This is a genomic window from Pseudoglutamicibacter albus (genome assembly GCF_022346425.1).
Classification (GTDB): Bacteria; Actinomycetota; Actinomycetes; order Actinomycetales; family Micrococcaceae; genus Pseudoglutamicibacter; species Pseudoglutamicibacter albus.
Map to the genome: position 1 here is coordinate 1 of NZ_JAKRCW010000013.1, position 57671 is coordinate 57671.

The 57671-nt window shown below is 59.9% G+C and carries 49 protein-coding genes, 1 tRNA gene and 2 pseudogenes (1 of these 52 running past the window's edge); 20 read left to right on the forward strand and 32 right to left on the reverse strand.

Annotated features, from left to right (window positions below; translation table 11 throughout):
- Positions 1-1245: AI-2E family transporter (locus MHJ63_RS08045; RefSeq protein WP_239446970.1), on the forward strand; the 1245-nt coding region annotated here is incomplete at its 5' end.
- 549 nt (positions 1246-1794) lie between these two features.
- Entirely contained in the window at positions 1795-2490 is a 696-nt protein-coding gene (gene nucS / locus MHJ63_RS08050) for an endonuclease NucS (protein ID WP_070490412.1), read from the forward strand.
- 72 nt (positions 2491-2562) lie between these two features.
- Here the strand turns inward: nucS and MHJ63_RS08055 are convergent, their stop codons facing one another.
- From MHJ63_RS08055 to argS, 21 genes are all read right to left on the reverse strand, one after another.
- Complete coding sequence (locus tag MHJ63_RS08055) at positions 2563-3006, reverse strand: DUF2550 family protein (RefSeq protein WP_035754605.1); 444 nt, start codon at positions 3004-3006, stop codon at positions 2563-2565.
- Between the two features lie 6 nt (positions 3007-3012).
- Positions 3013-3288, reverse strand: a complete 276-nt coding sequence (locus MHJ63_RS08060; RefSeq protein WP_035754603.1) for a F0F1 ATP synthase subunit epsilon — start codon at positions 3286-3288, stop codon at positions 3013-3015.
- A gap of 2 nt (positions 3289-3290) precedes the next feature.
- Positions 3291-4748, reverse strand: a complete 1458-nt coding sequence (gene atpD, locus MHJ63_RS08065) for a F0F1 ATP synthase subunit beta (protein ID WP_239446971.1) — start codon at positions 4746-4748, stop codon at positions 3291-3293.
- Positions 4749-4796: 48 nt separating this feature from the next.
- Positions 4797-5687: a F0F1 ATP synthase subunit gamma gene (locus MHJ63_RS08070; protein WP_239446972.1), complete on the reverse strand. Its 891-nt coding sequence runs from the start codon at positions 5685-5687 to the stop codon at positions 4797-4799.
- Between the two features lie 84 nt (positions 5688-5771).
- Positions 5772-7409 (reverse strand): F0F1 ATP synthase subunit alpha, encoded by a 1638-nt coding sequence (gene atpA / locus MHJ63_RS08075; RefSeq protein ID WP_035754597.1) that lies wholly within the window; start codon positions 7407-7409, stop codon positions 5772-5774.
- Between the two features lie 91 nt (positions 7410-7500).
- Complete coding sequence (locus MHJ63_RS08080; protein ID WP_239446973.1) at positions 7501-8313, reverse strand: F0F1 ATP synthase subunit delta; 813 nt, start codon at positions 8311-8313, stop codon at positions 7501-7503.
- Positions 8313-8858, reverse strand: coding sequence for a F0F1 ATP synthase subunit B (locus MHJ63_RS08085; protein ID WP_070490414.1), 546 nt, complete (start codon positions 8856-8858; stop codon positions 8313-8315). The genes MHJ63_RS08080 and MHJ63_RS08085 overlap by 1 nt, the downstream gene beginning before the upstream one ends.
- Before the next feature lie 82 nt (positions 8859-8940).
- Positions 8941-9153: an ATP synthase F0 subunit C gene (gene atpE / locus MHJ63_RS08090; protein ID WP_035754591.1), complete on the reverse strand. Its 213-nt coding sequence runs from the start codon at positions 9151-9153 to the stop codon at positions 8941-8943.
- A gap of 110 nt (positions 9154-9263) precedes the next feature.
- On the reverse strand, positions 9264-10073 hold the full coding sequence (gene atpB / locus MHJ63_RS08095; protein WP_035754589.1) for a F0F1 ATP synthase subunit A: 810 nt from the start codon (positions 10071-10073) through the stop codon (positions 9264-9266).
- 95 nt (positions 10074-10168) lie between these two features.
- A complete protein-coding gene (locus MHJ63_RS08100) occupies positions 10169-10423 on the reverse strand; it encodes a disulfide bond formation protein B (protein ID WP_141739803.1) in 255 nt (84 codons plus the stop codon).
- A 13-nt stretch (positions 10424-10436) separates the two neighbouring features.
- Positions 10437-10871: a Cg1360 family ATP-synthase-associated protein gene (locus MHJ63_RS08105; RefSeq protein ID WP_070490416.1), complete on the reverse strand. Its 435-nt coding sequence runs from the start codon at positions 10869-10871 to the stop codon at positions 10437-10439.
- Positions 10872-12020 (reverse strand): MraY family glycosyltransferase, encoded by a 1149-nt coding sequence (locus tag MHJ63_RS08110; protein ID WP_239446974.1) that lies wholly within the window; start codon positions 12018-12020, stop codon positions 10872-10874.
- A complete protein-coding gene (locus MHJ63_RS08115) occupies positions 12017-12847 on the reverse strand; it encodes an L-threonylcarbamoyladenylate synthase (RefSeq protein WP_239446983.1) in 831 nt (276 codons plus the stop codon). The genes MHJ63_RS08110 and MHJ63_RS08115 overlap by 4 nt, the downstream gene beginning before the upstream one ends.
- 33 nt (positions 12848-12880) lie before the next feature.
- The gene (locus tag MHJ63_RS08120) at positions 12881-13909 is read right to left on the reverse strand and encodes a N5-glutamine methyltransferase family protein (protein ID WP_239446984.1); all 1029 of its coding nucleotides are present in this window, start codon (positions 13907-13909) and stop codon (positions 12881-12883) included.
- An 18-nt stretch (positions 13910-13927) separates the two neighbouring features.
- On the reverse strand, positions 13928-15019 hold the full coding sequence (gene prfA, locus MHJ63_RS08125; protein ID WP_083285372.1) for a peptide chain release factor 1: 1092 nt from the start codon (positions 15017-15019) through the stop codon (positions 13928-13930).
- A gap of 127 nt (positions 15020-15146) precedes the next feature.
- Positions 15147-17300, reverse strand: a complete 2154-nt coding sequence (gene rho, locus MHJ63_RS08130) for a transcription termination factor Rho (protein WP_420876146.1) — start codon at positions 17298-17300, stop codon at positions 15147-15149.
- Between the two features lie 344 nt (positions 17301-17644).
- Positions 17645-18742: a homoserine kinase gene (thrB, locus tag MHJ63_RS08135; RefSeq protein ID WP_239446985.1), complete on the reverse strand. Its 1098-nt coding sequence runs from the start codon at positions 18740-18742 to the stop codon at positions 17645-17647.
- A 2-nt stretch (positions 18743-18744) separates the two neighbouring features.
- The gene (gene thrC, locus MHJ63_RS08140; RefSeq protein ID WP_239446986.1) at positions 18745-19911 is read right to left on the reverse strand and encodes a threonine synthase; all 1167 of its coding nucleotides are present in this window, start codon (positions 19909-19911) and stop codon (positions 18745-18747) included.
- The gene (locus MHJ63_RS08145; protein ID WP_239446987.1) at positions 19912-21222 is read right to left on the reverse strand and encodes a homoserine dehydrogenase; all 1311 of its coding nucleotides are present in this window, start codon (positions 21220-21222) and stop codon (positions 19912-19914) included.
- Positions 21223-21328: 106 nt separating this feature from the next.
- Positions 21329-22780 carry a diaminopimelate decarboxylase gene (gene lysA / locus MHJ63_RS08150; RefSeq protein ID WP_239446988.1) on the reverse strand — a complete coding sequence of 484 codons (1452 nt, stop codon included), beginning with the start codon at positions 22778-22780 and terminating at the stop codon, positions 21329-21331.
- A 58-nt stretch (positions 22781-22838) separates the two neighbouring features.
- The gene (argS, locus tag MHJ63_RS08155) at positions 22839-24479 is read right to left on the reverse strand and encodes an arginine--tRNA ligase (RefSeq protein ID WP_338110389.1); all 1641 of its coding nucleotides are present in this window, start codon (positions 24477-24479) and stop codon (positions 22839-22841) included.
- Between the two features lie 154 nt (positions 24480-24633).
- On the opposite strand from argS, the gene MHJ63_RS08160 reads away from it, so the two are divergent.
- The 3 genes from MHJ63_RS08160 to hrpA all read left to right on the forward strand — a co-directional run bounded on the left by MHJ63_RS08160 (position 24634) and on the right by hrpA (position 29683).
- Positions 24634-24706 (forward strand) — tRNA-Arg (locus MHJ63_RS08160).
- A gap of 47 nt (positions 24707-24753) precedes the next feature.
- Positions 24754-25530 carry an NAD(P)-binding domain-containing protein gene (locus tag MHJ63_RS08165; protein WP_239446989.1) on the forward strand — a complete coding sequence of 259 codons (777 nt, stop codon included), beginning with the start codon at positions 24754-24756 and terminating at the stop codon, positions 25528-25530.
- Positions 25531-25603: 73 nt separating this feature from the next.
- Positions 25604-29683 carry an ATP-dependent RNA helicase HrpA gene (gene hrpA, locus MHJ63_RS08170; protein ID WP_239447000.1) on the forward strand — a complete coding sequence of 1360 codons (4080 nt, stop codon included), beginning with the start codon at positions 25604-25606 and terminating at the stop codon, positions 29681-29683.
- A gap of 50 nt (positions 29684-29733) precedes the next feature.
- Here hrpA and MHJ63_RS08175 read toward each other — a convergent pair whose 3' ends face one another.
- Both MHJ63_RS08175 and MHJ63_RS08180 read right to left on the reverse strand, forming a co-directional pair.
- A complete protein-coding gene (locus MHJ63_RS08175) occupies positions 29734-30159 on the reverse strand; it encodes an HIT family protein (RefSeq protein WP_035754574.1) in 426 nt (141 codons plus the stop codon).
- A gap of 89 nt (positions 30160-30248) precedes the next feature.
- Positions 30249-31607, reverse strand: coding sequence for an NAD(P)-dependent alcohol dehydrogenase (locus tag MHJ63_RS08180; protein ID WP_083285373.1), 1359 nt, complete (start codon positions 31605-31607; stop codon positions 30249-30251).
- A 218-nt stretch (positions 31608-31825) separates the two neighbouring features.
- Between MHJ63_RS08180 and efeU the strand changes: the two genes are divergently transcribed.
- From efeU to MHJ63_RS08200, 4 genes are all read left to right on the forward strand, one after another.
- Complete coding sequence (gene efeU / locus MHJ63_RS08185) at positions 31826-32803, forward strand: iron uptake transporter permease EfeU (RefSeq protein WP_035754572.1); 978 nt, start codon at positions 31826-31828, stop codon at positions 32801-32803.
- Positions 32800-34050: an iron uptake system protein EfeO gene (gene efeO, locus MHJ63_RS08190; protein WP_070490432.1), complete on the forward strand. Its 1251-nt coding sequence runs from the start codon at positions 32800-32802 to the stop codon at positions 34048-34050. Before efeU ends, efeO begins: the two co-directional genes overlap by 4 nt.
- The gene (gene efeB, locus MHJ63_RS08195; protein ID WP_070507055.1) at positions 34050-35357 is read left to right on the forward strand and encodes an iron uptake transporter deferrochelatase/peroxidase subunit; all 1308 of its coding nucleotides are present in this window, start codon (positions 34050-34052) and stop codon (positions 35355-35357) included. Before efeO ends, efeB begins: the two co-directional genes overlap by 1 nt.
- Positions 35358-35506: 149 nt before the next feature.
- Positions 35507-35920, forward strand: coding sequence for a Fur family transcriptional regulator (locus MHJ63_RS08200; protein WP_070490436.1), 414 nt, complete (start codon positions 35507-35509; stop codon positions 35918-35920).
- Positions 35921-35989: 69 nt separating this feature from the next.
- On the opposite strand, the gene MHJ63_RS08205 is transcribed toward MHJ63_RS08200, so the two are convergent.
- The 5 genes from MHJ63_RS08205 to MHJ63_RS08225 all read right to left on the reverse strand — a co-directional run bounded on the left by MHJ63_RS08205 (position 35990) and on the right by MHJ63_RS08225 (position 41473).
- A complete protein-coding gene (locus MHJ63_RS08205; RefSeq protein WP_239447084.1) occupies positions 35990-36865 on the reverse strand; it encodes a metal ABC transporter permease in 876 nt (291 codons plus the stop codon).
- On the reverse strand, positions 36828-37685 hold the full coding sequence (locus MHJ63_RS08210) for a metal ABC transporter ATP-binding protein (protein WP_239447002.1): 858 nt from the start codon (positions 37683-37685) through the stop codon (positions 36828-36830). The genes MHJ63_RS08205 and MHJ63_RS08210 overlap by 38 nt, the downstream gene beginning before the upstream one ends.
- Positions 37686-37751: 66 nt before the next feature.
- Complete coding sequence (locus MHJ63_RS08215) at positions 37752-38894, reverse strand: metal ABC transporter solute-binding protein, Zn/Mn family (protein ID WP_239447012.1); 1143 nt, start codon at positions 38892-38894, stop codon at positions 37752-37754.
- Positions 38895-39041: 147 nt separating this feature from the next.
- Positions 39042-40130: a hemolysin family protein gene (locus MHJ63_RS08220; RefSeq protein ID WP_070490442.1), complete on the reverse strand. Its 1089-nt coding sequence runs from the start codon at positions 40128-40130 to the stop codon at positions 39042-39044.
- Complete coding sequence (locus tag MHJ63_RS08225) at positions 40130-41473, reverse strand: hemolysin family protein (RefSeq protein WP_239447014.1); 1344 nt, start codon at positions 41471-41473, stop codon at positions 40130-40132. The genes MHJ63_RS08220 and MHJ63_RS08225 overlap by 1 nt, the downstream gene beginning before the upstream one ends.
- Before the next feature lie 424 nt (positions 41474-41897).
- On the opposite strand from MHJ63_RS08225, the gene MHJ63_RS08230 reads away from it, so the two are divergent.
- The 3 genes from MHJ63_RS08230 to MHJ63_RS10125 all read left to right on the forward strand — a co-directional run bounded on the left by MHJ63_RS08230 (position 41898) and on the right by MHJ63_RS10125 (position 46857).
- On the forward strand, positions 41898-45641 hold the full coding sequence (locus MHJ63_RS08230) for a multifunctional oxoglutarate decarboxylase/oxoglutarate dehydrogenase thiamine pyrophosphate-binding subunit/dihydrolipoyllysine-residue succinyltransferase subunit (RefSeq protein ID WP_239447023.1): 3744 nt from the start codon (positions 41898-41900) through the stop codon (positions 45639-45641).
- A 356-nt stretch (positions 45642-45997) separates the two neighbouring features.
- Positions 45998-46627: a GDSL-type esterase/lipase family protein gene (locus MHJ63_RS08235; RefSeq protein WP_035754560.1), complete on the forward strand. Its 630-nt coding sequence runs from the start codon at positions 45998-46000 to the stop codon at positions 46625-46627.
- A 152-nt stretch (positions 46628-46779) separates the two neighbouring features.
- Complete coding sequence (locus tag MHJ63_RS10125) at positions 46780-46857, forward strand: 50S ribosomal protein bL37 (RefSeq protein ID WP_370977432.1); 78 nt, start codon at positions 46780-46782, stop codon at positions 46855-46857.
- 124 nt (positions 46858-46981) lie between these two features.
- Here the strand turns inward: MHJ63_RS10125 and rsrA are convergent, their stop codons facing one another.
- Together rsrA and MHJ63_RS08245 are read right to left on the reverse strand one after the other, a co-directional pair.
- On the reverse strand, positions 46982-47269 hold the full coding sequence (gene rsrA / locus MHJ63_RS08240) for a mycothiol system anti-sigma-R factor (RefSeq protein ID WP_035754558.1): 288 nt from the start codon (positions 47267-47269) through the stop codon (positions 46982-46984).
- Positions 47266-48075: a sigma-70 family RNA polymerase sigma factor gene (locus tag MHJ63_RS08245; protein ID WP_083285401.1), complete on the reverse strand. Its 810-nt coding sequence runs from the start codon at positions 48073-48075 to the stop codon at positions 47266-47268. The genes rsrA and MHJ63_RS08245 overlap by 4 nt, the downstream gene beginning before the upstream one ends.
- A gap of 357 nt (positions 48076-48432) precedes the next feature.
- Between MHJ63_RS08245 and MHJ63_RS08250 the strand changes: the two genes are divergently transcribed.
- The 6 genes from MHJ63_RS08250 to MHJ63_RS08275 all read left to right on the forward strand — a co-directional run bounded on the left by MHJ63_RS08250 (position 48433) and on the right by MHJ63_RS08275 (position 53433).
- Positions 48433-48915: a DoxX family protein gene (locus tag MHJ63_RS08250; RefSeq protein WP_239447025.1), complete on the forward strand. Its 483-nt coding sequence runs from the start codon at positions 48433-48435 to the stop codon at positions 48913-48915.
- Between the two features lie 75 nt (positions 48916-48990).
- Positions 48991-50370, forward strand: coding sequence for a 3-phosphoshikimate 1-carboxyvinyltransferase (gene aroA, locus MHJ63_RS08255; protein WP_239447086.1), 1380 nt, complete (start codon positions 48991-48993; stop codon positions 50368-50370).
- Entirely contained in the window at positions 50370-51524 is a 1155-nt protein-coding gene (gene rsgA / locus MHJ63_RS08260) for a ribosome small subunit-dependent GTPase A (RefSeq protein ID WP_239447034.1), read from the forward strand. The genes aroA and rsgA overlap by 1 nt, the downstream gene beginning before the upstream one ends.
- Before the next feature lie 9 nt (positions 51525-51533).
- Positions 51534-52442 (forward strand): histidinol-phosphatase, encoded by a 909-nt coding sequence (gene hisN, locus MHJ63_RS08265; RefSeq protein WP_239447045.1) that lies wholly within the window; start codon positions 51534-51536, stop codon positions 52440-52442.
- Between the two features lie 146 nt (positions 52443-52588).
- Positions 52589-53047, forward strand: a complete 459-nt coding sequence (locus MHJ63_RS08270; RefSeq protein ID WP_239447047.1) for a fluoride efflux transporter FluC — start codon at positions 52589-52591, stop codon at positions 53045-53047.
- Positions 53044-53433, forward strand: a complete 390-nt coding sequence (locus tag MHJ63_RS08275; protein WP_239447051.1) for a CrcB family protein — start codon at positions 53044-53046, stop codon at positions 53431-53433. Before MHJ63_RS08270 ends, MHJ63_RS08275 begins: the two co-directional genes overlap by 4 nt.
- A 123-nt stretch (positions 53434-53556) precedes the next feature.
- On the opposite strand, the gene MHJ63_RS08280 is transcribed toward MHJ63_RS08275, so the two are convergent.
- Together MHJ63_RS08280 and putP are read right to left on the reverse strand one after the other, a co-directional pair.
- Positions 53557-53877 (reverse strand): putative quinol monooxygenase, encoded by a 321-nt coding sequence (locus tag MHJ63_RS08280; RefSeq protein ID WP_035754549.1) that lies wholly within the window; start codon positions 53875-53877, stop codon positions 53557-53559.
- A gap of 5 nt (positions 53878-53882) precedes the next feature.
- A complete protein-coding gene (gene putP / locus MHJ63_RS08285) occupies positions 53883-55487 on the reverse strand; it encodes a sodium/proline symporter PutP (RefSeq protein WP_070507073.1) in 1605 nt (534 codons plus the stop codon).
- Between the two features lie 815 nt (positions 55488-56302).
- Here putP and MHJ63_RS08290 point away from each other — a divergent pair.
- Both MHJ63_RS08290 and MHJ63_RS08295 read left to right on the forward strand, forming a co-directional pair.
- Positions 56303-57301 (forward strand): annotated as a pseudogene (locus tag MHJ63_RS08290) (IS256 family transposase); the annotation flags it as partial.
- 141 nt (positions 57302-57442) lie between these two features.
- Positions 57443-57671, forward strand: a pseudogene (locus tag MHJ63_RS08295) (chromate transporter); its annotated part runs 125 nt beyond the window's last position; the annotation flags it as partial.

Genomic DNA, 57671 nt, shown 5'->3' on the forward strand with positions numbered 1-57671 from the left:
ATACCAGCCCCTACCCCTGCCCCCGCGGCGTCTGCACGGTTCCGCAAGTTTGTTCCGCACTGGCTAGGCCGCGCGCTCACCACCACGGATAGACCCTTACCCTATGATCCCGGGTCCCCGCAGGCCACCATCGATGGATCCGGTGCATCCAGCAATTCTGAAGCGGACGAAACCTCCAGCTCGGCGCTTGGAACAGCGAAAAGTTCGCCAGACAGCCCCGCACTCCAGACCCCCGTGAAGTCCGGTTTCGGTCTTGCAGTAGGTGTAGCGCTTGCCGTCATGGCGTGGCTGATACTGGCGGAGCTATCTCAGCTTTTGACGTGGATCGCGCTGGCATTGTTCATCGCGTTAGGCATGGACCCCATCGTGCGCTTCTTCGTATCCCGCGGGTGGCGGCGCTGGGTCGGTGTGCTCGTGGTCGTGCTCGTACTTCTCGCGTTCGTGGCTGGCTTCTTGAGTTTGCTGATCCCCGCGCTCATCACCCAGATCTCTGAGCTAACTCGACGCGCGCCCGCGATCCTTGATGACGTCACCGCCAAACCGATGGTTCAGAAACTGGATGCTCAGTTCCACCTCATCGACAAAGTCGGTGAAGAAGTCAGGTCCATCATCAACAGCCCTGACACCCTAGCGAATGTGATCAACGCCGGTAACTTTGTGGGTGAGTTCTTCTTCGGCACACTCATCGTGTTCGTTCTGGCAACCTATTTCTTGGCTTCGTTGCCACAACTGAAACTGTTTGTCTTCTCTTTCGCGCCGGCTTCCAGCAGACAGCGGGTCGCCGTGTTGTCAGAGAACATCACGCGTTCGGTAGGCAACTACGTCATGGGGCAAGCAACAGTCGCCATTGTCAACGCTTGCTTCTCGTTCATCCTGATGACGATCTTCGGGATCCCCTATTCGCTGCTACTTGCACTGTGTGTTGCGATGCTCGCATTCATTCCGCTCGTAGGTGGCGTGGCCGCGGGAACCTTGGTTGTGATTGTCTCTCTATTCTCGCTCAGCTGGCAGTCCACACTGCTGTACGCGATCCTCTACATCGTCTACCTGCAGGTAGAGGCCTACTTCATCTCGCCTAGGATCATGTCGCGTGCCGTCAAGGTTCCAGGCGCGGTGGTGGTGATCGCAGTGATCGCCGGTGGTGCGCTCTTCGGCGTGTTGGGTGCGCTCATGGCAATCCCGGTCGCTGCTGCCGCCATCACGCTGATCAAGGAAGTCTTCTTCCGCAGGCAAGACGCCCGCTAACCCAGATCGGGCCCTCCAGTGCAGCTACCGTCTCGGGTTCGCTAGCGCGGCCTCAACGACGCGGCGCGTGGTTCTCCCAGCATCTGCTATGCCAGTGGCGCCTGTCTGCTTGGGCGTCCGCGTCCGATCGTGAACCGTCCGCTCTCCACGCCACAATGTGTGCGATGCCCGGTGGTATCAGCTGATCACAGCCCGGGCAGCGGTAATGTTTACTCGCGCCATAGCCTGGTACTGCGCGCACATGCCATAGCCCGTCGCTGAAGTCCTGTAACGGTTCGTGGCCATAGTGAAGCCAGCCACTACTTGTATCTAAGTCCCATGCACGGGTCCGTACAGGGCGAGGGCCTCTGCGGGAGGCAGAAGAACGCGAACCCGAGATCCTGCGGCTTGCGCCACGAGCCTGCGGAGCTCTGCGGTTTTTACGTCCCACGCTGTTCTCCCCTCTTGGCCTAATCCTTGTGTGGCCCGACAACCTGCTACTACCCTACCGAGCCGCTCGCTCACCTGACCGGATGGAGACAAACACCCACGGGGGCTAAACTATCCACGATGCGACTTCTGATTGCTACATGCGCTGTTGATTACACGGGGCGGCTGAACGCCCACCTCCCTAAAGCCAAGCGGCTCATCATGGTCAAAGCCGATGGCTCAGTGTTGATCCATAACGACGGCGGCTCGTATAAACCGCTGAACTGGATGAGCGCGCCTGTTCACACGCATGTGAGTGAACCTGATGAGGTGGATGCCGCAGAAGGTGTTGAGTCGATGTGGATTGTCCGCAACGCCAAGACCGGGGATGCGCTCACGATTCGCATCTATGAGGTGTTCGCCGATGACACGCATGAGTTTGGCGTGGATCCGGGCCTGATCAAGGATGGTGTTGAGGCTGATCTGCAGCGCCTCTTAGCCGAGCAGATCCATCTCATCGGCGACGGCGCGGCCCTGGTGCGCCGTGAGTACATGACCGCTATCGGGCCTGTCGATATTCTCGCGCGGGACGCTGACGGCGGCTATGTGGCGATCGAGCTGAAGCGTCGCGGTGAGATCGATGGTGTTGAGCAGTTGACGCGGTATCTTGAGCTGATGAACCGCGATCCCCATCTGGCGCCTGTCCGCGGGATCTTTGCCGCCCAGCTGATCAAACCTCAGGCCCGCACTCTCGCTGAGGACCGCGATATCGAATGTTTGGTCTTGGATTACGATGCGATGCGCGGCGTCGATGACGTCGAGTCGCGTCTGTTCTGAGCTCAGGCTCGCATAAACCCTCGCATGAAGCCGAGTGCTACCGTTCCGGCCCACTGTCGGCGGCCTTCTGTACTAATTTGATGGCGATTGACGCCAGGTCCCCATACCGGCAACCGGTCCGGCTTCAACCCATGAGGCGAGGCCGGTGTAGTCGCCATAGCTCATCGCAAGATTGATCTGTTGCTCGCGGTTTTTGATCTCGACCACAACCCAGTCGGAGGGGAACCGTCCAGGCACCGTCTCGGACGGTTCCCACCCGAGCACTTGAATGTCCGGCCGTTGCAGCTTCAGCACTGGGATGGGGCTGACAGAAAAGAGGCGTAGAACATCGAGTCGATGGTCGCCGTATCTGCAGATGACGCGCGTCCAGCGCTCCTGTTCGTTGTGTAATGCACCTTTAAACGTGCCGAGGGTACGCCGCAACTGGTTGCGGCGTACCCTCATAGCAACGAAGTAGGCGCCGATCAGCACAAGAACGAGTACTCCAAGCAGGAGCAAGCCCTGTGCGATCGACATGGTGAATCAGGCTTCGGTCGAATCCACGAGCGACGCACGGTCAGCAACGATGGTCACTCGGTTCGAGTCGACCGAGAAGAAACCCCCAGCGGCCTGAATGTGGATGCGAGCGCCATCGACGGGCTCTACCTCCACGTCGCCGCTGGCCAGCAGAGCCATCAGTGGCGAGTGGAATGGCATGACACCAATCTCACCTTCCACCGTGGTTGCTTTCACGAAACGTGCCTCACCGGACCACACGTGGCGGTCTGCTGCGACAACTTCCACATCCAACGTAGCCATAATTACTTAGTGGCCTTCTCGATCTCGTGTGCCTGACGCTGTACGTCTTCCATGTCACCACAGTTGAAGAACGCCTGCTCTGGCAGGTGGTCGACGTCGCCGTCTGCGATCGCCTTGAAGCCTTCGATGGTGTCCTTGATCGGAACCGTCGAACCTTCAACACCGGTGAACTGCAGAGCAGTGTAGGTGTTCTGGGAGAGGAACTGCTGGATACGACGTGCGCGTGCAACGACGATCTTGTCTTCTTCCGAGAGCTCGTCAACACCGAGGATCGCGATGATGTCCTGGAGTTCCTTGTTCTTCTGCAAGATCTGCTTGACGCGGACAGCCGTGTCGTAGTGATCCTTACCCACGTACTGTGGGTCCAGAATGCGGGAGGTCGAGGTCAACGGATCCACAGCTGGGTACAGACCACGCGAGGCGATCTCACGGGAGAGCTCAGTGGTTGCATCCAAGTGCGCGAACGTGGTTGCTGGCGCCGGGTCGGTGTAGTCATCCGCAGGGACGTAAATCGCCTGCATCGAGGTAATCGAGTGACCACGGGTCGAGGTAATGCGTTCCTGCAGCAGACCCATCTCGTCAGCGAGGTTCGGCTGGTAACCCACTGCGGAAGGCATACGGCCCAGAAGGGTCGAAACCTCGGAACCTGCCTGGGTGAAGCGGAAGATGTTGTCGATGAAGAGCAGAACGTCCTGGTTCTGCACGTCACGGAAGTATTCCGCCATGGTCAGGCCGGTCAGTGCAACACGCAGACGCGTGCCTGGTGGCTCGTCCATCTGGCCGAATACCAGTGCCGTGTCCTTAAGAACGCCGGCCTCTTCCATTTCAACCCAGAGGTCGTTACCTTCACGGGTGCGCTCACCAACGCCGGCGAATACCGAGGTACCACCGAAGTTGCGGGCAACACGGGTAATCATTTCCTGGATCAGAACGGTCTTACCAACACCAGCGCCACCGAACAGACCAATCTTTCCACCCTTGATGTAAGGGGTCAGAAGGTCAATAACCTTAATACCGGTTTCCAGCATCTCGGTTGCACCTTCAAGCTCTGCGAAGTGCGGAGGCTTACGGTGGATCGGCCAGTGGGCGTCGGCCTTGATTTCGTCCTGCTCAACGTCGAGGGATTCACCCAGAACGTTGAAGATGTGGCCCTTGACACCGTCGCCAACTGGCACGGAGATCGGAGCTCCGGTGTCCTGTACGGTGGTGCCGCGAACCAGGCCGTCGGTGGTCTGCAGGGAAATTGCACGAACGAGGTTGTCACCCAGGTGCTGGGAGGTCTCGAACGTGATCTTACGGGTCTCGCCTGCGAGGGTGACCTCACAGGTCAGTGCGTTGTAGATCGCTGGGATCGCGTCAGCCGGGAACTCGACGTCCACGACCGGACCGATCACGCGAGCGATGCGGCCGGTTGCGCCCGGCGTCGCGGTCGCTGCCGCTTCGGTAACTTGAGCAGTCATGTCTCTCACTTCGCTGTTATAGCTGGGGTGGTCTTCGGTTGAGGGGTCTTAGCCGCCGAGCGAGTCGGCGCCTGCGACGATCTCCGTGAGCTCCTGCGTAATTTCTGCCTGGCGGGCGTTGTTACGCAGTCGCGTGTACTTCTCAATCAGTTCTTCTGCGTTGTCGCCTGCGTTCTTCATTGCACGCTGGCGAGCTGCAAGCTCGGATGCTGCAGCCTGCAACATGGCTGCGAAGATACGAGAGTCCAGGTAGCGCGGGAGCAGTGCGTCAAGCACCTGCTCTGGTTCCGGCTCGTAGTCGTAGAGCGGATGGAGTTCGGATTCGTCCTGAACTTCCTCTTCAACGACTTCGAGTGGAAGCAAACGGGTCACGTTTGGTTCCTGCGTCACCATGGACTTGAACTGGGTGTACACGAGGTGGATCTCGTCTACCCCACCGTTTTCGTATTCACGCTCGAAAGTTTCGAGCACGGCGGCGCCAATTTCTTGAGCAGTATCGAATTCAGGTGCGTCAGTGTTACCTGTCCACACTCGCTTATACTCGCGTCCGCGGAAGTCGTAGTACTGCTGAGCTTTGCGGCCCACCAGATATGCGTCTACTTCCTTGCCTTCTTCCTTCAGAGCTGTGATGAGCTCTTCCGCTTCCTTCATGATGGATGCGGAGTAGGAACCAGCCAGACCACGGTCGGAGGTGAACATCACTACAGCGGAACGCTTAGCGGTTTCCTTCTCACGGGTCAGTACGTGGTCGATTTCGGACTGCGAGGATACGGCAGATACAGCGCGAGTGATCGCATTGGCATAAGGCAGGGCTGCAGTAACGGCGTTACGCGCCTTGGTAATGCGCGAGGTCGCGATCAGCTCCATCGCCTTGAAGATCTTCTTCATCGAAGATGTCGATGCGATCTTCTGGCGGTAAACCCGGATTTGGGCTCCCATGGATGTCCTTTCATGCCCCGCTGGTGGTGGGCGGCGAACCTTCGAGGTTTCGCTGGTTCGCCGCCACCTTCAGCGGATGTGCGATCAGCGCTTCTGCTTGACGATCTGCTCCTGGTTGACGTCTTCGGCAGCCAGAGCGTCATGCTCTTCGTTGCCGGCAGTCACCAGGGTGTCGTGGCCTTCACCGAAGAAGCCACGCTTGAACTCGGTCACTGCAGATTCGAGCTCTGCAACAGTCGAGTCCTCGAGCTTGCCCGATTCTGCGATCGTGGTCAGGATCGAGGTGCGGTGGCGCAGGTTCTCCAGGAACTCGGTTTCGAAACGGTTGATGTCTTCAACCGGGACGTCGTCGAGGTAGCCGTTGGTACCTGCCCAGATGGAAGCGACCTGCTCTGGGACCGAGTACGGCTGGTACTGGCCCTGCTTGAGCAGCTCCATGAGGCGTGCACCGCGGGTCAGCTGCTGGCGGGATGCGGCATCGAGGTCCGATGCGAACATCGCGAACGCCTGCATGTCGCGGTACTGTGCCAAATCGAGCTTCAAGGTACCGGAAACCTTCTTCATAGCCTTGACCTGTGCGGCACCACCAACGCGGGAGACGGAGACACCCACGTCGACAGCTGGACGCTGGTTGGCGTTGAAGAGGTCGGACTGCAAGAAGATCTGACCGTCGGTAATGGAAATAACGTTCGTTGGAATGAACGCGGAAACGTCGTTTGCCTTGGTTTCGATGATCGGCAGGCCGGTCATCGAGCCGGCACCCATCTCGTCCGAGAGCTTCGCGCAACGCTCGAGCAAGCGGGAGTGCAGGTAGAAGACGTCACCTGGGTATGCTTCACGGCCCGGTGGGCGGCGCAGCAAAAGGGACACGGAACGGTAGGCTTCAGCCTGCTTCGAGAGGTCATCGAAGATGATGAGGACGTGCTTGCCGCCGTACATCCAGTGCTGACCGATTGCGGAACCCGCATATGGTGCGAGGTACTTGAAGCCTGCGGAGTCGGATGCTGGGGAAGCAACGATGGTGGTGTACTCCATCGCGCCGTGCTCTTCCAGGGTGGACTTCACAGCCGCGATCGTGGACGCCTTCTGGCCGATTGCGACGTAGACGCAACGGACCTGCTTGGTGACGTCACCGGATGCCCAGTTTTCACGCTGGTTCAAGATGGTGTCGATCGCGATGGCGGTCTTACCGGTCTGGCGGTCGCCAATGATCAGCTGACGCTGGCCACGGCCGACAGGGATCATCGCGTCGATCGCCTTCAGGCCGGTCTGCAGCGGCTCATTAACCGACTGACGCTGGGTCACCGTTGGAGCCTGCAGTTCAAGCGCGCGACGGCCTTCAGCCTTGATCTCGCCCTGATCGTCAATTGGCTGACCCAGCGGGTCAACTACACGGCCCAGGAATTCGTCACCGACTGGCACGGAGAGAATCTCTCCGGTGCGGTGGACCTCCTGGCCCTCTTCAATACCTTCAAAGTCACCCAGGACAACAACACCGATTTCACGGCGGTCCAGGTTCTGGGCCAGGCCCAGGGTTCCGTCTTCAAAACGAACCAGTTCGTTCGCCATCACGGAGGGAAGACCCTCTACGTGGGCAATGCCGTCAGCTGCCGAGACAACGTGTCCGACCTCTACACGCTCTGCGGAATCCGGGGTGTAGGACTCTGCGAAGCTGTTGAGTGCGTTACGGACTTCCTCGGCATTGATGGTCAGCTCGGCCATCTGCCTCTCCCTGCTCTCTAGATTGGTGGTCCCTACCGGTTTCCGACCGGTCGTTGGGACGTCATGCTTTTAAAACTACTCGGTTGCGGACTTAGCTTGCGAGCTTGCGGCGCAAATCTGCCAGGCGGCTTGCAGCGGTTGCGTCAACCACTTCGTCGCCTACAACAATCCGGACGCCACCTACGACACTTGGGTCGATCACTTCGTTGAGGCGCAGTTCGCGACCGTACATCGAGTTCAGCCCGGCCTGCAGTCGCTCGCGTTGCGAATCGGTCAGCGGACGGGTCACACTCACCGTAGCGATGAAACGCTGCTGCCGGTGTGCCGCGATTTCAGCGAAACGCTCTACCAGTGCGGTAGGTCGCAAGCCGCGAGGATGAGATACCGCCTGCGCTAGCAGTGCGCGGGTCACATCAGAGGCTTGTGGTGCAAGCTTCTGTGCGAGCTCAACCTTCGCGTCGACTGGTGCTTGTGGATCAGTCAGAGCCCACTGGAGCTCGTGATCGGAAGCGACCAGTTCAACGAAACCGAGCAGCTCGGTCTGGAGTTTGTCCAGTCCAGCGGCGCCGTCTACCTTTTCGGCAACGGTCGTCGCGGTGATGGCGGCGACGAGTTCGAGGGTGTCGCCTAGGTCCCGTTCGGTGGAGAAGCGCGAGCGCGCCAGCCCCTCGAGGACCTCGCGAGCCTTATCACCGACACGTTCCCCAAAGAGGCTGCGTACCAGCGAAGCCCGGGCTTCCGGCTCCCGTGAAGGATCCGTCAGCGCACGACGCAAAGCTGCATTCTCGTCGATGACGTTCAGAGCGCCAAACAGATCGGTCGCCCACGAAAGCTCGGCAGTGGATGCCGAAGACTCGAGTGCTGCCAGCGCGTTCGCCAGCGCCTCGTTCGTCGCAGTTGCCATTAGTTCGACGCCCCCTGCTGCTGTGCTTCGAGATCAGCCAGGAAGCGGTCAACAACGCGCTGCGAGCGTGCGTCATCTTCAAGGGCTTCGCCGACAATCTTCGAAGCGAGGTCGGTTGCCAGCGAGCCAACCTCAGTGCGGAGGGAGGCCTGTGCTGCAACGCGCTCTGCCTGGATGCTGGCTTGCGCCTGCTCGGTGATGCGTGCTGCATCCTCAGCGGCCTTAGCCTTCATCTCAGCAAGGATCTGTGCACCTTCTGCGCGCGCTTCCTCACGGATGCGGTTTGCTTCGGTGCGGGCTTCCTGCAGCTGCTGCTGGTATTCAGCTTTGGCAGCTTCAGCTTCAGCCTGTGCGGCCTCAGCCTTCTGGATGCCACCTTCGATAGCGGCGGTGCGCTCCTCGAAGGTCTTCTCGAACATCGGGGTCGCTACCTTGCCGACGATGATCAGCAGAACCAGGAAGCCGACGAGGGTGACGAGCACCTCCCACCAGTTCGGCAGCAGCGGATTAGCGGCACCTGCCGCGAGGATCACTGCGTTATCCATGTTTCACCCGTCTTTCTTGCGTAATGGTCCATCAGCGTGGTTTTCCCTCACCCCTTAAGGGTTGGAAGGGGAATTCACGCGATTAGTTCCAGACGAACGCGAAGACGAGACCCAGAATTGCAAGTGCCTCGGTGAACGCCAGGCCCATGAAGGCGAGTGGCTGCAGCTTGTTCTGGAGTTCCGGCTGGCGTGCGACACCCTGGATGAAGGCAGCGAACACGAGGCCCACGCCAATACCACCACCGATGGCGGAGAGACCGTAGCCGATGGCGTTGAGGTTTCCGGAGATCTGCATGATTTTCCTTTCACGGTGTCCGCGGTTTGTGAACTGGTTTGTGGATCCACGGACAAGGGCGGATGGTTGTCCCTCTAGCGTCTCGCTACAGGGCAGTTTGTTGGATAGTGCTAGTGGGCTTCCGCGATCGAGCTCTGGATATACACCGCGGTCAGCAGGGCAAAGACATAAGCCTGCAGAACCATGATGAAGATCTCGAACAGGAACATACCTACTGCACCGATGAAGACGAGCACACCGAGTGGATATCCATACCACTCACCCATCTTCAGGAACATGAAGTTCATCGCTGAGCCAGCAAGCGCAACGATCATGTGACCCGAAAGCATGGTTGCGAACAGACGCAGCGAGTGCGTCATTGGACGAACCAAGAACGTCGAAACGATCTCGATCGGAATCACAAGGAAATAGAAAGGCCACGGCACACCCGATGGCATGAGTGCGACCTTGAAGTAGCCAATCCCGTGGGTCTTGAAACCCAGGTAGATCCAGTAGACGTACACGATGCCGGCTAGCGCGTACGCTGTACCGACGTGTGACGTGGTGGGCAGTTGGATGAAGGGCACAGCCCCCATCAGGTTGCTGACAAGGACAAACGCAAACAACGCCACCAGAAGCGGGGTGTATTTGCGGAACTCCTTTTCGCCGAGCATGTCACGGCCCACTGAGTTCCGGACGAAGGAGTAGAACCCTTCACCGAAGAACTGGAAGCGGCCTGGAATCATTTGACGCTTGCGTGCTGCAGCGACAAAGAACCACGAGAGGAGCAAAACAGTAAGCAGTACGACAAGCATCTGCTTGCCGAACCCGGTGCCGTATTCGGCGCCCCACGGGATGATCTCCGGAAGGTGGAGGTCATCGATGGTTGGTGGGATGAAACCGTCGGAACCGGCGGCTGTGGAAAGCGCAAGCGCGATCAACGCGTTTCCTCTCTAGAAGCTGTACGGCTGTCTCCGCACAAAGAATCATCGGGATGATCATCGTGGTATTCGGAGACTCGTGCTGGGGTGTGGCTTTATTTCAGGCGTCCGGCTTCCCTACGACGGTCAACGTGATGACGCCAAGCGATATAGAGCCCGGCCACGGCACCTAATCCGGCTCCTACGAAAAGCAGCCACGAACGGTCCAGGGCCATACCCGCCAACCATCCTATCAAACCGAAGGAGATGATCCCGCCGAGTAGATAGGTCACGTATTCGCGCACAGGATGTTCCGCAGCATCTGGTGGCCCATAGCCGCGCTGGGTCGAATTAAGCCTCTTTTTTGCCATTGTCACCACTTCGTTAGTTGTAGATCCGGAGACGGATTTTCATCATCGCCCACATCTCAGCAGCCTGCCAGGCGATGAACGCCCCCACTGCCCCTGCGATGGCCCATCCGCGTGAAAACCAGCTTTCATCCGGTTGGATGAAAAGCAAGAAACCGAAAGCTATCACCTTGATCACGTAGGTGATCATGAACGCCGCAAGAACGGCATCGGGCTTTCTCTTGCCAACCACGTGAGCTACGAGCAAGGAGATAGCAAAGAACACCATAACGACGGCCGCCGCGGCGAACGCTGAGAACGCGCCCGGGAACCTGGCGAAGACCGCCCCGAGGACAGTGATCACTACCGTTACAGCTGAGCCGGCAGCCGCGGAGTAAGCCAGCACCCTCAGCCACGGAAAGGCAATGGAATCCGAGGCTTCGGTGATGAGGTGCGGCTGTTGTTGCGACATCTAGACGCGGCCCTTCCTACGTATATGTAGCTTCCTGTGTTCAGCTTCAGTGCGATGGGCGAGCTTGCGACGGATCCACGGGTGGATCGTCAAGATCCCCGCCCCAAGCAACAGAAGGCCCCAGATCGGCAAGATGATCGGTGCGGGGACCCGGTTGATCAGGATGGCGCCGAACGCGACGATCGCGCTCCACAAATACAGCAACAAGACCGCGCCGCGATGCGTGTAGCCGCCGTCGATCAGCCGGTGATGCAGGTGTCCACGGTCTGCTGTGAAAGGTGAGCGTCCGCGTGCGGCACGCCGCAAAACCGAGAGGAACAAATCGACCAAAGGCAAGGCGATCACCGCGATCGGGAGCACGATCGGCATATATGCGGGGATGTTCCTGAAACGTTCACCATCAAGGGCACGCAAGTCTGCCGTGACAACAATCGTGGCAACAGCCATGACCAGCCCGATCATCATCGCACCGGACTCCCCCATGAAAATCTTGGCGGGGTTGAAATTATGGATCAAGAACCCAAGGGATGAACCCAACAGGATCGCCATCAGCAGCGCACCAAGGTTCGCGTGATCGTACTGATTGACCTGACGGGCAAGCGTATAGCAGTAGATGAAAAACGCGCTCGCGCCAATCGCTGCGATGCCGGCGGCGAGGCCGTCGAGACCGTCAACAAAGTTGATCGCGTTCATCATCATGATCATGAGGAACATCGCCGCACCGATCTGCCACACCGATGAATCGATCTGAACCCAACCGACCGGCAAAACCTCAAGCCTCACCCCGGAAACCGCCATGATGAATGAAGCCAACAGCTGACCTAGCAGCTTGTAGTACCACCGCAGTTCATACAGATCATCGGCGACCCCGACCACCAGGATCACGATGAGCGCCAGAACCAAGCCCGCCACCACATCGGGCCGGATGAACACGCCGGTCAGAAACGGTGCCTGAGCCGAGGCCGCCAACGCAACCAGGAACGCAACGATCATGGACACGCCACCGAGCTTAGGGATCTTCTCGGAATGGACGTCACGGGCACGGACCGGGATATCGGCCATAGTGCGTTTACCTATGGCCCTCAGAACCGGAGTCAGCGTTGTAGACACCACGAACGCTAGAGCCGCGAGCAGAAGATAGACCCTCATGGTTTGGGCGTCTCCTCTGCCACGGTGTTTGATGCGGGTTCTGTGTCGGCTAGATCGGTACCGGCTGGTTCAGTGTTTGGTGCTGGTTCGGTGTTTGGTGCGGGGTTTCCGTCGATGTCGAGGATGCTCGGGTCCGCCTCACGCAGCTGTTCAACGCTCAACGCCCCGGCGCGCACAACCTTGGGTGGAGTGACCGTGTAGTCGACAATGGTCGATGGCGGGGCCGGCTCGGACTCGGACGGCGCGGATTCGGACAGCTCAGATCCGGACGCCTCATCCTCGTTGAATGCGGCGTCTTCTTTCGTTGCAGCACCCTCAAGGTAGACGGCTACCGAGTCCCCCAGCATCTCGTGTGCCTTCTGCGCGCTCATCGCGGCCGGCATCCCGGAACGGTTAGCGCTTGAGACCGCCAACGGGCCGGTCTGCGACAACAGTTCGAGCGCATCCTTGTGATCAGGCATCCGTAACGCAACAGTGCCCCGGGTCTCTCCGAGGTCCCACGTCAGGGAGGGTTGCGCCATCAAAATGAGGGTCAGTGCGCCCGGCCAGAACTTCTCGGCAACCGCGCTCGCCCCCTCTGGGATGTCCGTGGCAAGCCCCTGAAGTGTCTCGGGGCGTGGAATGAGCACGGGCGGTGGCATGTGACGCCCCCGCCCTTTAGCGGCCAGAAGGGTCGCGACAGCTTGTGGGCTGAAAGCGTCCGCTGCGACACCATAGACAGTGTCAGTGGGCATGACGACCAGACCCCTAGCGCCGAGGGCCTCGGTTGCTCGCGCGATACCGTCAGCGCGCGCTTCAGGGTCGGTCAGATCATATGTAGTGCTCACTCTTCTATTCTTTCATTCCCGCGACTGGTTTATTTACACAGCCGCTTCTGCTCCGTTGCGCCACATGATCGTGACGCGGTCCCGGCCAGTCAGGTCAGTCATCGTTTGGGTGCGGTTGAATGCCCCGGTGGCGCACGCCGCATGCCGCAAGGGTGAGCCTTGCTCTTCTGCATGCTCCATCAGTATCACTCCCCCCGGTCGCAAGGTGTGGCCAGCGAGCTCGATCAAAGCGAACGGGATACTCAAGCCGTCTCCCCCTCCCCCATATAACGCGGTGTGAGGGTCAAAGAATTGGGTCTCAACATCACGGATCGGCGTGGCATCGGGAACATATGGTGGGTTCACGCACACCATATCCAAGCACCCGGGCTTGGCCGCATAATGGGTGAAAACATCTTCCTCGATCAGCTCCACGCCGGTGCCGGCGAGGTTCCGGCTTGCGTAGCTCGCGGCCTCGCCGCTGGCCTCCACCGCCTCGATATGAACAGGCGCCTGCCCCTTCGCTTCTGTGACATGAGACGCGAGCGCGGCCGCGATCGCCCCGGAACCTGCGCACCAGTCAGCGATCCGCACCTGCCGCGAAGCAGCTTGTGCATCGTAGGTAACTAGCGCATCGTAGGTAGCTGGCACATCGTTCTCAGGCGCAGGTTCACACGCCGCCAGCCCCTGCAGGACCTTCAAAGCCTGTTCAACGAGCGTTTCGGTTTCCGGCCGAGGCACGAAAACGCCCGGCCCCACCTCAAGCTCAAGCCCATAGAAACCGGCAGTCCCGAGGATATGCTGCAGTGGCTCACGGCGCGCCCGCCGCTCAACAAGACGCTCGAACCCCTCTGGTGTGGGGGCACCCCGAAGCGAAGCCGCCATCAACTCACCGCGCGAAACACCCATCGCGTGCGCGGCAAGCCATTGGGCATCGGCTGCCGGTGAGGCAACCCCCGCCTCAGCAAGACGGGCACTCGCCCACCCGAGCGCAGCCTTTAGATCTGAAGGCGCTGCCGATAAATCTGGAGGCGATGCTCCTGGGTTCGAAGGCGCCCGGCCGTCATCGGAAGGAAGAGACATCTCGGTACAACCTATGTTTTAGTTGCCCTCACCTACGTGGGCTAGGCGCTCGGCTTCATCCATCTCGATGCAGGAGTCGATCACAGCCTGGAGGTCGCCATCAAGCACGGCGTCGAGGTTGTAGGCCTTATAGCCGGTGCGGTGATCCGCGATGCGGTTCTCCGGGAAGTTGTAGGTGCGGATGCGCTCGGAACGGTCCATAGTTCGCACCTGCGAACGGCGCTGATCAGCCTGTTCCGCCTCGATCTGCTCCTGCTGGTGGGCGAGCAAACGCGAGCGTAGAACGCGCATCGCGGCGGCACGGTTCTGGATTTGTGACTTCTCGTTCTGCATCGCAACCACAATGCCGGTCGGCAAGTGCGTGATGCGCACCGCAGAGTCGGTCGTGTTCACGGACTGTCCACCCGGGCCGGAGGAACGGTAGACGTCGATTTTGAGGTCGTTGTCGTGGATCTCGATCTCTTCCGGCTCATCGACTTCCGGGAACACCAAGACGCCAGCGGCCGACGTGTGGACGCGGCCTTGGGACTCCGTGACAGGAACACGCTGGACCCGGTGGACGCCACCTTCGAACTTCAACGCGGCGTAGACGCCCTCGGCGGGTTCGCTGCCGGTCCCCTTGATCGCAACCTGGGCGTCCTTATAGCCGCCCAGATCGGATTCGGTAGCCGAGAGCATTTCAGTCTTCCAGCCGCGGTTTTCCGCGTAACGGATGTACATGCGCAACAAGTCTCCAGCGAACAGTGCGGCTTCCTCACCGCCTTCACCGCCTTTGACTTCGAGGATCGCATCGCGGCCATCGTTAGGGTCACGTGGGATCAACAAACGACGTAGCTTCTCTTCAAGCTCCGGGATCTGGGCTTCAAGCTCTTTGGCTTCGGCCGCGAACTCTTCATCAAGTTCTGCCATCTCGGCAGCGGCCTCGTGGTCTTCACGCGCCTGCACCAACTTGTTGTGTGTCTCCACGATCGGACGCAATTCGGCGGAACGGCGGCCTAGCTTGCGCGCCATCCCCTGATCTGAATACACATCCGGATCAGAAAGCCTGGTCTGTAGTTGCTCGTATTCGTCCAGGATCGCTTGGATCGGATCGTTCGTTTCACTCATCATGTTTCCTACGTAGGTCGGCTCACGGTGATCGGCTCTTAAAACGCCAGGTCTTAGAACACCAGGGTAGAACAAACGCTCCTTATGGCAGGCCCTTCACGTGCCTGCCATAAGGAGCGTTGTTACGCGGCTACTTGCCGTCCAGCGTGGTGCGGTTGACCACCATCAAGAACTCCGCATTCGATTCGGTTTCCTTGATCTTGGTCGTCAAAAGTTCGAGCGCCTGCTGCGGTTCGAGGCTTGAGAGCACCCGGCGCAGACGCCACATGATCTTCAATTCCTCAGGCGAGAGCAGGTTCTCTTCGCGGCGGGTCGAGGACGCGTTGACGTCCACTGCCGGGAAGATGCGCTTCTCAGCGAGGCTGCGTGACAGACGCAGCTCCATGTTGCCGGTGCCCTTGAACTCTTCGAAGATGACCTCGTCCATCTTGGACCCGGTCTCGACCAGTGCTGTCGCAAGAATCGTGAGCGAACCACCATTTTCGATGTTGCGGGCAGCACCGAAGAAACGCTTTGGCGGGTAGAGCGCTGCAGCATCGACACCACCGGAGAGGATACGGCCCGATGCCGGGGCGGCCTGGTTGTAGGCGCGGCCCAAGCGGGTCATCGAGTCCAGCAGAACCACGACGTCGCGGCCCTGCTCAACGAGGCGTTTAGCGCGTTCAATCGCTAGCTCTGCAACAGTGGTGTGATCCTCAGCCGGGCGGTCGAACGTGGAAGCGATGACTTCGCCGTCCACCGTGCGTTGCATGTCGGTGACTTCCTCAGGACGCTCATCAACAAGAACCATCATGAGGTGAACCTCAGGGTTGTTCTTCTTGATCGAATCAGCGATCGACTGCAGGATCATCGTCTTACCGGCCTTCGGCGGGGAAACGATGAGGCCGCGCTGGCCCTTACCGATCGGGGCAACAAGGTCGATGATGCGCGGACCAACCGACTTAGCGCCGGCTTCAAGACGCAAACGCTCTTCCGGGTAGAGCGGAACGAGCTTATTGAAGTTCACTCGGTCCTTGTTCTCATCAGCCGGAAGACCGTTCACGGTCGCGAGCTTGATCAGCGGCGTGTAGCGGTTACGTTTGCCGTTGTTGGAGTGGTTGTTGTTCTCGTCCTCACGCGGAGCACGAATCGCACCAACAACAGCGTCACCCTTGCGCAGGTTGTACTGGCGAACCTGCTTCATCGTCACATAGACGTCGTTCGGGCCAGGCAAGTAACCGGACGTGCGGATGAACGCGTAGTTATCCATCACATCGAGGATGCCCGCGACTGGTGCGAGCACATCATCCTCGGTCAGCTCGGTATCTTCAACCTCGATCTGGTTACGGCCCCGGTTACGGCGGTTGTTGCGCTGACGTTCGCGGCGGTTACCACGCGAATCGTCGTTGTTGTTGTCACGATTACGGTTGCGGCGGTTGCGCTGGTTACGCGAACCACGATCATCCGAGTCCTCGTGAGAGTCCTCATTGGAGTCGTTGTGATCACGGTCGCGCCCACGCCGGTTACGGCGGTTGCGCTGATTACGGGTCTCGCGGCGGTTACGGCCCCCTTCGTTGTGCGAATCCTCGGAAGACTCCTCACCGGATTCGTTCTCGGAGCGGTCGTTCTCGCCGTTGTTCTTCTCAGCGCTGTTTTTATCGCTGTGCTTCTTCTCAGCGTTGTTCTTATCGCCGCGGTGCTTATCACTTTCGTGCTTGCCGCCACGGTTTGTGTCGTCGCTGTGATTTTTGTCGCTGTTGTTCTTGTTCTCGTCGCGGTTCTTATCATCTGCGTGCGCAGAGGATTCTTCCCCGGCGTGCTGATCGTTCTTCGACGGTGCACCGGCTGCAGCGGAGGAAGAGCGACGACGGCGGCCACGGCCCGAGCGTGAAGACTCATCCGCCGCATCGGCGGTCTTATCTGTTGCGTCAGAGCTCTTAGCGGAAGCGGAAACACCCTCAGCCGCCCCAGCCTTATCAGCCGGAGCCTTATCGGCGTCCTTCTTCTGAGCGCCCTTGCGCGCTTGGCTCTGCGCGTCTTTCTGGGCCTTCTGAGCTTCATCCTTCTTCTTAGCGGCCTCACGATCAGCGACGGCACCACCACGCTGATGGTCCTGAATCTTGGCCACCAAATCAGCCTTACGGAGGCGACGAGCGCCGGTGATACCCAGCTGCGAAGCCAATTCCTGAAGCTGAGCGAGCTTCAACGATGCCAAACCCCCTGAAGCTTTCTTAGCTGGAGCTTTAGCTTTCGTCTCAGTCTGCTCAACAGATGCGCCGGTGTTCTCGGCGGTGGATTGGGACACGAAGGTTCCTTCCCTCGTCACATGCACACTTCACACATGAAACATTTTCGAAGCTGTGCTTATTGGGAAAAATTTGGTCATACTGCACCCCGAAACGGTGGTCACAGCAACGGGATTCTTGCCAGGAGCACCGTGACAGTAGGCCTGGAAACCAAACCAGTTACAGAAACCAAAGTATTTCCAGCAACCGCTGACGGTGGCCTCACGCCGACTCGCTTGATACCTCGACCGGTATCGAAGCCAGGATAGAGCAAGACTCCCATCCATCCGATGTACATTTCTACACACGTCAACGCACATGCGCCTTAGACGCGGTACTTCGGTGGAACGTGCATCTCATACGCTCAACAAGCGTTCCGATGCACCTCTACCATAGCACCTCGTTCGTCAAGACCTGGCATGAAGACATCCCAGCCGCCTCCCGATGTGACGTCTTTCAAAACCTCAAGTGCGGCATCGGCATGGTTTTCACCGTTGGCAAGCACCAACACCGTTGGACCGGCGCCCGAGATCACAGCCGCACACCCCGCGGCTCGAGCAGCACGCACCAGCCGGGCTGACTCCGGCATCGCCTCAGCGCGGAAACGTTGATGCAACCAATCCCGCGTGGCCCGCATCAGATGGCGCGGATCCTTCGTGAGCGCGTATGTCAGCAGTGCTGCACGGCCAGCATCCGCGGCGGCATCCGCGTGATCCACGACCGCCGGCAACAGGCTACGGGCGGCGTGGGTGGACAACGTGGTTTGAGGAACCGCAACCACAGGCGTCAATTGCGGATGAACCCTGGCAACCACCGTGGAGAACTCGACCCCAGCGACTGGGCTCAGCGTCGCACCGCACGCAGTAACCGCTCTGTGGTCTTCACTGTCTTCCCGGGCCGCATCCACGCTCACCGGTTCCGATGCATCCACCGCGTCTTCGGCAAGCGAAATCGTGTAGCCGCCGTACACGGCCGGCGCAACGTTATCCGGATGCCCTTCATAGTGGGCCGCGAGCTGAAACAAAACGTCACGCTCCCGGTCAACATCCAGTCCCAACAGGCCAGCTGCTGCGAAAACCGCGCTCACAATCGCCGCGGCCGAAGATCCCTGCCCGCGACCGTGAGGAATATGGTTCTCGGCAATCAGCTCAAGGCCCACACAATCGAGCACATCGGCGGCCACCCCAAGGTCGGTGCATGCACGGCGCAGAGTCCTGACCACAAGGTGCGATTCATCCCGCGGGAGCGTCTCAGCGCCCTCGCCGGTGATCTCAACCGAAACACCGGGTTTGGCAAGCGTCCGGACCACCAGGCGGTCGCCGTAACCTAACGCCAAACCCAAACTGTCATAACCAGGCCCAAGGTTCGCGCTCGTGGCGGGAACGTTGACCGTCACGGAACGGCCAGCAACCAGCTTCAAGCGGCCGCACTCATCACGAGCCGGCTCACATCCGCTCGCCATAACTATGCGTCGCCGGTGTTGGCGCCGTCTGCGCCGGCGGAGTCACCTGAAGATGTAGCGCCGCCGGAAGAGACCAAGCCGAGTGCTTCAGCGACCGTGTGCACATCGAACGGCAGCTTGCGCGGGGCGGCTTCCTCAGCAGGTGCGGACTTCACGGCCCATTCAGGGTCCTTCAAACCGTGGCCGGTCACGGTGATCACGATCGTCTTGCCTTCCGGGGCCTTCCCGGCCTGATGCATCTTCAAAAGGCCCGCAGCGCCCGATGCGGAGGCCGGCTCAACGAACACGCCCTCACGTGAAGACAACCAGCGGTGGGCTTCCAAGATTTCCTGGTCGGTCACGGAACCGATCAGGCCGCCAGACTCGTCACGCGCCGCTTCAGCCTGCTTCCAGGATGCCGGGTTACCGATCCGGATGGCTGTCGCAACGGTCTCTGGTTCAAGGATTGGGTGTCCCTTGACGATGGGAGCCGCACCTTCTGCTTGGAAGCCCCACATGATCGGGGTCTTGGTCGCGACCGGTTCCATGACCTCACCGTGGTGGTTCTCGGTCTTGTTCGCGTACTCCTTATAGCCCTTCCAGTACGCGGTGATGTTGCCGGCGTTACCGACCGGCAACAGGTGATAGTCAGGGGCGTCGCCCAAGAAATCGACCACCTCGAAAGCACCCGTCTTTTGTCCCTCAATGCGGTTCGGGTTGACCGAGTTGACGAGGAACACCGGATATGACTCCGAGAGCTTCCGGGCAACATCGAGGCAGTTATCGAAGTTGCCGTCGATCTGGATGATCTGCGCACCGTGCGCGATCGCCTGGGAGAGCTTACCCATCGCGATCTTGCCGTCCGGAACCAAGACCGCGCACGTCAGCCCCGCCTGCTTGGCATAAGCCGCCGCGGAAGCCGACGTGTTGCCAGTGGAGGCACACACGACAGCCTTGGCGCCTTCGTTCACTGCGGCCGTGATCGCCATCGTCATACCGCGGTCCTTGAAGGAACCGGTCGGGTTCATGCCCTCAACCTTGAGGTAGACGTCATTGCCCGTCTCTTGCGATAAGGCCGGCGCATACACCAGAGGTGTGCCGCCTTCTCCGAGCGTGACAATGCGATCGTCTTTACCGATCGGTAGACGGTCAGCGTATTCGCGGATGACCCCGCGCCACTGGTGAGCCATTTAGGCTTCTCCTCCTTCAACGCGCAGAACCGAGGAGATGCCTCGGACCACGTCCAATTTCTTAAGGTCTTCCACAGTCGCTGTGAAACCGGATTCCTGGGCGGCGTGGGTGATGAGCCGCAACAGTGCGCGCGGCTCACCAGAGTTCTCGGTGTCAGTAGCGGCGAGGGACTCCTGTTTCATCGATTCGATCGAAACACCGTGCTGCGCGAAGGTCTGGGCGATCTGGGCGAGCACACCCGTGGTGTCCTCAACCTCGATTCCGATCGTGTAGCGGGTTACGGTTTCGTCGATCGTCAGTGCCGGCAGACCTTCCGGCAAGGTGAACGGCTGGAGGGCGGTCCCGTTGATGCGTTGCCGCACGGCCGTCACAACATCCCCCATCACGGCCGATGCGGTAGGGGCTCCGCCTGCGCCGGCACCGTAGAACATGAGCTGGCCTGCGTTTTCGGCTTCGACGAACACCGCGTTGAACGCCCCGTGGACGGCAGCGAGTGGGTGTTCGCGTGAGATGAGTGCGGGGTGGACCCGCATGCTGACCCCGGTCTCTGTCTTGTTGACGATGGCTAGCAGCTTAATGACTTGGTTGTTCTCTTGCGCGGCTTTGACGTCAGCTGCGGTCACCGAGCGGATGCCTTCGGTGTAGACCTCATCGATCGTGTATGGGGTTCCGAATGCGTAGGTCGCAAGGATCGCGGCCTTGGCTGCTGCGTCGTGACCGTCGACGTCGGCCGAGGGGTCCGCTTCGAGGTAGCCGAGCGCTGAGGCCTCCTCCATCACGGCTTCCAGCGATGCGCCCTCGCGGTCCATCTTGTCGAGGATGTAGTTTGTGGAGCCGTTGACGATCCCCATGACCGAGGTGATGTTGTCACCCGCAAGCGATTCGTAGATGGGCCGCAAGATCGGGATCGCACCGGCCACAGCGGCCTCGTAGAACAGTTGAGCGCCCTTCTTACGTGCCAGCGCGTTGAGTTCAGCGCCAGACTCCGCGATGAGCGCCTTATTACCTGTGACCACATCCTTGCCGGCTGAGAGCGCCTCGACGATGTAGGTCTTGGCTGGTTCGATCCCGCCCATGAGTTCGATCACGAGGTCCGCATCAGCGATCGCGGCAGAAGCGTCGTCCGAAATGATGCCGCGGTCAATCCACGGGCCACGATCAGCCTCAGTGTTACGAACCACCACGTGGCTCAGCTCGAGTGCCGCCCCGGTCTTCTCCTGCAAAACCTCGTGGTCTTGACGCAGAATCCGGGCAACCTCGGCCCCAACAGTTCCGGCGCCGAGCAAGGCTACTTTCAGTGTGGTGGTCATAGGTTGTTGGTTCCTCAATTCCTCAGCAGAAGAGTGTCCGGCCCGGTATGTACGGACACGGGCCTGGTCGGTGACAGTTCAGCTGTACAGGCCTAGGTGTGCAGTCCTAGTCCTGCAAACCTAGGTCGCGCGCGTAGAGGTCATCGACTGTTTCACCGCGCACGATGAGCCTGTGCTTACCGTCCTTAACAGCAACAATGCCAGGACGAGTGAGCATGTTGTAGTTCGATGACAAAACGAAGCAATATGCGCCGGTGGCCGGCACAGCCAGGATGTCGCCTCGCATGACGTCGTTGGGTAAATACACGTCGCGGACCACGATGTCACCGGATTCGCAGTGTTTTCCTACCACGCGGGAGAGCGCGCCAGGTGCATGCGATGTGCGGGAGGCTAGCACCGCTGAATAGTCCGCGTCATACAGCACCGGCCGGGCGTTATCTGACATTCCGCCATCTACGGAGATGTAGCGGCGGGCGGCGGACTCCCCCGCCTCGGTTTCCACCGTGACGTCCTTGATGGTCCCGACGGTGTAGAGGGTTACGCCTGCAGGGCCTGCGATGGAGCGGCCTGGCTCAATCGAGATGCGCGGGCATGTGATACCGAGGCGTTCGGTTTCCTCACGGATCACGTGAGCGATTCCCGCGGCGATCTCGTGTGGTTCCCGTGGCGTGTCGGCTTCGGTGTAGGCGATGCCGTAGCCGCCGCCGAGGTCGAGTTCACCAAGCTCAACGCCGTGGGTTTCTTTGATCCACGCCATGAAGCCCAGCAAGCGGCGGGCTGCTTCTTCGAAGCCTGCGGATTCAAAGATTTGCGATCCGATGTGGCAGTGCAAGCCGATCAGCTCGATGTTCTCGGCGTCCAGGGCCTGAGCCACCGCCTGCGCAGCTGCCGAGAGGTCGGCGCCGGGCCGTGGCGTCATCGAGAGCCCGAATTTCTGGTCTTCGTGCGCAGTCGCAATGAACTCGTGCGTCGAGGCGTGAACGCCTGGTGTGAGTCGCAGCATGACCGGCGCAGTGGCGCCTCGACTGTGGGCGATCTGGTTGATGCGTTCGATCTCTTCGAGTGAGTCCGCGATGATGCGGCCCACTCCCGCGTCGATCGCGCGCCGCAGTTCGGCATCGGATTTGTTGTTGCCGTGCAGGCCGATGTGGGCTGGGTCCGCACCTGCCGCTAGTGCCAGTCCCATCTCCCCGCCCGAAGCGGTGTCGATGCGCAATCCCTCTTCTGTGACCCAGCGGATCACCTCACTGGTGACCAACACTTTCCCGGCATAGTAGACGTCCGCTCCGCCACCTAGGTCAGCGAAGGCCTCATCGTAGGCCTCTTTAAAGGCACGGGCACGGGTGCGCAGTTCGTCCTCGTCGATCACATAGATCGGTGTGCCGTAGGTGCGCGCGATCGTCTCAACGGCAACCCCGCCGATCACCACCTGGCCCGAGGGGTCGCGCCGCGCTGAACGAGGGAACAAGCGTGGCCCATTAGCGCGCGCCAGGTCGCTGAAGTTCTCCGGGACTGCCAGCCAGTCAGGGGCCAGCGGCGATGGGTGTGTCGTGCTCATCAAGATCCTTCGCTTCGAGTGGGCTGTCACGTCTGCTAGTGCACTCGCTCTAGTAGTGTCACATCTTTTCTGGCGCGCTCACACCGAGCAGTTCGAGTCCGTTGGCGATCACCGTGGTGGTGGCGTCGTTGAGCCACAAGCGGGTGCGGTGCACGTCTTCGACTGGCTCATCACCTACTGGCGTGATGCGGCATGCGGCGTACCACGTGTGGTAGGCGGCCGCGACGGATTCGATGTGGCGGGCTACACGGTGCGGTTCGCGGCGCTCGGCTGCCGCTGCCACGACCGACGGATAGGCGGTGAGCGCTGCCAGCAGGTCGTTTTCGGTTGGATGGTTCAGCAGGCTCGCGTCGAACACGGAGCGGTCCACACCGCGGTCGGCTGCTGCACGGGCGGCTTGGCGGGAGCGAGCGTGGGCGTACTGGATATAGAAAACGGGGTTTTCGTTGGTTGCGGTGCGCAGAAGTTCTGGGTCAAGGTCGATCGGCGAGTCAGCCGGTACGCGTCCGAGCGAGTAACGCAGCGCGTCGGTCCCGAGCCATTCGATGAGGTCTTTGAGCTCGATAATGTTTCCGGCACGCTTGGACAGGCGGGCGCCGTTGACGCTCATGAGCTGGCCAATGAGCACCTCAAGGTTGACAGCAGGGTCGTCGCCGGCGGCGGCTGCGATGGCTTTGAGGCGGCCGATGTAGCCGTGGTGGTCTGCACCGAGCAAGTAGATCTTCTCGGCGAAGCCGCGGTCACGCTTGTTGAGGTAGTAGGCGGCATCGGCGGCGAAGTAGGTCGGCGCCCCGGTGGAGCGGATCAGGACGCGGTCTTTATCGTCACCGAATTCGGAAGTGCGCAGCCAGATTGCGCCGTCTTCTTCGAACACGTGGCCTTGTTCCCTCAGTCGGGCGACTGCTTCTTCGACCTTGCCTTGGTTGTGCAGGTCAGATTCTGGGAAGTAGACGTCAAAGTACACACCGAAGTCGGCGAGGGTGTCCTTGATGTCTTTCATCTGCAGGGTGTAGCCGCGTTCACGCAACACGGGTATCGCTTGGGCTTCGGCGAGCTCCTTGACGCTGGGGTCTTCTGCGAGGATCTGCTCGGCGATATCAGCGATGTATTGGCCTGGATAGCCACCTTCTTGGACTTCGAGGCCGTGCATGCGCCGGTAGATCGAGGTCGCGAATACGTCCATCTGGGAGCCCGCGTCGTTGATGTAGTACTCGGCGGTTACATCGGCGCCGGATGCGCGCAGCATCCGCACGATCGAGTCCCCGAGTGCCGCCCAACGGGTGTGGCCGATGTGTAGCGGGCCGGTCGGGTTAGCGGAGACGAACTCCATGTTGATTTTGTGGCCGGCGAGCGCATCGTTGTGACCGTAGGTTGCGCCCGCTTCGACGATTCCGCGGGCGATCTCGGCGGCCGCCGCGGTGTCGAGGGTCACGTTGATGAACCCTGGGCCCGCGATGTCGACGGCGGCGACACCTAGGATTGCGGTGAGCTTTTCGGCGATCATCTGGGCGAGCTCGCGTGGTGCGAGCCCGGCTCGCTTACCGAGTTGGAGGGCGATGTTGGTCGCCCAGTCCCCGTGGTCGCGGTTCTTTGGTCGCTCTACCTTGACGGTTTCTGGTAGCTCGACGTTCAGTCGCCCCTCGTTACTGAGGGTGTTGAGGATCTCGGTAAGGTGCGCGGAAAGCTGTTCTGGAGTCACAAAGCTCAATCCTACCGAGGCTTGGCACCGGTTGCATCGCGGATTGCGGATGTGTCAGTGCGCACCGGTTGTGACGGTTGCGGGTGAGGCGTATTCGCTCGGGCGCCCGCTGGGGTGCTATTGTCGAGGACGGCTTTACATTCTGTATGGCTGTGCCCCCGTAGCTCAGTGGATAGAGCGTCCGCCTCCGGAGCGGAAGGTCGAAGGTTCGAATCCTTTCGGGGGCGCTTTTTCGTTTAAGCATGGGGTTTCGTTGTTTGTGCAGGGTGGTTTCGTGACGACGGTTGCGTTGTTAGGTTCTGGGTTTGCGGCTCAGGAGTTGGCTCCGTTGTGTGCCCGTGCGTTGGCGGGGCGTGGCCGTTTGGTGGTGTGGTCGCGTAACGCTGAGACGCTGGGGTGGGTTGTTCAGGATGCCCGCGATGCGGTGAAAGACAGCGTGGTTGTCGACGATGTGGCGGTTGCAGACGATGTGGTGGTTGCGGCCCCCGATGCGGCGAGCGCTGTTGCCGGTTTCACTCAGGATGGCGCGGCTGTCCCGCCGGCTGATGTTGTGTTTCTTGCTCTGCCGTTTGGCTCGGCGATCAACGACGTTGTTACTGGCCTGGGTGAGGCGTTGGCTCGTGCTGCGGTGGTGGATATCTCGAATCCTGTTGAGATGACCGCGTTGGGCCCTAAGCAGGCGATGTATGTTCCGGCTGGTTCCGCTGGCGAAGAGCTTGCTCAGCGATTGCCTGCCGGATGTGTTCATGTTCATGGTTTGACTCACCTTGATGCCTCGGTGTGGGCCGAGGCCGCCGCGCTCGGCGCCGACGGCTCGGCTCCTGCGGCATTGCCGCTCGTGGCTTCCGCGCCAGCGAGCGATCCCCGGGTTCACACAGTCCTGGATCTGTTGACTCACATGGGTTTCGCCCCGCGGGTCATCGGTGGGATCGAGGAGTCCGCGTTGATCGAGGTGGGTGGCCCGTGGGCGCTCGCTCATACGCGCCGCTCCCCTCTCGCTTCTGATTTCTCGTGGGAAGCCGCCGCCGAGGCTTCCCTGCCTGGCGCTTAGCGTGGTTGCGCGCAGTTGCAGACCGCAGGCCTGCCGCCTTTACAACTCGCACCGACCTTAGAATGGTCTCACCATGTCGATGAGCATTTCTTACCCTCCTGAGCTTCCGGTTTCTGCCGCACGCGACGAGATCGTTGAGGCACTCACGCATCACCAAGTGATCGTGGTTGCGGGCGAAACAGGTTCGGGTAAGACGACCCAGCTCCCTAAGATGCTCGCCGAGGTTTTGGGTGTTGCCGACGCCGCTCCGGGTGAGCGCGGCATGATCGCGCACACCCAGCCTCGCCGTATCGCCGCGCGTTCCGTGGCTGAGCGTTTGGCTGAAGAGCTGGGCACCACCATCGGCGATGACGTGGGTTATCAGGTCCGCTTCACGGATGAGTCCTCTAAGAAGACCCGCATCAAGCTCATGACGGACGGCATTTTGCTCGCAGAGATCGCGGGCGATCCGCAGCTGTCGCGTTATTCGGGCATCATCATTGACGAGGCGCACGAGCGCTCGCTCAACATCGACGTTCTCTTAGGTCACGTCGCACGTCTCCTCCCCGAGCGGCCGGACCTCAAGGTTGTCATTACCTCGGCGACGATCGACCCGGAGTCTTTCGCCCGGCATTTCGCCACCAAGGATCCCGCTGGTGAGCTCACTCCGGCTCCGATCATCGAGGTTTCAGGCCGCACCTATCCCGTGGAGATCCGCTACCGGCCTGTGGGTGAAGACCCGAACGACGGCGCGGATGAGCTGGATCCGGATTCAGCGGCGGCTGATGTCGATATGACCTCGGCGGTGGTCGATGCGGTCAAGGAGCTGGCCGCGGAAGGACCGGGGGATATCTTGGTGTTCTTCTCCGGTGAGCGTGAGATCCGGGACGCGCAGCAAGCTCTCAACGGGGTCATTGGTTCTACGCCGAGGTTGCGTAACAGTGAGGTTTTGCCGCTGTTTGGTCGGTTGTCGATGGCGGAACAGCACCGTATTTTCGCGCCGGGTTCCAAGCGGCGGATCGTGTTGGCCACCAACGTCGCGGAGACTTCGTTGACGGTTCCTGGGATCCGGTACGTGGTGGATACGGGGTTGGCTCGTATTTCGCGGTATTCGACCCGCACCAAGGTTCAGCGTTTGCCGATCGAGCGGATTTCGCAGGCTTCTGCCCGGCAGCGTTCGGGCCGTTCGGGCCGTGTTGCTGACGGTATTGCTATCCGTTTGTATTCGGAAGAGGATTTCGAATCCCGTCCGGAGTTCACAGACCCGGAGATTCTGCGCACCAATCTTGCGTCTGTGATTTTGCAGATGGCGGCGATGAAGGTCATCCAGACTCCGGACGATATCGCCGAGTTCCCGTTCGTCCAGGCTCCCCCGGCGCGTGCGGTGCGTGACGGTGTGACCCTGTTGCGTGAGCTTGGCGCGCTCACCGAGCCAGGGCAACAGGATCAAAGCGGCCGGCAACAACAGCGCAAGCCACGCGGCCGTCGCGGCCGCGTGCCTCAACGTCCGCGGGGTCCGTTGACGCGCATTGGGCGGGATCTTGCGCGTTTACCGGTGGATGTGCGTTTGGGCCGCATGATTCTGGAGGCCGCGAAGCATTCGGCGGCTACTGAGGTTCTGGTGATCGCTGCCGCACTGTCGATTCAGGATCCGAGGGAGCGGCCATCGGAGGAATCCGGTAACCGCGCTAAAGCCGCCGAGATGCACTCACGTTTTTCAGATAAGACCTCAGACTTCACGGGCTTGCTGAATCTGTGGCGTTACGTGCAGGAGCAACAGCGTGAGTTGTCATCCTCGGCGTTCCGGCGTTTGTGCCGCGCGGAGTTCATCAACTTCTTGCGGGTGCGTGAGTGGCAGGACCTGTTCGAGCAGTTGCGAAAACTTGTGAAGCCTCTACGGATTTCGGTACCGAACCGGGATGTGGATCCGGTCAGCAAGCACGATGCGATCCACATGTCGTTGCTGAGCGGGTTGCTCTCTCACATCGGTTCGTGGGATGAACGCAAGCGTGAGTATGCTGGCGCCCGGGGTACACGGTTCTCGATCTTCCCCGGTTCTGCTTTGGCTAAACGTAAGCCGGAGTTCGCGATGGCCGCAGAACTCGTGGAGACCTCGCGACTGTGGGCGCGCACGGTCGCTGAGTTCAACCCGGACTGGGTTGAGAAGCTCGCCCCACACCTGATCAAGGTTTCGCATTCGGAGCCGCACTGGTCGCGTCAGCAGGGGGCGGCGTTGATCTATGAGAAGGTCACGCTGTTCGGTGTCACGGTGGTTGCTCGCCGCCGGGCACAGTTATCCCGCATTGACAAGGCGCTGGCCCGCGAGCTGTTCATCCGGCATGCGCTGGTCGAGGGTGATTGGGATACGCGCCATGCTTTCTTCCGGCGCAATCTGAAGCGTTTGCGTGAGGTTGAAGAGATGCAGACCCGCATGCGTCGCCATGACTTATTGGCTGATGATCATGCGCTTTTTGATTTCTATGATCAGCGCATCCCCGCGCATGTTTCTGATCAACGGGCTCTGGACCGTTGGTGGAAGGGGGCCCGCAGCGAGGATCCGCACCTGCTGGATTTCGATCCGGAGAAGCTTCTGCAGGCCGATGGTGAAGAGCTTGATCACGATGCGTACCCGCAGCAGTGGCGTGTGGATGATGATCTCTCGCTTGAGTTGCGTTATGCGTTCGATCCCACGGGCGCGGGCCGCGATGGCGTGTATGTTCGTGTGCCGATCGTGTTCTTGAACCAGCTGAGCCCCGAGCCGTTCCAGTGGCATGTTCCGGGGTTCCGGGTCGAGCTGATCACGGCTTTGATCCGTTCGTTGCCTAAACAGGTGCGGAAGGCTTTCGTCCCAGCGCCCGATGTTGCACAGGCCGCCGCCGATGCGCTAGCTGAGGATTTTGATCCGGCCTCCGATGCGTTGCTTCCGAGCCTCGAACTGGTTCTGCGCAGGCTGCGCGGCGAGGTGATCCCTGAAGGGGCTTGGGACTGGGGCCGGGTGCCGGACTATCTGAAACCGACGTTCCAGGTGATCGGTGCCCGAGGCAAGATCCTCGGCGATTCGAAGGACCTGAGCGCCCTGCAGGCTCAGCTTGCGAGCCAGAACCGGGCGGCGATCGCATCCGAACTCGGGGTTTCTGCCGAGCAACTCGGTGAGGCGAAGCGGCGCGCGGGAGGCGGCAACCAGAAACAGGGTGCGGGCAAGCGAACGCCTAAGCCTGCCGGCAAGCCAGCACCTAAGCCAGGGCCCAAACAGAACCCGGGCACCGCATCGGGCGCTGATAAGGCATCCAGTATGTGGGAGCAGCGCGGGCTCACCCAGTGGCCTTCCGGGCTACCTGAGAACCGCTTCCCGCACGAGGTTTCAGCATCCGTGCGTGGCCGTGACATCACCGGCTATCCGGGGCTGAGCGACCTCACGAACGCCGTGGGAGTTACGATCTACCGCTCCGAGTCCGAACGCGTCACGGGCCACCGCCGCGGGACTATCCGTTTGCTCGCGCTCACGGTGCCTTCACCTCAGCGCTACGTCATGGATCACCTGACCAGCCGCGAAAAGATAGCGTTCGCACGTACCCCGCACGGGGACGTAGACACGTTCGTCAAGGACGCCGTTTACGCCGCGATCGACCAGCTGACCCCACCGCACGCGCCTCTGGATGAGGCCGGGTTTAAGGCGCTGTTTAACCACGTGCGTGGCGAGCTGATAGAGGCCACACTCGGGCTCATCAAGAGCCTCGAGAAGACACTGGCAAGCGCTAACCGGGTTCAGGCGCGCCTCGATTCGAACACCTCGAGCGCGTTGGCCGATACGGTCTCAGACATCCGCTCCCAACTTCGCGGGCTGCTGTATCCCGGGTTCGTTGCCGCGGCGGGCGGTCACAACGTGATGCACCTGCCGCGCTATATGGAGGCGATTGAGAAGCGGATGGAGAAGGTTGAGGCCGGGGCGCTGACCCGCGACCTCGAGAACACCGACATCATCCAAGAGCTCGAAGACGCCTACGACAACGCCCTCGATGCCGTCCCACAAGGCACCGCACCCTCGGAGAAGCTCCTGGACATCAAATGGTTGCTCGAAGAGCAACGCGTGTCGCTGTTCGCCCAAGAATTGGGAACAGCGCGGTCCGTATCCCCTAAACGGATCCGAACCGCGCTGCGAGAAGCCCAACACTAACCGCGGAACGCCCCGCCATACTGCGGGAGTTGCCGCAGCAATCCGCCGCGCTATTGAGGCAGGTTGGCTTCGTGGCCCGCCGCCTTGAGCGCATCGAGAATCTTGCGCTGGGCTTCATCGAAGACCTCGTCCGCCACATCATTCTGAACATTATCGAGGCTGTAGTCCTCAAGCGAGTTGGTCGGCCACACGTGAACGTGCAAGTGATCAACCTCGAAGCCAGCAATCATGAGGCCCGCGCGCTCAGCACCGAACGCCTTGAGCTGCGCCTGACCGATCGTCTGAGCAACCGTAGACAAGTGCGCGATCAACTCCGGCGAGGCATCCGTCCACTTATCGACCTCTTCACGCGGGACCACGAGCGTGTGCCCCTGAGTGATGGGACCGATCGACAAGAACGCCACACACGTTTCATCCGACCACACAAAACGGCCGGGAAGCTCTCCATTGATGATGCGGGTAAACAACGTTGCCACGGAACTTCCTCTCCAACAACCCGCCCCCGCGGGCCGTCTAGTTTTTAGTGTCTACTCTGAATTGCGGGCCCTGAATCCTCACGCCCTCGCTAGGCGTTCAGGTTGGATTCCAAGCTACCGATATCGAGCACCCCACGGTAGTGGAGCTCACCGGCGACCATCCGGTCCCATGCCTCGTTCATGTCCGCTGCGGTCACAATCTCGACGTCCGGGACAACACCGTGGGCGGCACAGAACTCAAGCATCCGCTGAGTCTGCTCGATCCCGCCGATCTTAGTGCCAGCCAGACGCAGGCCCCGGTTCACTAGCGTTCGCGGATCAACCAACGGCATCGCCGCGCCGTCCGTATCTGCCGGCAGGCCCGCGAGCACCACGGTGCCTCGCGGAGCCAACAGATCCAACAGTGCACCCACATCGTGCGGCGCAGAAATCGCGTCCACCAGCACCGTGAATCGGCCACGGGCAGCATCCAGAGCGTCTTCATCCGTGGTGAGCACGACGTCGTGGGCACCTAGCCGACGGGCGTCCTCAGCTTTCGCTGGAGTCCGCGTCAACGCTGTGACCTCGGCGCCCATCGCGGCTGCCAGCTTGATCGCCATATGTCCCAAACCGCCGATACCAGCTACGGCTACCTTGTCCCCCGGCCCCACACGCAGATCCTCAAGTGGCGCATACATCGTGATCCCTGCGCACAGCAGCGGCGCGGCGTGCGCTGGGCCGATCTGCTCCGGGATGCTCAGCACGAAATCCTCCGGCACCACGATGCTCGTCGCATACCCGCCCTGCGTCCGCTCCGAATGCGGGGCATCCCATGCACCGTAGGTGCCCACCGCGTTATGAATGCAGAACTGCTCATCTTGACGTTTGCACGGTTCACACACACGGCACGAACCAACCATGCACCCCACGCCCACGCGCTCGCCGACCTGCCGGTTGTAGACCTCAGAACCGATCGCGCACACACGCCCGACCATTTCATGTCCCGTCACCAGCGGTAGCGCGCGGGAACCCCATTCGCCGCGGGCGGTGTGGACGTCCGAGTGGCACAGGCCGCAGTATTCGAGGTCGATCACGATGTCCCGAGGCCCGGCCGCACGACGTGGGATCGCGAACTGCTCGAGCGGACCACCCAGTTCCCGCACGCCCACGGCGAGCGCTTCGTGTGCGTGGCCTTGGAAGGCGGCGAGCCGCTGGGCCTCCCATTCCTGAGAGGTGAAGAGTTGCTGTCCTGCTTGGGCGAAACGGGCTGGCAGAACCTTGTCCTTACGCCCGATGCGCGGGTCAGGTTCGTCTTCGTGCTCCCCTGCCGCTGGGCTGGGTTTGTCTTGTTGCGCATCAACGCTCGTGGCTTGAGTGCTGTTGGCGGCGTCGGCATCGTGGGCGGCTTGTTCAGCGCGGCGGCGCGCTTCAGCGAGAACGGCTACGGAAGGGATCTTCGCAGGAGTCATGTCTCTACTTTATTTGATTCCACCCTTGCATAGTCGTTGCGTTGGACCCACAACTCGGCTCTGAGCTTGGTAGCCCTTGGGCTGTGTAACGTAACCGACTCTTTTCACCCAACAGCCTGATATAGGTTAGCCTCATCTAATTAGCGAATAGAATCATTCGCTAATTAGATGAGGCTGCGGGTTTTGACCCCGTGCCCCGTTCTCGAGTTCGGATTTCAATGTTCTTAGCTTCACTGTTGATTGGATTGCGCGAAGGCCTGGAAGCCTCGCTCATCATCGGCGTTTTAGTTGCCTACCTCGGCAAACTGGGTCGCCGTGACAGCCTGCGCCCCATGTGGAGCGGAGTGATCATAGCCCTCGTGCTCACCGCAGCAATTGGTGCAGTGAGTACCTTTGGCCGTTCGCGTTTGACCTTCCGCACGCAGGAGATCATCGGCGGCTCGATGTCGATCCTGGCCGTTGTCATGATCACCGGCATGATCTTTTGGATGCTCAACGCGGGCAAGAAAATGAACTCGATGCTCGAAGGCGACATCGACAAGCTGCGTGCCCGCCGCAAAAGTGTGGGATATGCCGTCTTCTTTGTCGCGTTCATCTCCGTGGGCCGCGAAGGGATCGAAACCACCATTATTTTGTGGGGGTGGGTCAACGAACCACTGGCGATCATGGGCGCGTTGACAGGTGTGATTGTCGCGGTTGCGCTGGGCTGGGCGCTCTTCAAAGGGCTCGTCCGCTTCAATCTAAGCACCTTCTTTACGTGGTCAGGCGCCGCCCTCATCGTGGTGGCTGGCGGTGTGCTGGCATACGGCATCCATGACCTGCAGGAAGCCGCGGTGCTGCCTGGACCGTTTTCCGGTGCACCCATCACACCTACGCACCCGCGTACCGGCGAAGTCCTGACCGGATTCTTCACCTACCCGTTCTGGGGTGCGGCTTTCCCTTTCGGGTGGGCCTTCGACATCTCCGATGTGCTTGACCCCTCCGGTGTGCTCGCCACATTCCTCAAAGGAACAGTCGGATTCGTTCCGCAAATGTCGTGGCTCGAAGTACTCGCATGGTTTATCTACATGGTCCTTGTGATCCCGAGGTTTATTCGGCGTGCACGCGAAGCCAAGAACCCGAGGCGCACTGAGGCCAACGAGTCCAAACCAGTTCCACATCCCCAATCAGTCTCAACGAGTGAGGACAACCTATGAAAAAGATCATCCGCGTTTCTTCCGTGCCTGTTATAGCCCTGACGATGGCCGCGCTGACGGCGTGTGAGCCTAACGCATCTGATGGTGCGCTCAACGTCAAGGCAACGAATACGGAATGCTCGGTATCCAGCGATACTGCGGAGTCAGGTTCTCGCCAATTCACCATCAAAAACGAAGGCGATATCGTCACGGAGTTCTACCTCTTAGGCGAAGACAAACTGCGCATCGTAGCGGAAAAGGAGAACATCGCTCCCGGCGCCGAAGCCACGCTCTCCGTTTCACTCCAACCAGGAACGTATTTCACGGCGTGTAAGCCTGGGCTACGTGGAGCAAATGTTGGTGAAGCTCAGTTCACAGTCACCGGCAAGCCTGTTGAGGTCTCCGGTCAGGACAAGGAGCTCTTTGACAAGGCCGTCAAAGACTACGTTGCGTTCGTGAAGAAGGAAGTCACCGAGCTTGAGCCTAAAGTGACTGAATTCGCTGAAGCCTACGCGGCCGGTGATGACGATAAGGCACGCAAGCTGTACGCGCCAACACGCACGCACTACGAACGCATCGAACCTATCGCTGAAGCCTTGGGTGTGCTCGATCCGCGCATCGACTACCGCGAAGTCGACTACCTCGCCGAGGCCGACATCCTCAAGAAGGACGACCCAACATTCACGGAATGGCTCGGCTTCCACCGCATGGAGAAAGACCTCTTCCCACCTAAGAAGGGTGAGAAGAACGCGGACGGCTCTGATGCGTTTGCCGAGTGGAAGCCATCCACCGCTAAGGACCGCAAGCGGATTGCGGATTCTTTGAAAGCCGATGTAAAGAAACTTCGCAAGACCGTCGAGGCCGATACTTTCATCAAAGATCAGCAGATCAACATCGCAACTGTTTCTAACGGGGCCTCAGATCTGTTGGAAGAAGTAGCCGTCAGCAAGGTCACCGGTGAAGAAGACTGGTGGTCGCATACCGACCTCTACGACTTCGCAGCGAACGTCGAAGGCTCCAAGATTGCGTTTGACCTCGTGAAACCCATCGCTGAACGCAAGGGTGCCGAAGGCGAAAAGCTTATAAAAGAAATTGAGGAGGAATATACCGAACTCAACCGTCTACTGGGTAAATACGGAAGCTTGGACAAAGGCTTCGTCAGCTACGACACCGTCACAGCGGAACAGCAAGCCGAGCTGACCCACCAGATCGACAAACTCCGTGAACCCCTATCCAAGCTCACCGGAACCGTCTTGGAGATCAAGTGATGACCGAACCGGATAAGAAATCGGCGGAAACCGAACAGTCAGAACCGAGCCGAAACGTTGGACGTCGCAGTCTGCTCGGCGCGATCGGCGCCGGGGCCGCCGGACTGGCCCTGGGAGGCGCTTCAGGGTTCACCTGGGGAAAAACTCGTTCCCAGACAGAACCCACCGAGATAGCGAGTACATATCCTTTCGAAGGCGAGCACCAAGCAGGAATCACCACCGAAGCGCAAGACCGCATGCACTTCGCCGCTTTCGACATGGTGGACGGAGCCACACGCGAGGACGTTATCGCGGTCTTAAAAGACTGGACCCAAGCGGCACGTCGCCTCGTCTTGGGTGGTGAGACAACAGCGCGAGGCGCTTTTGGGGGCGGGCCGAACTTCCCGCCAGATGACACCGGTGAAGCATACGATCTCGACCCGGCCGGCCTGACGCTGACTTTCGGGTTTGGCCGCTCACTGTTCGTTACCGCAGACGGGAAAGACCGCTTCGGATTGCGTAAGCACATGCCCAAAGAGTTCATCGACATGCCCGTGATGACCAATGACTTTCTGGATCCTCACCGCTGCGGAGGCGACCTATGCATCCAGGCTTGTGCGGACGACCCCCAAGTGGCGGTGCATGCGATCCGCAACCTCACCCGGATAGGGGTAGGCAAAACCCGCATCAAATGGTCACAGCTAGGGTTCGGGCGCACCTCCTCAACCACGCGCAGCCAAGAAACGCCGCGCAACCTTTTCGGGCAGAAAGACGGTACGGCCAATATCAAAGCCGAAGACACCGATGCCCTCAACGAGCATGTATGGATTACCTCCGGCCCCGAATGGGCACGCGGTGGCAGCTACCTGGTGGCCAGGCGTATCTATATGACGATCGAAATATGGGACACACTCCAACTAGCCGAACAGGAACGGGTCACCGGCCGTTTCAAGCATGACGGCGCTCCCCTCTCTGGCGGCGACGAGTTCACTGCCGTGGACTTCCACAAGCTCGATAGCCAAGGGAATCCGTTAGTCGAGGAGACCTCGCATGTGGCTCGTGTGCACCCAGACAACAACAACGGCATTCGCATGTTGCGCCGCGGCTACAACTTTGTGGATGGCAACGACGATCAAGGACGCCTCAACGCAGGCCTGTTCTTCATTGCGTTCGTCAACGACCCCGCTCGATTCGCTCAGGTACATAGAAACATGTCACGCGATGAGATGTTCGTCGAATACCTTAAAACCACCGGCTCCGGGGTGTATCTAGTCCCTCCGGGAGTGGGCGCGGAAGGATACGTGGGGCAAGCCCTGCTTGAAGCCTAGGAGTGTTGCAGTACTCCTAGGGCAAGCACGTGCACTACACGGGCGCACTAAACTGGTGGCACCTGTAGATGACTGTCATGCTGAAAGAGCATCGAGGCTGTAACCTATGCAGCTGTAACCCTGACCAGGTTGTGAGTTTAGGAGAACGCATGTCGAAGAAACCGGCAACAACTGTGCGTCGTAACACTCGTCAACGCGCGCTTCTTGAGGAAGAGCTCCGCCGCCACGAAGACTTCCGTACCGCACAAGAGATTCACCAGTGCATGCTCAGCCATGGCGATACGGTTTCGCTGGCAACCATCTACAGGTCGCTCACCCAAATGCATGAAGACGGGGTTGTTGACCAGGTCCGTACTGAAAGCGGCGAGATGGCTTTTCGCCGCTGCCACGACGAAGGCCACCATCACCACCTCGTATGCCGCCAGTGCGGGGCCGCGGAAGAAGTTGACGCCCCCGAGTTCGAAGAATGGGCCGACGAGCTCGCCGCCGCCTACGGTTTCACCGGCGTAGACCACAACCTCGAACTCAACGGCTACTGCCCTGAGTGCTCCCGCAACCGATAAACGACGTGCTCCCGCAACCGGTAAACAACGCCGGTGTTGTTGCCTCCAGTGTTCCGCCCGCGTTCAGCGTTACTGTTTCCACGCCATCGTGCGTGACCCCACGGCCCTGGCGATCAGCCAGATCACAAACGAAATCGTTGTGATGTAGGGGCTCACCGGAAGCGATCCTGCCAGGGAAAGCAATATCCCTCCCACCAGCGAAATTTCAGCGAATATAACGGAGAGCACCACGACTTTCCCGGGGCTAGCCGTCAGCCGCATCGCCGCCGCAGCCGGGGTGATCAGCAACGCCAAAACCAACAGCGCACCCACGACGTGGATCGACAGAGCGACCGCTACACCCAACACGATCATGAACGCCGTGGACAAGCCCGCCACCGGAACACCGCGGGCGCGAGCAACCCACGGGTCAGTCGAAGCGAACATCAATGGCCGCCACATCAGCGCTAGCAAAGCCAAGACAACGAAGGTTCCGATCGCGATCGAGGGCAGACGCGAATCATCCACCGCCACAATCTGGCCAGTCAGCAAACCGAACTTATTGGCGCTACGTCCCTGATACAGGGCCAACGCGAGGATGCCAAGACCCAAGCCGAACGGCATCATCACACCCGTGATCGCGTTACGTTCACGCGCACCAGAACCCAACAGGCCCATGATGAGGGCCGCCATGATCGAGCCGACCATCGAACCTGTCACCACGTCGTAGCCCAGCAGCAACGCGATCGAGGCTCCCGCGAAGCTCAGCTCCGCGATCCCGTGGACCGCGAAACCCATATCGCGGGTCATGACCATGACGCCGACGACGCCACCCATCACCGCGAGCAGTGCGCCCGCGATAATGCTCGGCCACACGAGAGCAAGAAGCTCGCCGTAATCCTCGAATGAAAAGATCCGCTCCCACAATTCAGGCCCCACGGCGCAACTCCTCACCGAAGTGACCATGGCTGTGGTCGTGTTCATGATCGTGATGGGCATGATCCTCGCTGCCCAGAATCGCGACACGCCCGCCCAGGCGCACAACATCGATCCGGCGGCCGAAAAGCTCAGAGAGCGTGTGCGTGTTGATGACGTCCTCCGGGGCACCGATGCGGTGCTGGCCTTCAACCAGGTACAGAACCCGGTCAACATAAGGCAAGATCGGGTTGATCTCGTGCGTTACGAAAATGATCGCCGAATCCTCTTGACGGGCCTGCTCCGCAATCAGCTGGGTGACCTCCTGCTGGCGGGCCACATCCAAAGACAACAGAGGCTCATCACACAACAGCAACGCCGGATTACTCGCCAACGCTTGCGCGGCACGTAGCCTCTGCTGCTCGCCACCCGATAACTGCCACACCGGCCGCATCGCGTAAGAGGACGCATCGACCCGTTCAATCAGTTCTTCCACCCGCTTCTTCAACTTACGCCGACGGGGATCGAACAGCCGCGGCCCCCAACGTTGCCCATCCAAGCCTTGGGCAACCATGTCCCATCCCCGAAGAGGGGTCCCCTCGGGGATGGGACGCTGCTGAGGGATCACGGAAACGTCGTGGGCGTTCGCGCTCACTCCATGCCCGGCAATCCGCGCTTGACCACTCGTGAGGTTCTGCATTCCCAGCAGAACCTTCAACAGTGTGGTCTTCCCGGCGCCATTAGGCCCCAAGACGGCGACGAACTCCCCCGCCTCGATCGTGAGATTGAGCCGATCGAAAATGACGCGGTCCCCAAAGCACAGGTGAGCATCGATCAGCTCAACTGCGGGAGCTTTGGTGTTCTCGGACATAAGTGAGGTGTACTCCAGAATTCCTAAGTCACGACTAATCCAGTTCAGGACTAGTTCAGGTGAAGACTACTTCGCGTCCACGGCCTTCGCGATGGCAGCGATGTTGTCCTTCATCCATTCAACGAACGTTTTACCTTCCGGAATCGTCTCAGTGACATCAACCGTTGGCACGCCCGCCTTCTTAGCCGTTTCGTACAGCTTCTTGGTCTGCGGGTCAGCAGTCTGCGAATTGAAAGCGAACAGCTGAACTTTACCCTGCTTGAGTGAATCTTCGGCACGCTTAATCACCAGAGCAGGGATCTCCTGGCCTGCTTCCACCGCGGAGGAAAGCCCTTCTGGAGTCGCATCCTTCATGCCGAGCTCCTTCAACAGCGCCTCCGGAACTGGCTCCGTCATCATGAAGGACTTACCGTCAAGGGCCTTCTTAGCGGACTTGAACTCATCCGAGTCACTCAGGCCAGCGATCTCCTCGGCCAGCTTGCCGGCGTTGGCCTCATACGTCTTGGCGTTATCCGAATCAGCCTTGGCAAGCTCCTTACCGAGGTCGCCTACGAACTCCTCCATGTGATCCAAGTCGTACCACACGTGTTCGTTCTCCCCGCCGTGATCGTGGCTGTGGCCTTCATGACCGTGGTCGTGATCTCCATGGTCATGGTCGTGGCCTTCTTCGCCGTGATCATGATCGTGGTCATGATCCTTCTCATCATGGCCCTTCTCGCCGTGGTCATGGTCGCCGTGGTCATGGCTGCCGTGGTCATGGTCGTGATCACCGTGGTCATGGTCGCCGTGATCGTGGCTGTGGCCTTCGCCATCGAAGGATTTGATCAAGGTTGGGGCTTTGTCTCCCAGCTCTTCGATGATCTGTTCAGCGAAGTAGTCGTAGCCGCCGCCGTTAATGACCACGACGTCGGCCTTCTTGATCAGGAGCTTGTCTTTCGCGGTGGCTTCATATGAGTGAGGGTCTTGCGCCGCATTGCTGATGATGCTGGTGACTTCGCCGTGATTACCCGCGATGCTCGATGCGATATCGCCGTAGACGTTGGTGGTTGCGACGATGTTGAGCTGATCAGTGGAGTTTTCTTCCGTAGCCTTCTCGCCGCCAGTTGCTGAGCAACCAGAGACGGCCAGGCCGAAACCGATAGCGGTAGCCAGGCCGAGCAGGCCCTTGACTTTAGCGCCTCGAGTGCGCGTTGGGGTTGCGAACGCCATGCGTAGAACCTTCCGTGTTAGCGCGATGGACACCACAAGGCCCCGCATCGCTATTGCAAACTATTCTCAGTAACAATAACGCACGGGGCCAGGGCCTAAGCAAACTGACAAAAGTGAGATGCCTTACTCACGCCGGAAACAACGGGTTCACGTGGCTTCGGCCGACGCTTCCGATTCTGTAGGCACATTCCGGCGGCGCTGTCCCTGTTGCTGGGTCGCATCGCGAATCTCACCAACAAGCGTCTCCAAAACGTCCTCGAAGAACAGAATCCCGGTGGTCTCCCCCGCCTCGTCCAGGACGCGCGCCACGTGAGAGCCTGTTCGCTGCATCACGGCTAACGCTTTCTCAACCTCCACATCGGCGCCCAGGTTGACCAGCGATCGAACGCGAGTGATCGGCATCGGACGGTGCGAATCCGCCAACGGGACCCCCATAACGTCCTTCAGGTGCAGATACCCCATCAAGTCGCCGTCCTCGTCGACCATCACGAAACGGGAAAAGCCCGTGCGGCCAACAGCACGCTCAAACTCCTCCGGAGTGATGTCCACATCGAGAGTCACAACCTCATCGATAGGTACTGCAAGGTCACGCACCACCTGATCGGAGAATTCGAAAGCCGAAGAGAGCAAGCCGGCCTCGTCATCCACCAGGCCAGTACGCGTGGATTCTTCAACGATCTGCTGGACCTCATCCACCGTAAAGGAGGAGGCAACCTCATCCTTGGGTTCAAGGCCCAGAGCCCGGACCGAGTGATTGGCGATCCAGTTCAAGGCGAGGACGATGGGGCGCAACGCTTTATCGATCAACATCAGCGGCGGCGCCAGAATCACAACAGCCTTATCAGCCATCGAAACCGAGAAGTTCTTAGGAACCATCTCACCGAGCGTCACATGCAAGAACGTCACCACAATCAACGTGATAGCCAGCGCGATGATGGAGATCGCCGCATCCGGCACACCGATCGCATGCAACGGAATCTCAAAGAGGTGATGCACCGCAGGCTCGGCAACAATGAGGATCAGAAGCGAACACACCGTGATGCCAAGCTGGCACACCGAAAGCACGATCGTGACGTGTTCCATCGCCTGCAGAGCCGTCTTCGCACGCTTATTTCCGGCCTGAGCTTTCGGTTCGATCTGGGCGCGGCGAGCCGACATCACAGCGAACTCACTCGCGACAAAGAACGCGTTAGCCGCTAAGAGAACCACAAGCCATACAAGACCCCACCAGTCCATTACGCCTGCACCTCCTCAGCATCGGCCTGCTCATCCGTCTCGCAAGGCTCCGGCGCGGGAGAGAACTCGAGCCGATCCACCCGCCGTTTCTCCATGCGCGTCACCCGAAGCACGCCACCTGTAACGCCCAGCGTGTCGCCCACAACCGGCAGACGCCCCAGCGTCGACATCACAAAGCCGCCCACCGTCTCATACGCGTTACCTTCTGGAACCTTCAGCCGCGGAATCTGATCCGTTGCCTCATCCGGGCGCAACAAGCCAGGTAAGAACCAGCGGCCATCGGCAGTCTGCAGAACACCAGGAGACGTGCGGTCATGCTCATCGGCGACCTCACCGACAATCTCCTCAACCAAGTCCTCCAACGTGACCATGCCGGCGGTGCCGCCATACTCATCGACCACAACAGCGATCTGCAGCGGGGCCTCACGCAGCTCACCGATCAGGTCATCCAGCTGCACCGTCTCCGGAACCCGGATCACATCCTGCATGATCGTTCCGGCAACCAGCTCATCGCGGCGCTCACGCGGAACCGAAACAGCCTTCTTCACGTGCACCGCGCCCAGTACATCGTCAGCATCCTCACCGATCACCAAGAAACGGGAGAAACCAGTGCGGCGTGCAAGATCGATCAAGGCGGGCAATGGGACCTCGTCCTCGATCATCTCGACCTTGATGCGAGGCGTCATGACATCGGCTGCCGTACGTTCCGAAAAGGACAAGGTGCGTGCCAAGAACTTAGCGGTCTTGGCATCCATAGTCCCCTGCTGTGCAGAACGCGCAAGCAAACTCTGAAGCTCAGCAGGCGTACGGGCGCCAGAAAGTTCCTCTTTCGCCTCAATCCCGAACAGACCCAGAACCCAGTTCGAGAAACCGTTCAACCCCATCACCACGGGCTTGAAAACCGCAGTGAAAATCAGTTGGGGCCGGGCCAGCGCGCGGCCAATCCGATACGGGTCCGCGATCGCAATGTTCTTAGGGATCAGCTCACCCAAAATCATCGACAACAGAGTCGCAACCACCATCGCGACCACCAGCGATATAGCGCCCGCGGCAGCTTGAGGAACACCCCACCCCAGCAAAACTGGCCCCAACAACGCACTAAACGCGGGTTCAATGACATAGCCGGTCAGTAGCGTCGTAATCGTGATGCCCAGCTGAACCGCAGACAACTGAGTGGAAAGCGACTTCAACGCCTTATAAAGCGGGCGGGCTTTCGTATCGCCCTCGTCGATGGCCTTTTTAACAGAGGTCGAATCTAGTGCAACAAGCGAGAATTCAACAGCAACGAAGAACGCAGTCCCCAAGACCAAGAGGAGACCCAGAAGAAGCATGAGCCACGACATCAGATGTCGGCTCCGCACTCAGCGCAATAGAAGAAGTTGGCGCTGGGTAGAACATTAGCGTTATAGAAAAAACATCCGGAGCCCGGACTAGAAGGCTCCGATCGTTGAGCAGTGCCGGCCGCAGAGGCTCGCACACCCAGGTAATTCTTATACGTCATAGTGGCTCCACTATACAGGACAAGCCCCCCAGCAAACCGCGGGAAAACCCTCAGAATTAACTGAAAATCTGGCCGCGAAACATCCGCTACAACCAGTGGCGAAGATCAACTGCGCTAGCGCGCGGTGTTCGGTATGATGTTGAGTCGAATAATCACGCTCCTGAACTGTGCGCTCACAACACGTGTTCCCAGAGAGCACGGGCAAACAGTCTCAGAAGCACCATCAAACACTCCGAGCCGAAACATCGGAAAGAGGCGTATCCCTAGTGTCTGACGTGTCTATCGACCAGCTCAAAGAGGAATTCGGGGGAAACGAGTGGCTCGTTGACGAGCTCTACCAAAAGTTTCTCTCTGACCCGTCGTCGGTCGATGAAAAGTGGCGTTCCCTCTTCGAACAGGTGAAACCCGAGAAGAACGAAAAGAACACCGCAGCGACTTCTACCAAGCAAGCGGCACCAGCCGCTAACAAGCCAGCCAAGAAGGAACCTGCGAAACCGGCTTCCACGTCAAAGAAGGCTAGCTCCGCCTCCAAGAAGGATGCCCCAGCCGCAACCCCGGCGCAGGCCTCCCCAGCAGTGCGCCCGTCGCGTCAGAAGAGCCAGTTGCCAGCTCAGCCGGCTAAGGAAGAATCTCCGAGCGAGCCAAGCGCAACCAAGGTTGAGCGTCTGCGCGGCCCAGCACGTGCGATCGCCAAGAACATGGACGAGTCCCTCAGCGTCCCAACCGCAACCACGGTCCGCGCTGTCCCGGCGAAGTTGCTGATCGACAACCGCATCGTGATCAACAACCATCTGCGCCGTGCACGCGGCGGTAAGGTGTCCTTCACCCACCTGATCGGTTACGCGATCTGCCGGGCACTCAAGCTCAACCCAGCGATGAACGTCAGCTATGACGAAGAAGACGGCAAGCCAGTCGCAGTCCACAACGCACAGGTGAACTTCGGCATCGCAATCGACCTGCCACGCCCTGACGGCTCCCGCCTGCTTGTGGTACCGAACATCAAGGGCGCTGAGAACATGACGTTCTCGACCTTCTGGGAAACCTACGAAGACATCGTCAAGCGCGGCCGCGAAGGCAAACTTACTGCCGAAGACTACGCCGGCACCACCGTCTCACTGACCAATCCAGGCGGGCTCGGGACCGTCCACTCCGTACCGCGCCTATCCAAGGGCCAGGCCACCATCATCGGTGTGGGCGCTCTCGACTACCCAGCCGAATACCGCGGCACCAGCGAAAAAGTCAAAGCACGCAATGCCGTGGGCAAGATCATCACCCTGACCTCGACCTATGACCACCGCGCCATCCAGGGTGCAGCATCCGGCGAGTTCCTGCGCGAGATTGAAAACCAGCTGCTCGCTGACGAGTTCTGGGATGAGATCTTCGAAGCTCTGCGCATCCCATACGTACCGGTTCGCTGGGCGGTTGACCACCAGGTTGATATTGACTTCCAAATCAACAAGGTGGCTCGCATCCAGCAGCTCATCGAGTCCTACCGCTCCTCTGGTCACCTCATCGCGGACACCAACCCGCTGACCTACCAGATGCGCTTCCACCCCGACCTCGATGTCCAGACCTACGGCCTGACTCTGTGGGACCTGGACCGCGAATGGGTCACCGGAGGCCTCGGTGGACACAACCGCCTCCCGCTACGCGACATCCTCGGTATTCTGCGTGACGCGTACTGCCGCACCACCGGCATCGAGTACATGCACATCCAGAACCCGGAAGAGCGCGAATGGTTCCAGTCCAAGCTTGAGCGCCCCTACGAGAAGCCGACCCGCGAAGAGCAGGTTCGTATCCTCGGCAAACTCAACCAGGCCGAAGCGTTCGAAACCTTCCTGCAGACCAAGTACATCGGTCAGAAGCGCTTCTCGCTTGAGGGTGGCGAATCGCTGATCCCACTGCTTGATGCGATCATCTCCGACGCCGCAGACGCCGGCCTCGACGAAGCCGCGATCGGCATGGCTCACCGTGGCCGCCTCAACGTACTCACCAACATCGCGGGCAAGACCTACGGTCAGGTCTTCCGCGAGTTCGAAGGCACCGTTGACGCCTCGACCGTCCAGGGGTCGGGTGACGTGAAGTACCACCTCGGCACCGAGGGTTCCTTCACCTCCGAATCCGGTAACACAACCAAGATCTACTTGGCCGCAAACCCGTCCCACCTTGAAGCAGTCGACCCGGTCCTGGAAGGCATCGTCCGCGCTAAGCAGGACATCATCGATCGCGGCCCAGACGGCTTCACGGTCCTGCCGATCCTCGTCCACGGCGATGCGGCAATGATCGGTCAGGGCGTAGTGTCTGAGACACTCAACCTCTCACAGCTACGCGGCTACCGTACCGGTGGCACGATCCACGTGGTTGTCAACAACCAGGTTGGTTTCACTACCCCACCAAGCTCGTCCCGCAGCTCGATCTACCCGACCGACTTCGCGAAAGCCATCCAGGCTCCTGTATTCCACGTCAACGGCGACGACCCAGAAGCGGTTGTGCACGCTGGCCGCTTAGCTTTCGAATACCGTGAGAAGTTCAACCGCGACGTCGTGATCGACCTGGTCTGCTACCGCCGCCGTGGCCACAACGAGGGCGATGACCCGTCGATGACCCAGCCGCTGATGTACAACCTGATTGACGGTAAGCGTTCGACCCGCAAGCTCTACACCGAAGCTCTCGTGGGCCGTGGCGACCTGACCCAGGAAGAAGCAGACGGGGCACTCAAGGAGTACCAGTCCCTTCTGGAGGCTGCGTTCTCTGAGACCCACAAGGCTCAGACAACTCCGATGCCAGCAATCGACGCGAACGGTGCCCTCGGTATGCCGAAGGCTCAGGCTGAAGACGCTGACGTCTCCGATCCACGTGCCGATAACACGGCGATCACCAAGGAGTTCGTCAAGGCTGTCGGGGATGCCCACACGGAGATCCCAGAGGCTTTCCACGTTCACCCGAAGCTCAAGACCTTGCTCGAGCGCCGCGCGGACATGTCTGTCAATGGCGGCATCGACTGGGGCTTCGCAGAACTCACCGCGTTCGCTTCCCTGACCGCCGAAGGCATCCCTGTGCGCCTCACCGGTCAGGATTCCCGCCGCGGCACCTTCGTTCAGCGTCACGCAGTCTTCCACGACCGCACCAACGATGACGAGTGGACGCCTCTGCACCAGGTGAGCGAGAACGCCGCGAAGTTCATGATCCATGACTCCTCGCTTTCGGAGTACGCGGTTCTCGGCTTCGAATACGGCTACTCGGTTGAACGCACTGAAGCACTCGTTTTGTGGGAAGCTCAGTTCGGTGACTTCGTCAACGGCGCCCAAACCATCATCGACGAGTTCGTCTCCTCCGGTGAACAGAAGTGGGGCCAGCGCTCCTCCGTCGTGATGCTGTTGCCTCACGGCTACGAAGGCCAGGGCCCAGACCACTCCTCGGCACGCATCGAGCGTTTCTTGCAGTTGTGCGCCGAAGACAATATGCGTGTGATCAACCCGACCACGGGTGCGAACTACTTCCACGCTCTGCGTCGACAGGCATACCTGCGCCCACGCAAGCCGATGGTCGTGTTCACGCCTAAGCAGCTGTTGCGTTTGAAGGCTGCAGCTCAGCCGGTCGAGGCGTTCACCGAACAGACGTTCCAGCCAGTGATCCCAGACAACGATGTCGAAGCATCGAAGGTCAAGCGCGTCATGTTGGTCTCTGGTCGCCTCTACTATGACCTGTTGGCACGCCGTAAGAAGGACAAGGACGAGACCACCGCGATCGTCCGCGTTGAGCAGCTCTACCCGTTGCCGCAAGAGCAGATCGCAGCTGAACTCGCGAAGTACCCGAACGCGGATGTCCGCTGGGTTCAGGACGAGCCAGAGAACCAGGGACCATGGCCGTTCATGGCTATCAACCTGGTGCCGGGCCTGGATCGCGAGGTCACCGTGGTGTCCCGCCCAGCTGCGGCAGCACCATCGACTGGTTCTTCCAAGGTTCACGCCCAGGAGAACTCGGACCTTCTGGACCGCGCGTTCAGCTAGAGCAACACCGGAGATACTGCGCATGTAACCGGCTTGGCGGGCCCGTCACTTACCTTGACAGGATGTGGCGGGCTCACCGCTCTAACACCAGCGCTTTAACGCCAGTGGTCTAACACCTCCGGTTGAGGCTCACTGTTTTCACAGCGCCGTTATACCTTGGTCCTGTATCGTGACTGCGTTAGCGCTCTATCGTGACTGCTTTAGAGAAAGCATCACCGTCTGGGCCGCTTTACTGCGGCTCCTGAGGGTTTTGTGATGCTCTTCTCCGCGCCGTTGCACGTTTGCAGCCGAGCACGCCGGTAGAGTGAACACGGCGGAGCACATAGTTTCGCTCTTTCCGTTGAAGTAGACGGAACATGAGACCCAGTCGAAAGGATGTTGGCGTGGATTCCCGAGCCATCCGTTTAGTCGCTGTTGGCGATGAGTTGCTGGCCGGCCACGGCGACCCCCGTGCTTTGGGGTGGTTTGGGCGTGTGCTTGCCAGCACGCCGTCTGAGTCAGCGCAGGTGACCCCTTTTGCTCTACCTGCGCCTGCCGAGACCACCGAGCAGCTTGCCGAGCGCTGGCTGGGTGAAGCGCAGCGCCGCTTCGATGATGATGGCGAAAACCGTTTGGTGCTGGCACTCTCCGATGCGGATGCAACCTACGGGGTGACCACGGCACGGTCTCGACTGAACTTGGCGAACATCTTGGATGCATCAACCCAACTGGGATTGAGCACGTTTGTGGTGGGCCCTCCCCCGCGGCTTGACCCTGACCACAACAAGGAGATCGCCCGGTTGTCTGCTGCGTTCGCTGACGTTACGACGCGCCGCAACCACTTCTATGTGGACACGTTCCGTCCGCTGGAGAAGCATGAACAGTACCGCGCGGATTTGACGTCTAATAACGGCGAGGTGGGCCAGCAGGGCCACGGTTTGATGGCGTGGCTTGTGATGCACCGCGGCTGGTTCACGTGGCTTGGTGTTCCCGAGCCGACCCGCTAACTTTCATACTCGCCCCCGAATCATGCGATAATGGACGGAATCGCCCTGTATCGCAGACGCAAACGCTCTGTGTCGCAGATGCAAGCACTATGTGCGCGGTACATGAGCGTCACGAAGTGTTCACAGATGTATGAGGTTGTAAGGAGGACGCGATGAGCAGCAAGCGTGCACGTAAGCGCAAGGATCGCCGCCGGAACAAGGCGAATCACGGTAAGCGCCCTAACACCTGATCGTGATTGATCATTAAACGCGTGTGGGTCTGCGTTCCACTTTTCGTGGATAATGCAGACCCACACGCGTTTATTGTTGGCGCTAGCTGTGAACGGCGCTACTGCCGTCTGCTACACCTATTCGCTAGGCGCTTTCTTGCATCGAACCTTCTTGCACCGGGTCCTTGATTTCTTCTAGCCGGTCCAAGATGCGCGTCTTGAGTTGCTCTGGGGCGGCGTCGTGGCAGCTGCGGCGCACGACGTTGCGTATGATGCATTCCAGGTCATAGACGCTACGGCATTCTTCACAGCCTTCGAGGTGGGCGCGCACTGCGTCAACGCCGTCGGCTTCCAGCACACCATCGAGGTATTCGTAGATGCGTTCAAGCCGGGCTTCAGTGCAACCACCGAGTTCGTTGCAGCCCTGAGTCATGATTGCTCCTTATCCGAGACCTTCTTGGTCGACTTCTTTCCGTTCTTTTTAGCCCCTGTAGTTGATTCGGTTCTGCCCACCGCATAGTCGCTGAGCATCTCTCGCAGCTGTCTGCGGCCCCGATGCAGCCGGGACATGATGGTGCCGATGGGCACACCGAGGATGTCAGCTGCTTCCTTATAGGGGAAACCTTCTACGTCCACGAAGTACACGGCGAGCCGGAACTCTTCCGGGATCTCCTGCAGAGCCCTCTTGACTTCTGAATCCGGTAACGAGTCGAGTGCTTGGGCTTCTGCAGAACGCAACGCTTGATCGCCGCGTTCGATCTGCGCACCTAGTTGCCAGTCCTCCACCTGGTCAGTTCCGGAGCGGATCGGTTCGCGTTGCCGCTTCCGGTACAGGTTGATGTAGGTGTTGGTGAGGATCCTATATAGCCAGGCACGCAAATTAGTTCCGGGCTTGTACTGGTGGAAGGAGGCATACGCTTTAGCGAACGCCTCCTGCACGAGGTCTTCAGCATCAGCCGGGTGCCGGGCCATACGCAAAGCAGCCGAATACAGCTGATCAACATATTTGAAGGCGTCGCGTTCAAAACGTTCACGACGCTCTTCAGTAGTCTCCTGGTCAGGATCCACCGGGCCCGAAGCCGACTGTATTGGCTCAGGCTGCGCCGTTGGCTCGGTTTGCTGTGTTTCTTCAGCGTGCGTGGAGTGGTGTTCCGAGGCGCCGGCTTGTGAGACATCGCCTGGTTGGATGTCTTCGGCTTCGTAGCTTTCGAGCGCTTCGTGGTTGTGTGTGCGTGCCATCCCGGCTAATGCTACTTGGTTTGCCGGAGTTCCAGCGTGAGCTGGCGCCGTTGTCGTCACTGCCTGTACTGGCAACGCCGGAGGGGATGTTTCTGGTGTTTCCATAGTTGAAACCATGTGCACTCCCCTTCCTTATGCCGTCGCTGGCACGAACACCGCCTTAGTTGTCAATGCACATAACGGAAACATGGTGCAAAGTATTCCCTAACGCTGTGTGGCGGCCCTATTGTTGCTGGGTTTGTGCGTGGATTATGTGCTTTGCGGGGTGTGCTCATGAAAAGATGGAGCACATATCTACCCTGCGGGTGGTGAGTGCACGTTGCATGCGTGCGCCGGCACCTGCGTATTGGAGGAAATATGAGCCTTGTACGCCGTGTGGCCCGCCCGTTGTTGGCGGCTCCGTTCATTACTGCTGGTGTGGCGCATCTTCGTGCACCAGAGCGCACCGGTAACGGCTTGCGTCCGCTTTTGGACAAGGTGTCAGATGTTGTGCCGCAGGCTCAGTCTGTAGCTGAGAAGCCTGAGCTGGCTGCCCGGGTTTTGGGTGGTATTCAGGTGGGTGCTGGCGCGTTGTTGGCGATGGGCCGTATGCCGCGTTTGGCTTCGGCTTTGATCGTTGCGGCTCAGTCGGCCACGTTGTTGGCTGACGGTGTTCCACATCATAAGGATGGTTCGCGTGCCCTGGCTGTGACCACGCAACTGGGCCTGACAGGTGGCGCGCTATTGGCTGTGGTTGATACTGATGGCAAGCCGTCACTCGCCTACCGCACACAGAAGGCATCGAAGAAGGCGCGGAAGCAGGCTAAGAAGGCTGCTGACGCGGCTGGTTTGTCGTCCTAATCATGGGGTGTCCCCTCGGCTGGCGGTTGCTGGTTGAGGGGACGCTTTTTATTTGAAGGGTTTTATTTGGCTTCCATGCACTCGACGTTGTGGCTGGCTCCCGCTAAGGATGGCCCGCTGGATGCTGTTGTTGAGATCCCGGGTTCTAAGTCTCTAACGAACCGTCACCTGGTTCTGGCGGCGTTGGCTGATGCGCCAACGCGTGTGGTGGGGGCTTTGCGCTCACGTGACACCGATTTGATGGTTGAGGCGCTCTCAGCGTTGGGTGTCGGTTTTGAGTGGGTGGATTCTTCAACGTTGTTGGTCACGCCTCTGGGTGAGGAGGCGTTGCAGGAGCGGTCCCCGGTTTCGATTGATTGTGGGCTTGCAGGTACGGTGATGCGTTTTGTGCCGTATGTGGCGGCGTTGTTGCGTAGGCCAGTGACGTTTGATGGGGATGCGGCTGCTCGTGTACGCCCGATGGATGCTGTGATCGCGGGTTTGCGTGCCCTTGGCGCGGATGTCGCGGGTGGTGAGGATGATTTCCTTCCGTTCACGGTGACCGGCTCTGACCGGGTTGCCGGTGGCGAGATTTCCTTGGACGCATCGGGTTCGAGCCAGTTTGTATCGGGCCCGTTGTTGGTGGGTGCGCGTTTGCCGCGTGGTTTGGTGGTGCGGCATGCCGGTGGCGCGGTGCCCTCGCCGCAGCATGTTGAGATGACGGTTGAGACTCTGCGTGCTGCCGGCGTGGATGCTTCGGTGGGTGCTGACGGTGTTTCGTGGTCGGTGGCTGCTGGCTCGATCACGCCGGGTGATGTTGTGGTGGAGCCTGATTTATCGAATGCTGGCCCGTTTTTGGCGGCGGCGTTGGTGTGTGGTGGCCGGGTTGCGATTCCGCGCTGGCCTGCGTCGACTACACAGATTGGCGCTGAGTGGGAGAGGCTTTTACCGCGTTTTGGGGCACGCGTGCACCGGGAGCCGGATGCGTTTGGGACTGAACAGTTGGTGGTGACTGGCGGGGAGAGGATTTCTGGGGTTGAGGCCGATGGCCTAGCTGAGTTGGCGCCGACGGCTGCGGCTTTGTGTGCGCTGGCTGATGGGCCGAGCAGGTTGGGTGGTATTGCTCATTTGCGTGGGCATGAGACGGACCGTTTGGCTGCGTTAGCGACGGAGCTTTCGAAGGTGGGTTCGCCGACTGTGGAGACCGAGGATGGGTTGGTGATCAGCCCTACAGGCGAGCTGCGGCCCACCGTGTTTGGCTCGTATGAGGACCACCGGATGGCTACCGCGGGCGCGATCATCGGCTTGGCCGTTGATGGCCTCAAGGTCGAAAACATCGAGACCACTTCGAAGACGATGCCCGACTTCCCTGGAATGTGGTCTGACATGCTCTCACAGAAGGCTATCGACTTCCCCGGCACCGAGGACCCCTCAGCCGGCCAAGCGTCAGTTGACACCCAGTGCGGTGGGCAGTGATGGCGCGGCGCGAATGGTCTGAGGAGGACGTCCGCATCCGTCCGAATAAGCGTGGAACCAGGCCGCGGACCAAGGACCGGCCGGCACATGCTGATGCGGTGTTGGCGATGGTCGTGGGCGTTGATCGCGGCCGCTACCGTTGCGTGCTCTTAGATGAGCCCGGCGCAGGTGCTAGTGGGTCCGGGTCGAAGAAGGCCCAGCGTGCGCGCCAGAAGCAAGTTCAGGCTGAGGGTGGGCGCCGCATCGTCGTGACGGCGATGCGTGCTCGTGAGTTGCGTAGGCAGGCGATCGTGGTGGGCGATCGTGTGCGGCTCGTAGGGGATGTCTCTGGCCGTGAAGGTTCGTTGGCGCGTTTAGTCCGTGTTGAGGAACGGTCCTCGTTGCTGCGGCGTAGCGCGGATGATTCTGATCAGGTAGAGCGCGTGATTGTCGCCAACGCTGATCAGCTGGTGATCGTGGTGGCGGCGGCGAATCCGGAACCGCGGACGGGTTTCATTGATCGAGCGTTGGTCGCGGCCTCGGATGCGGGGATCGATGCCGCGTTGGTGATCACCAAGACGGATCTTGCTGACCCGTCGCTGCTGGTTGAAACGTATGAGGGGCTGGGCGTTCAGGTTGTGACGTCGGGTTCGGCCGAACACCCAGACGACGTCGCCTCGCGGCCCCTGGATGCGGCGGCACAGCAGCGGCTGCGTGAGTTGTTGGATGGTCGGCTGTCTGCCTTGATTGGGCATTCGGGTGTGGGCAAGTCCACGCTCATCAACGCCCTGACCGATGCTGAGCGTGAGACGGGGGCTACGAACGCTGTGACGGGCCGCGGCCGTCACACATCTTCGTCCGCTGTTGCAGCTCATTTGAGTGGCGGTGATCCGGGCTCATGGATCGTGGACACGCCTGGGATCCGATCTTTCGGGATGGGGCATGTGGATGATGAGAACATCCTCAACGCGTTCACTGACCTTGTGCCCGCGACGGCAGACTGCCCGCGCGGGTGCACGCATGCGGCTGATGAGCCGGAGTGCGCGCTGGATGCGTGGGTTGCCGAGGAGAAGGCCGGTCCGAGCGGCCACGCCCGTTTGGCTTCGTTGCGTCGCTTACTCGCGTCTCGTCAAGGGGATGTCAACGATGAGGACCTCAAGACGTTGGGTGGCTAGGGTATGAATATGACCCACACAACCGATACCCCCTCCCTATCTGGTGGTTCTGCCTCGCATAACACAGCTGCCTTGCCTGACGCCGCTACCCTGGCTGATGATCTTGCGTTGGCGCATGAGCTTGCCGATGCCGTGGATGCTTTGACGATGGAACGTTTCGGCGCCGCTGATCTGTATGTTGAGACCAAGCCTGACGCGACGCCTGTCACGGAGGCAGATCGACAGGCTGAGCAGCTGATCCGTGAACGCCTTTCCCAGGCGCGTCCGGGGGACGCGGTGTTCGGTGAGGAGTTCGGTTCCACGGGGGATTCGAACCGGGTGTGGATTATTGACCCGATCGATGGCACCAAGAACTTTATGCGCGGTGTTCCGGTGTGGGCCACGCTGATCGCGTTGGTTGAGGACGGCGAGGTTGTGGTGGGCCTTGTTTCGGCCCCGGCGTTGGGCCGCCGCTGGTGGGCTTCTGTAGGCGGCGGCGCGTTCACGGGTGCTTCGCTGGATGAGGCTCGCCGCATCGGGGTTTCAGGTGTTGCGAAGCTTGAGGATTCTTCGTTTTCGTATTCTTCGCTCACGGGTTGGAAGGCCCGCGGGTGGCTTGATGGCGTGCTGGCTATCAGCGATACCGTGTGGCGTACGCGTGCTTACGGTGATTTCTTCTCGTATTGCTTGGTCGCTGAGGGGGCCGTGGACTTCGCGGCCGAGCCAGAGCTGAATCTATATGACATGGCCGCGCTCGTGCCGATTGTGCGTGAGGCTGGTGGTGTCTTCACTTCCTTACAGGGCGAGGATGGCCCGTGGGGTGGTAACGCGATCGCCTCGAATGGATTGTTGCATGATGCGGCGTTGGACGTGTTGGGAACCCGCGGGGCGGAGCGCACCCCTACTCCCCTGCCGAACCATCAGCACAGCGCTGAATAACGGTTCTCCGAGTTCTCTTCTGACCTGCCGTCCCTTGTGCCACGCAGTTCTTGCCCCACCGTGCCTTGTGCCCCGGTTCCGTCTCTGACTTTCTTCCAGACCCCACCTTCCCAGATAAGCGTTCCCACGTAAGTGTTCCTAGTTACATGAGCTCTCCCCGTCGCGTTACTACTGCTGCATGGCCGATCTATATGGCCGTGTTCTTCGGTGGCGCGTTGGGTGCGGCTGTGCGTGAGTCCCTAGTTTTGTTTGGCGAGGCAGCGCAGTGGCCTGAGAACCTGATGATTCTTGTAGTGAATTGCGTGGCCTCACTGTTTCTGGGGTGGGCTACCGGCATGTGGGATCGCGGCCGCGGCATGGGCGGGAACTCGGCGGCCTTGAGGTGGCGTTCCTTCATTAGCCCGGGTTTTGTGGGCGGTTTCGGTTCGGTGTCCGCGGTGACGCTGCTCGCCTCGGATATCGTGGGCGATCTCGGTGTGCTCTCGCTTCACGTCGGCGCGGCCCTCGTGTGCGCTGGTGTCGGTTTCTGGCTTGCCAGGTTCTGGAAGCCTCGCGGCTCTTATATGCGGCCAGAACTGTGGACTTCTGGTGGTGATGACCGGTGAGTGCGTGGTTGACCATTCTGACCGTGAGCGTGGCTGGCGGGCTGGGTTCTGTGGCTAGGGTGTGGTTTATTCGCCAGGAAGAGCAGGCGCGGGCAGACGGGAGGATCACTTCGAAGTTCCCATGGGGGATGTCGATTGCCAACACGCTGTCGTGTTTCATTTTTGGCGTGTTCACGGGTGGGTTCGCGGATCAAGCGTGGGCTGTGCCTGTTTTGGCGGGGTTCTGCGGCGGGTTCTCCACGATCGCATCCGTTGCGACCACCGCTATTTCCTCGGCACGTGAGAGAGCGTGGCTGAGGAGTTTTGCGATTCTTGCCGCGATCCTTTGTCTGGCTGTTCCGGCGGCGTATCTCGGCCTAGTGATCGGTAAGGCTGTCTTCCTGTAAGCGCGCCGTACGTGTTTGCTTGAACCTTAGGTGTTTGCTTGATGCATATAGCGCGAGGGCGGGAACGTGTCTGGAACACGTTCCCGCCCTCGCGTATTGAGCCGTGGCTAGCAGGCGTAGAGCCTAGTCGATGCGCAGTTCGCCCATCTTGTCCCAGCCTTCGCCTTCGACTTGCCGGGAGACGATGTCTGGGGTTTCAACCAGGAATGGCTTCATGGATTCCAGGCCTTTCGCGAAGTGTTCGGAGTTCACGTGGGCTTCGCCCGCATCGTCCTTGAACGCTTCAACGAGCAGGAACACGGTTGGGTCCTGCGGGGCCCGGTACCACTCGAACCAGAGGTTGCCTGGCTCGCTGCGGGTTGCCTGGGTGAACTCCGCGACGGCGTCGAGGAAGTCTTCGGCTTTCTCGGGCTTCACTTTGTATTTCACGTTGATCAGGATCATGGTCCCTATGCTTTCATGCCAGGCTCGGCTTGGCCAGGGTTCGCAGTGTCACCGGCCGCATTGGCGCCGGCGGCCTGCACGATCGGCACTGCCTGGGTTGGGGCTTCCATGTGGCGGAAGCCGGCGAGTTCCTTCTCACCTGGTGCTGGCGTGAGCAGGGAAACCACTACCGCGAGCACGAGGCAGGTCAGGAAGCCTGGGACGATCTCGTAGAGCGGCTCGGAGAGTGCTCCGCCGAAGGTGGAGAGGGTTTCGCTCTTGCTCCAGACGAACGCGACGGTCGCGCCACCAACAATGCCGGCCATCGCACCCCAGTTGGTGAGGCGCTTCCAGTAGAGGCTGAGCACCACGACTGGGCCGAATGCGGAGCCGAAGCCTGCCCACGCGAATGCGACGAGGCCGAGCACGGTCGCGTTTTCTTCCAGCGCAAGCACTGCCGCGATGATCGCGACGATCAGGACTGCGAGGCGACCCAGCCACAGCTTCGTGGTCTTGGACATGCCTGGCTTGAACACCAGCGCGAGGTCCTCAACGAGTGCAGAGGAGGTCACGACCAGCTGGGAGGAAATGGTCGACATGATCGCTGCGAGAACAGCTGCGAGTACGAAACCTGCCAAAAGTGACGGCATGAGGTTCTGCGCGAGGTCGAGGACCACGGTCTCAGCGCTCTTGGTGTCGGTGAGCTGCTTGTCTTGGTTGAGGTTGAAGTAGGCGATACCGGCCATCGAGGTCACGATGACGCCGATCACGGAGAGCACCATCCAGCCGACACCGATCGCGGCACCCCAGCGGGCGTCGCGGGAGGAGCGTAGCGCCATGAAGCGGATGATGATGTGCGGCTGGCCGAAGTAGCCAAGCCCCCACGCGGCGGCGGAGACTGCACCGACGATAGTCCCGCCCTTCATAAGGGAGCCGAAGTCTGGGTTGACGCTCAGCACGCCGTCAATGACTTGCTGTGGCCCGCCAACGGAGATCACGGCAAGCACTGGGACGACGAAGAGGGCCGCGAGCATGATGAGGCCCTGAACCGTGTCGGTGTAGGTTGCGCCGAGGAAGCCGCCGAACATCGTGTAGGCGAGCGTGATGCCTGCGACAAGCAACATACCGGTCAGGTAGCTGCCGTTGAACGCGGACTGGAAGAACTTACCGCCAGCGGTCATACCGGAGGATACGTAGAAGGTGAAGAACACCAGGATCACGATGCCGGAGACGATGCGCAGGATGCGGGACTTATCGCCGAGGCGGTTTTCGAAGTAGCTCGGGATGGTGATGGAGTCGTTGGTGACTTCGGTGAAACGGCGCAGGCGTGGCGCGACGAAGATCCAGTTGAGTGCCGCACCAATGGTGAGGCCGATCGCCATCCATGCCTGGAACATACCCATCATGTAGAGGGCACCAGGCAAGCCCATCATGAGCCAGCCGGACATGTCAGACGCGCCAGCGCTGAGTGCCGCGGTGAATGGGTGCAGGCGGCGGCCGCCGAGCATGTAGTCGTCGCCGTCGTCGGTTTTCTTGAAGGCGTAGTAACCGATCAAGAGCATCGCTATGAAGTAGATGATGACGGCGATGAGTTTGTATGAGCCGTCAGGACCCAATCCGAATAAGTCCATGTGTTCCTCCGGTTTATCCTCTCGTCATGCTTGATGCATCGGGTTTTATTCCGTTGGTGACTGGACAGACGCGTCATCGTTTCCGGACAACCGTCCAACAGCCTTTGACAATATTTCCAATGTTCAGTTCTCAGCGTCCGCACTTGAGGAAGCACTTGTGCTGAGGCCAATGAGCCACCTTACAGTCATTGCGTTAATGATGCACGCTCATCGGCAGTATTTGATCCTGACATTCCTCAACCGTTGAGAGATACACTTCAGTTTTAATGCATCTTGCTATCAACTGATCTTGTTTATTGGATCTTCAAACCCTGCTTTAGATAGGTCTCACCTTCCTGAATATTTTTCGTGATATATGTCATACTACTGCCGTTCTGGGCACTTTCGAGGGTTGCCCCCGCGTTGCGATATGTCTTAACCCTCGGAAACTTGTACAAGTCAGAATTGTGTCATCAACGCTTAGGAGTTTCCGCTCTTCATACCCATGATTTCTTTATGAAGAAAACTGGATCAGTGGCAGCATTTCCGCTTGCATAGCATTCTCCCTTGTACTGGGCTTATCCGCTTGCAGCGCTGAGAGCAAACAAGGGCACTCCCCCGACACTCCATCATCTCCGGAAAACTCGGCCACTGAAACTTCAGCTTAGGATGACCCCTTCTATAGTGATTCCTCGGAGAATCCAGCTTCTGACTTTAACGACCCCTTTGCGACCTATTCATTCGAGAACTCCGGTTCGGATTCTGTAGACGATTCTGCTGATCTACTGCAAGAGGACGACAACAGGGTCGAAACTCACAACGTCGGAGACGTAATCAAATCGCCGTCAGCCGACATCACCGTCGTGGCCGACTGCTACCTCGCAGGCGTCTCCACCAAATGGCTGGATAAACTCGTCAAAACCCTCGGCATTGACTCCCTGTCGAAGTCGCAGGTTTCACGCATGGCCACCGAGCTCGACGAGCACGTAGACCAGTTCCGTCACGAACCCCTTGATGAGGCCGGTCCCTTCACCTTCGTTGCTGCTGATGCGCTATCCATTAAGGTCCGTGAGGGCGGACGGGTGATCAACGCGGTCGCCCTCATCGCCACCGGTGTTAATGCTGACGGCCGTAGGAAAGTCCTCGGCCTACGGGCCCAACCAGTAAGACTGGGGCAGCGCGGACCAGCTTCTTAGCCGACCTCGTCGCGCGCGGCCTGACCGGTGTGCGTTTAGTGACTTCTGATGCTCACCCGGGCCTGGTCGAGGCGGTCGCGGCAAACCCGCCTGGAGCTTCGTGGCAGCGGTGCCGCACGCATTACGCGGCGAACCTCATGAGTGTGCGCCCCAAGAGCTACTGGCCGGCAGTCAAAGCGATGCTGCACTCGGTCTACGAGCAGCCCGAGGAGGCCAGTGTTCATGCCCAGTTCGACCGGCTCTTGGACTACGTTAGCGACAAGCTGTCTGCTGCTCATGATCATCTGGATGCCGCACGTGCCAGTTATCCTTGCCTTCACTGGATTCCCAATCGCGGTGTGGGCCCAGATCTGGTCCAACAACCCCAACGAACGCCTCAACCGTGAGATCCGGCGTCGTACCGATTCGGTGGGGATCTTCCCCAACCGCGATGCGATCATTCGCCTTGTCGGCGCAGTCCTTGCAGAGCAGACTGATGAATGGGCCGAAGGCCGACGCTACCTCAGCCTCGATTTCCTCACCCGAAGCCGCTTCCAAGCCGTAGATAATTCCAGGATCGAAGTCAGCGACGAATACACACACACGAACTCAGCGCTGACCACCCCCTGCGTGTGCCCGTCTCGAAGACCGCTGGTCTGATCAGCGCTGGTCTGTTTACGGTCCTGCTGATGGGGCTTCCCCCTGCTGGCCGGCATGGCTGCGAACCCGTGGGTTGCAACTGCCGAGGCGTTCTACAGGTCTGGCGCGCTGGTTTTCGGGGGTGGGCATGTGGTGCTGCCGATGCTGCAGGGAGAGCCCGCAATTGCCGAGGCGGTAAGCCAAGATCAGTACCTTGCTGGCTATGGGGCGGCGCAGGCAGTTCCCGGTCCGCTGTTCACATTCGTGGCATTTTTGGGGTTCAACATGGAAGCCGGGGCCTAGGCGTGGCTCAGCTCCGCACTTGCGCTGATTGCTGTTTTCCTCCCCGGAGTGCTGCTGGTGGTCGCCGCGCTGCCGTTCTGGGCTGCGG

Excerpts from the sequence above, each read along its gene's own strand:
- nucS (WP_070490412.1), top strand. The coding sequence starts at position 1,795 with ATGCGACTTCTGATTGCTACATGCGCTGTTGATTACACGGGGCGGCTG.
- MHJ63_RS08055 (WP_035754605.1), bottom strand. The coding sequence starts at position 3,006 with ATGTCGATCGCACAGGGCTTGCTCCTGCTTGGAGTACTCGTTCTTGTG.
- MHJ63_RS08060 (WP_035754603.1), bottom strand. The coding sequence starts at position 3,288 with ATGGCTACGTTGGATGTGGAAGTTGTCGCAGCAGACCGCCACGTGTGG.
- atpD (WP_239446971.1), bottom strand. The coding sequence starts at position 4,748 with ATGACTGCTCAAGTTACCGAAGCGGCAGCGACCGCGACGCCGGGCGCA.
- MHJ63_RS08070 (WP_239446972.1), bottom strand. The coding sequence starts at position 5,687 with ATGGGAGCCCAAATCCGGGTTTACCGCCAGAAGATCGCATCGACATCT.
- atpA (WP_035754597.1), bottom strand. The coding sequence starts at position 7,409 with ATGGCCGAGCTGACCATCAATGCCGAGGAAGTCCGTAACGCACTCAAC.
- MHJ63_RS08080 (WP_239446973.1), bottom strand. The coding sequence starts at position 8,313 with ATGGCAACTGCGACGAACGAGGCGCTGGCGAACGCGCTGGCAGCACTC.
- MHJ63_RS08085 (WP_070490414.1), bottom strand. The coding sequence starts at position 8,858 with ATGGATAACGCAGTGATCCTCGCGGCAGGTGCCGCTAATCCGCTGCTG.
- atpE (WP_035754591.1), bottom strand. The coding sequence starts at position 9,153 with ATGCAGATCTCCGGAAACCTCAACGCCATCGGCTACGGTCTCTCCGCC.
- MHJ63_RS08100 (WP_141739803.1), bottom strand. The coding sequence starts at position 10,423 with ATGGCAAAAAAGAGGCTTAATTCGACCCAGCGCGGCTATGGGCCACCA.
- MHJ63_RS08105 (WP_070490416.1), bottom strand. The coding sequence starts at position 10,871 with ATGTCGCAACAACAGCCGCACCTCATCACCGAAGCCTCGGATTCCATT.
- MHJ63_RS08110 (WP_239446974.1), bottom strand. The coding sequence starts at position 12,020 with ATGAGGGTCTATCTTCTGCTCGCGGCTCTAGCGTTCGTGGTGTCTACA.
- MHJ63_RS08120 (WP_239446984.1), bottom strand. The coding sequence starts at position 13,909 with ATGTCTCTTCCTTCCGATGACGGCCGGGCGCCTTCGAACCCAGGAGCA.
- prfA (WP_083285372.1), bottom strand. The coding sequence starts at position 15,019 with ATGATGAGTGAAACGAACGATCCGATCCAAGCGATCCTGGACGAATAC.
- thrB (WP_239446985.1), bottom strand. The coding sequence starts at position 18,742 with ATGGCGAGCGGATGTGAGCCGGCTCGTGATGAGTGCGGCCGCTTGAAG.
- thrC (WP_239446986.1), bottom strand. The coding sequence starts at position 19,911 with ATGGCTCACCAGTGGCGCGGGGTCATCCGCGAATACGCTGACCGTCTA.
- MHJ63_RS08145 (WP_239446987.1), bottom strand. The coding sequence starts at position 21,222 with ATGACCACCACACTGAAAGTAGCCTTGCTCGGCGCCGGAACTGTTGGG.
- lysA (WP_239446988.1), bottom strand. The coding sequence starts at position 22,780 with ATGAGCACGACACACCCATCGCCGCTGGCCCCTGACTGGCTGGCAGTC.
- hrpA (WP_239447000.1), top strand. The coding sequence starts at position 25,604 with ATGTCGATGAGCATTTCTTACCCTCCTGAGCTTCCGGTTTCTGCCGCA.
- MHJ63_RS08180 (WP_083285373.1), bottom strand. The coding sequence starts at position 31,607 with ATGACTCCTGCGAAGATCCCTTCCGTAGCCGTTCTCGCTGAAGCGCGC.
- efeU (WP_035754572.1), top strand. The coding sequence starts at position 31,826 with ATGTTCTTAGCTTCACTGTTGATTGGATTGCGCGAAGGCCTGGAAGCC.
- efeO (WP_070490432.1), top strand. The coding sequence starts at position 32,800 with ATGAAAAAGATCATCCGCGTTTCTTCCGTGCCTGTTATAGCCCTGACG.
- efeB (WP_070507055.1), top strand. The coding sequence starts at position 34,050 with ATGACCGAACCGGATAAGAAATCGGCGGAAACCGAACAGTCAGAACCG.
- MHJ63_RS08200 (WP_070490436.1), top strand. The coding sequence starts at position 35,507 with ATGTCGAAGAAACCGGCAACAACTGTGCGTCGTAACACTCGTCAACGC.
- MHJ63_RS08205 (WP_239447084.1), bottom strand. The coding sequence starts at position 36,865 with ATGGTCACTTCGGTGAGGAGTTGCGCCGTGGGGCCTGAATTGTGGGAG.
- MHJ63_RS08210 (WP_239447002.1), bottom strand. The coding sequence starts at position 37,685 with ATGTCCGAGAACACCAAAGCTCCCGCAGTTGAGCTGATCGATGCTCAC.
- MHJ63_RS08215 (WP_239447012.1), bottom strand. The coding sequence starts at position 38,894 with ATGGCGTTCGCAACCCCAACGCGCACTCGAGGCGCTAAAGTCAAGGGC.
- MHJ63_RS08220 (WP_070490442.1), bottom strand. The coding sequence starts at position 40,130 with ATGGACTGGTGGGGTCTTGTATGGCTTGTGGTTCTCTTAGCGGCTAAC.
- MHJ63_RS08225 (WP_239447014.1), bottom strand. The coding sequence starts at position 41,473 with ATGTCGTGGCTCATGCTTCTTCTGGGTCTCCTCTTGGTCTTGGGGACT.
- MHJ63_RS08235 (WP_035754560.1), top strand. The coding sequence starts at position 45,998 with ATGAGACCCAGTCGAAAGGATGTTGGCGTGGATTCCCGAGCCATCCGT.
- MHJ63_RS10125 (WP_370977432.1), top strand. The coding sequence starts at position 46,780 with ATGAGCAGCAAGCGTGCACGTAAGCGCAAGGATCGCCGCCGGAACAAG.
- rsrA (WP_035754558.1), bottom strand. The coding sequence starts at position 47,269 with ATGACTCAGGGCTGCAACGAACTCGGTGGTTGCACTGAAGCCCGGCTT.
- MHJ63_RS08245 (WP_083285401.1), bottom strand. The coding sequence starts at position 48,075 with ATGGCACGCACACACAACCACGAAGCGCTCGAAAGCTACGAAGCCGAA.
- MHJ63_RS08250 (WP_239447025.1), top strand. The coding sequence starts at position 48,433 with ATGAGCCTTGTACGCCGTGTGGCCCGCCCGTTGTTGGCGGCTCCGTTC.
- aroA (WP_239447086.1), top strand. The coding sequence starts at position 48,991 with ATGCACTCGACGTTGTGGCTGGCTCCCGCTAAGGATGGCCCGCTGGAT.
- rsgA (WP_239447034.1), top strand. The coding sequence starts at position 50,370 with ATGGCGCGGCGCGAATGGTCTGAGGAGGACGTCCGCATCCGTCCGAAT.
- hisN (WP_239447045.1), top strand. The coding sequence starts at position 51,534 with ATGACCCACACAACCGATACCCCCTCCCTATCTGGTGGTTCTGCCTCG.
- MHJ63_RS08270 (WP_239447047.1), top strand. The coding sequence starts at position 52,589 with ATGAGCTCTCCCCGTCGCGTTACTACTGCTGCATGGCCGATCTATATG.
- MHJ63_RS08280 (WP_035754549.1), bottom strand. The coding sequence starts at position 53,877 with ATGATCCTGATCAACGTGAAATACAAAGTGAAGCCCGAGAAAGCCGAA.
- putP (WP_070507073.1), bottom strand. The coding sequence starts at position 55,487 with ATGGACTTATTCGGATTGGGTCCTGACGGCTCATACAAACTCATCGCC.